Below are 57,125 nucleotides of genomic sequence, written 5' to 3'. Positions count from 1 at the left end.
GGGCGGTCGTGGTCGGGATTCTGATGTTCGGCCCGGTGCTGGCCGCCGCGCTGATCCGGGCGATGGCTCGCGTGCCCTTCGCGATGCGGACCGGCGCCCTCGCCGATTACCGCGTTCGGCTGCTGGTGATCTTCACCATGCCGGTGCTGCTGGTCACCCTCGCCCTGACACTGGTCCTGGAGGCCGGCGCCACCCTGACCGCGCCGGCCGCCATCGCCGCCTGCCTTCTGGTGGTGGGCTGGAAGGTGGTGCACGAGGCGGTCACCTGGCTGCGCGTCGCCATCGCGGTGAATCTGCTGCTGTTCGTTCTGTTGACGTCGGGCGTGCCGTTCGCCCGCGACTGCGGCTGGGTCCCGCCCGCCTGGTTCGATCCCGTGGCCGGCGGCCGAGGATGGGACGAGACCGGCGCCTGGATCCGGGGCATCGCCGACGCCTATCCCGAAACGCCGATCGGCGTGGCCGGCGACGGCGCGCCGGTGATCATCTACCACGCCCGCGCGCTGGGCGTGCAAGCCCGGGAGGTGGGCGCCGGGCCGGACGCCGGCCGGGCCTTCGCGGGCCTGCTGGTGATGCCCGAGGCCCTGGCGGAGGACGGTGGCGACATCCGGGCCCGCCTCAGCGTCCGTCTCGATGACGGCCGGCGGCGCGCCTGGGCGGCGGTGATGGTGAGGCCATGACGACGGGACGTCCGGCAGCCTGGAGCGGCATCTGGGGGTACCGCGTCCTGCTGGCGCTGGTCCTGGTGCTGGTCGCCTTCCCCCAGATCGACCTGGCGGTCAGCGGCGTGTTCTACGATCCCGAACAGGACCGGTTCATGCGCGAGGGTCCTCTGTTGAACCTCCTGCGCAAGGGCGTGCCGCCGATTCTGTATGGGGTCGTTCTCTTTCTGGTGCTGCAATGGCTCGGCGGCCGGGTGACCGGCGCCGGCACCCCGCACGCGCTGAACGGGCGGCGAGTAGCCTTCGTGCTGACCTCGCTGGCGCTGGGACCGGGCCTGATCGTCAACGGCGTGTTCAAGGAGTGGTGGGGACGCGCCCGGCCGAGCGACATTCTCGCCTTCGGCGGCGAGGCCCGCTTCACGCCGCCCTGGATGATGACGGACCAGTGCGCGAGCAATTGCTCGTTCGTCGCCGGACACGCCGCGTTGGGGTTCTGGACCGTGGCCCTGGCCCTGCTGGCGCCGCCGGCGTGGCGGCCCTGGGCGGTGGCCGGCGCCCTGGGATTCGGCGCGCTGATGAGCGGCGCCCGCGTCGTGGTGGGCGGGCACTTCCTGTCCGACGTGCTGTTCGCCGGCGTCGTCGTGGTGACGGTGACCCTGTGGCTGCACAGGGTAATGGTGGACGGCCCCGAGCGCGCGACGCGGGCCGATCCCGCCACCGTGTCCCGGGACACGGACGAGTCGTCCGACCCGTCCGCCACCGGCCCTTGAGACGGACCGGCGACGCTCGGGACCGGTCCTGGTCCTGACTCGTCAGGACCAGGACCGGTGACCCCCATCGCGGCGCCGGCGCGGGTACGTCAGCCGGTCTTAGAGCGTGTTGCGTGATTTTGGACTCACCCAAAAACGCTCACCGTTTTTGTTTTTAAAGCAAATCGTCGTCGCGACCCGGTTCGGATCGCTCGGGATTTACTCTAGCGAGCCAGGCCAATCTCCTGCAACGCTTCCTCGATCTCAGGCAGGATGTCGGGATCGTCGATGGTCGCCGGCATCTTGTAGTCCTGATGGTCGGCGATCTTCTGCATGGTGCCGCGCAGGATCTTGCCGGAGCGCGTCTTCGGCAGACGCGGCACGACCAGGGCCTGCTTGAAGGCGGCCACGGGACCGATGGTGTCGCGCACCATCTTCACGGCCTCCTTGACCACCTCCTCTTTGGGCTTGGCCACGCCGGCCTTGAGCACCATGAAGCCGAGCGGCATCTGCCCCTTCATGTCGTCATGCACGCCGATGACGGCGCATTCCGCCACGTCCGGATGGTTGGCCAGCACCTCTTCCATGGCCCCGGTGGACAGGCGGTGCCCGGCGACGTTGATGATGTCGTCGGTGCGGGTCATGACGTAGACGTAGCCGTCCTCGTCCACGAACCCGGCGTCGCCGGTCTTGTAGTACCCCGGGTACTCGTCCATGTAGGCGTTGCGGAACCGCTCGTCGGCGTTCCACAGCGTGGGCAGCGTGCCCGGAGGCAGCGGCAGCTTGCACACCAGGGCGCCGATCTGGCCCGGGGGCATCTGCTCCTTGTTCTCGCCCAGGGCCTGCACGTCCCATCCGGGCACGGCCTTCGACGGCGACCCCAGCTTGACCGGGAACTCGTGCAGGCCCATGCAGTTGGCGGCGATGGCCCAGCCGGTTTCCGTCTGCCACCAATGATCGATGACCGGAACCTTCAGGTTGTTGCGCGCCCAGGTGATGGTGTTCGGATCGGCGCGCTCACCGGCCAGGTACAGAGTCCGGAAATGGCTCATGTCGTACTTGGCCAGGAACTCGGCGTTGGGGTCTTCCTTCTTGATGGCCCGGAAGGCCGTCGGCGCGGTGAACAGGATCGGAATGTTGTACTCGCTGATGATGCGCCAGAAGGTGCCCGCATCGGGCGTGCCGACCGGCTTGCCCTCGAACACGACGGTGGTGCAGCCGTGCAGCAGCGGGCCATAACAGATGTAGGAGTGCCCGACGACCCAGCCCACGTCCGACGCCGCCCAGTAGACCTCGCCCGGCTCGACGTTATAGATGGCCTTCATGGTCCACTTCAGGGCCACGGCATGGCCGCCGTTGTCGCGCACGACGCCCTTGGGCTGCCCGGTGGTCCCGGAAGTATACAGAATGTACAGCGGATCCGTGGCCAGCACGGGCACGCAGTCGTGGGGGCGGGCGTTGGCGACGGCCTCGGCCCAGTCGACGTCCCGTCCCTCGACCATGTCGCAGCGCAGTTGCTCGCGCTGGAGAATGACGCAGCGGGCGGGCTTGTGGGTGGCGACGCGGATGGCCTCGTCCAGCAGCGGCTTGTAGGCCACGACGCGGCTCGGCTCCACGCCGCAGGACGCGGCCACCACCACGGTGGGCTTGGCGTCGTTGATGCGGGTCGCCAGCTCGTTGGCGGCGAAGCCCCCGAACACCACCGAATGCACCGCCCCCAGGCGGGCGCAGGCCAGCATGGCCACCAGCGCCTCGGGCACCATGGGCATGTAGACGATCACCCGATCGCCCTTGGTGACACCCTGGTCGGCCAGCACGCCCGCGAACGAGGCCACCAGCTGCTTCAACTCGGCGTAGGTGATCTGGCGCTTGGTCCCCGTGACGGGGCTGTCATAGATGATGGCCAGGCGATCGCCATGACCGGCGTCCACGTGGCGGTCCACGGCGTTGTAGCAGGTGTTCAGCTCACCGCCCACGAACCAGCGGTAGAAGGGAGGATTGGACTCGTCCAGGACCTTGTCCCACCGTTTGACCCAGTGGATATCCTCCGCGGCCTTACCCCAGAACGAGGCCGGATCGGACAAGGAAAGGCTATGGGCTTGATCATAGGCGTTGGCCATGACGCACGCTCCGCTGGTTGGCCGAGAGACTTGGGCCGGCGCGCCGCGCATGACGTGGACAGAAAGACGATGGCGCGCGGCCTGGCGTTCGGACCCGACGGCGTCGGGGGAAGCAAAATTACGCACCGGCGCCATGAACGCAACAAAGAATACGGAAAACCCGCGCACGAGGACACGGCATCGGCTGTGGGATCCGCGTCGCGGCCGGCGCGCCACGGCCTCGCGCGGTGGCGCCGGACTGGCGCAGCCGGGACTCCGTCCGGTGGCGGACAAGCATCACCCATCCGCCCTGGGACGCGCGCAAGGCGCCCCATCTCAAGAACCGGCGACGCGACGCGACGCCTGGACCGCACGGCCCACGCCTTCAACGGGGCACCCGTGTTTCCTTGGGGCAGTATACTTGGGGTGGCCGGGTGGGGGCGCGGGCCGGTGCCGCGCGGCGGAATGAGTCACCTCATCCGCCGCTGGTATTACCGTCCGTCCTCACGGTCCGGTCTGACCGGCCCCATAACCAAATCGGGGCGACGCTTGCGTCGCCCCGACCCTCCGCTGATAAGACGGTGAAAGACTGACATCCCGCTGGCATCGCAGCGGTACCACAATGTCCCCTGTTGCGGGGAACTGACGGAGCCGAGAGGCGTGTCCTCCGGGTGCCTCTCCTGATCGGTTGCCCTCGACCCACGGCCGAGGGATCAGTGCCTTGTCAGTGTCACGGCGGTATCTGTATCAGTATCCTCTCGTTGCCTTTTCCCTCTCGTCGTCGTCCACCTTGGCGTCGGACGCATCCTCACCAAGGGGGGGCTGACGGTGTGCTTGGGCTCACACACCCGTGGTCGTCATACACCCGCTCAATGCGTTCCCAGTCTCAGTGGGGCCTTGCCATGCGAGCCATCTCGTCCTTGATGGCCAGCTTCTGCCGCTTCAGCGCCGCGATCAGACTGGAATCCGGCAACGGGCGCGTGGTCTCGTCCTGCAGACGATCATCAAGCTCCGAGTGCCGCGAGTTCAACGCATCCAACCGTGCATCACGACCCATGACATTACCCTCCTCATCTGGTGGAGAAACGCAATCAGTGTACCCGAGAGCCGATCGGCGTGGAAGCGTTTCCGCGACGGTTTGATGAAAAACGGACGAATCTTCTTGCTTTCTGCCGAACCCACAGTAGTTTGAAGGATTTTTTTGGAATGGTCTCAAACCGCCCGCTCGTCGTTGGCGTCAGCGGCGCCTCCGGTCTGGCCTATGCCGTGCGCCTTCTGGAGACGCTGGATCGACTCGCGATCCCCTCTCATCTGGTCATGACTCCGGCGGCCGAGATCACGCTCGCCCACGAAACCACGCTGAAGGTCGCCCAGGTGCGCGCCCTGGCCACCGTCTGGCACAAGGTGGACGACCTGACGGCGGCCCCGTCGTCGGGATCATTTCGCACGCGAGGCATGGTGGTGGTGCCGTGTTCGGCCCGGACCCTGGGCGCGATCGCCGCGACGGCCGGCGACAACCTGCTGACGCGGGCCGCCGACGTCACGTTGAAGGAACGCCGGCGGCTGGTTCTGATGGTGCGGGAAACGCCGCTGCACCTGGGGCATCTGCGCGCCATGGCGACGGTGACCGAGATGGGGGCCGTGGTGGCGCCGCCCATGCCGGCCTTCTATGCCCGCCCCCGGTCCCTGGACGATCTGGTGGACCACACCGTCGGCCGGCTGCTGGACCTGTTCGACATCGACGCCGGCCTGGCGCGCCGCTGGCGCGAGGCGGACCCCGACGGGGCCGACTGACCCTCGGCCGGGAGCCCGCCCGGGGCCGGCGCGCGCGCCGGCGCTGGGATCAGGGCGACTCTCCTATGTAGATGCCCAGGCCACGGGCCACGTTGATCAGCGTGCCATCGGGCTCCAGCGAGCGCGGACCAATGCAGACCTCGCTGAGGGGGACGTCGGTGACGCCGCGTTCCTGCCAGGCGACCATGCGGCCCAGGCGCCCCTTGGCGACCATGTCCACGGCATGAACCCCGAACGCCGACGCCAGCAGGCGGTCACGGGTGGACGGCGTACCGCCGCGCTGCACATGGCCCAGGATCGTCTCGCGGGTCTCCAACTCGGTCATCTTGGAGATGCGATCCGACAGGTAGTGCCCGATCCCGCCGTACCGGGTCTGCCCGTGCGAATGCGCCACCTGCGCATTCAACCCGTCCTCCGTCTTGACGCCCTCGGCGACCACCACCAGGGCGTGGTTGCGGCCCTCGCGAATCACCTGGTCGATCTTCTCGGCAATGCTTTCCAGACGATAGGGCAGTTCGGGGATCAGGATGACGTCGGCCCCGCCGGAGATGCCGGCGTTGACGGCGATGTGTCCGGCGTCACGGCCCATCACCTCCAGGATCATCACACGGTGATGGCTGGCGGCGGTGGGTTGCAGGCGATCCAGGGACTCGGTCACGACGTTGACGGCGGTGGTGAAGCCGACCGCGAAGTCGGTCCCATGCACGTCGTTGTCGATCGTCTTGGGCACGCCGACCATGCCGATGCCGCCACGCTCGCACAACTGCGACAGGATGCGCATGGAGCCGTCGCCCCCGATGACCACCACCGCGTCCAGGGCCAGCTTGTTGAAGCCGTCCACGAAGTCGAGGGAGCGGTCCTGCGTGCTGCCATCGGGCATGGGGTAGTTGAACGGGTCGCCCTTGTTGACCGTGCCCAGGAACGTGCCCCCCTCACGGAGCATGTTGCCCGAGAACATGTCCAGGTCCAGTTCCCGGTAGCGCAGGGGGCGTTCCATGAGGCCCATGGTGCCGTCGATGATGCCAAACACCTTCCAACCGTAGTGGCGCACCGCCCGATAGGTCACCGCGCGGATCACCGCATTGAGACCCGCGCAGTCACCACCGCTGGTCAATACCCCGAGCCGCCGAATCTTCGCCATGCCGTCCTCCGTGCTGTGGGCTTGCCTGTCCGTCGCCCCGTCGTTCTGTCCTTTCCACGCGGCACCGGCGCACGAACACCGGTCCAGCCGCTGGCCAACACATCCGATCATTGGGCAGATGCCGTCTTTGGCGCGCGATCAAACCCGCGCCGGCAGCGTCCCCAAAGTGCGTCAGGATCCATGTCGCCGTCACCGGTTTTCTGCTAGTCTGACGACCAGTATCGGAGAACTTTCACGATTTTCGCCGGACCCGCTCATGCTTCGCCCCGTGTGAAGCCCCAGGCGGCCCGGAGAGGGGCCGTCCGTTACGGCCAAGGCCGCTCCGATCCCATCGGCCGAGACCGCGGGCCGGTGGTGTTTCCCGTCGCCGGCGCGAGTCCCTCGTCCGGTCCGCCATCCGCGACCGTGTCCGTCAGGCACGGCAGGGGCGAGACAGGGCACCGAGACGCGCGCTGGTGGGCGTCGAGGAGCCCCCGCTCGTCGGCGCGAGTCCTGACCCCTGGCGCCGCAACCGGACCCCGCATGATCGACGATGAAGAGACCGCGACCCTCCGCCGCCGACTGGAGGCTCTGAGGCTGGAACACCGTGACCTGGACGAGGTCATCGCACGCCTGATGGACACAGCCCCCTACGACATGCTGCAACTGCGGCGCCTGAAGAAGCGGAAGCTGATCCTCAAGGACGAGATCGCCCGCCTTCAGAATCAGGTCACCCCCGACATCATCGCCTGATCCCCTGACGGTCCGGCCGCCTGCGGGCCCGCCCGCCGGCCCGGCCCGCGCCGGGGGCGTCGTGCCGGGGGCGTCGTGCCGGGGGCGATGGTCACACGATCCGGCGCGCCGCCCGCTCCGCCTGCCAGAACGCATCGCCCGGCCGCTCGCCCCGACGCGGGACATGCACGCCGATCAGCAACCCGACCGGCACGGTGTCGGACCGCCATGGCACCGGCGCGCCGGCCTCCCGGGCCAGGGCACGCGCCCGCACCCACAGGCGGTCCACCTGCCCGTCGAAGGGGATCAGCATCACCGCGCTGGCCCCGCCCAAGGCCCCCAGGTCCTCGGTGTCGGCGCGACATCGCGCCATGGCGCTGGCCATGGCGTGGTAGACGGCCTCGGCGGCGGCCAGTCCGTGGCGCTCGCGTACCGTCTCGTAGTTGCCGGCGTAAAAGAAGACGACGGCGGGCACCGCGCCGCTGTCCGCCTCCGCCGCCAAGCGCAGGCGAAAGGCCCGCTCCAGGGACCGGGCGCCCATCAGCGGCAGATGTTCGGCACGATCGCGCACATCGACCATGCCCCCCGCGCCCTCGCGCGCCACGTCCAACTCCTGACGCAGGCGGTCGACCTCGCCCATGAGCTGCCCCATCGCCCGCCGCACGGCCGGCGTCAGGTCCGCCTCGGGCACGCCCTGGACAGAGAGAGCATCGGCGATGGCATGCGGCGACGGCCCGAGTCGTTCATAGGCCCCGGCCGCGCGCGCGTGATCCTGCGCCGCATGCCGGCCACCACGGCCGGTGTGTCCGTCCGAGGACCGCTCCTGGCGCCAGTCGACGGCCATGGGCGGCGCGGGACCTGGAATGTCGTCGGCCATGGCGCCCCCCTGGCCACGCGGCGAAACCGGCGGAGGCCGGACTTGCCTCGCCGCGACCGCAACCGCGACCAAAGGGTAGCACAGGCGGCGCGCGCGCCGACAGGTCCCACAGCCCGACCAGGGCTCGCGGTCGCGAGGACGGACCGTGCATGCCCGGGACCGCCGTGGCGGGACGGGCGGCCACCCTGCTCAGCCGATGCGGGCCAGCGCCTCCCGCAACCGGTCGCGCACGGCCTCCAGTTCGACCAGACGCTCGCGGTTCTCGGCCACGACCTCGGCCGGCGCCTTGGACAGGAACCCCGCGTTCTCCAGCTTGCGGGCCAGCTTGGCGATCTCGCCGTCCTGACGGGCCACGTCCTTGGCTAGGCGCTGACGCTCCTTGTCCAGGTCGATGACATCGGCCAGCGGCAGGATGACCGTGGCCTCGTCCACCACCACCTGGGCCGCGCCCGTGGAGGGCGCCTCCGCCACCAGAGTGATCTCGTTCAGGCGCGCCAGGCTCCGCAGCACGGCGTCGTGCGTGGCCAGGCGCGCCCGCGTGACCGTGCCGGCGTCCTTGATCTGGATGGCCAGCCGGCTTCCCGGCGGCACGTTCATTTCCGATCGCACCGAGCGGATGGCGGTGATCAGGCGCACCACCCAGTCCATTTCCGCCACGGCGTCGGGCGCGGCCATGTCGCTCTCATCCGGCCAGCCGGCGGTGACCAGCGGCGTTTCACGCTGGTCCGACAGGGCCTCCCAGAGCTCTTCCGTCACATAGGGCATGATCGGATGCAGCATCACCAGGATGCGATCCAGCACCCACGCGGTGGTGGCGCGGGTCTCCGCCGCCGCCGCCGCGTCGGGACCGCCGAACACCGGCTTGGCGAACTCCAGGTACCAGTCGCAGAAGGTGTTCCAGGTGAACTGATAGATCACCTGCGCCGCCTCGTTGAACCGGTATGTCTCCAGCGCCTGCTCCATGCGCCGCGCCGTATCCGCCACCGTGGCGACGATCCAGCGGTTCAGGGTGGTGGTGGCCTCGCCGGGCGCATACGTCGGAACTGACACGCAGTCGTTCATACGGCAGAAGCGCGCCGCGTTCCACAGCTTGGTCGCGAAGTTGCGGTATCCCTGAACCCGGCCCTCGCTCATCTTGATGTCGCGCCCCTGCGCCGCCATGGCGGTCAGGGTGAAGCGCAGGGCATCGGTGCCGTAGCTATCGATCAGGTCCAGGGGGTCGATGACATTCCCCTTGGACTTGGACATCTTCTGGCCCTTCTCGTCGCGGACCAGGGCATGGATGTAGACCTCGCGGAACGGCACGTCGCCCATGAAGTAGTGGCCCATCATCATCATCCGGGCGACCCAGAAGAAGATGATGTCAAAGCCGGTGACCAGCACGTCGCCGGGATAGTAGCGCTCCAGTTCCGGCGTCCGCTCGGGCCATCCCAGGGTCGAGAACGGCCACAGCGCCGAGGAGAACCAGGTGTCCAGGACATCGTCGTCCCGGCGCAGCGCCACCGGCGCGCCGAAGTGGTCGCGGGCCGCGGCGAGGGCCTCCTCCTCCGTCTCCTCGACGAAGATGGTGCCGTCGGACGCATACCACGCCGGGATGCGGTGCCCCCACCAGATCTGCCGGCTGACGCACCAGGGCTGGATGTTGCGCATCCACTCGAAGAAGGTGTTGGACCAGTGCGCGGGCACGAACCGGGTGCGCCCCTCCTCCACCGCCTTGATGGGCTCGGCCGCCAGCACCTTGGCGTCCACGAACCACTGGTCGGTCAGCCAGGGCTCGATGACGACGCCGGAGCGGTCCCCATAGGGCACGGTCATGGCATTGGGCTCGACCTTCTCCAGGAGGCCGAGCGCATCCATGCGCGCGACCACCTGATCGCGGGCCGTGAACCGGTCGAGGCCCCGGAACGCCTCGGGCACCGAGTCGTTCAGGCAGGCGTCCCGGTCCAGCACGTTGATCATCGCCAGATCGTGCCGGCGCCCCACCTCGAAGTCGTTGAAGTCGTGGGCCGGCGTGATCTTGACGGCTCCCGAGCCCTTCTCGGGGTCGGCGTAGGCGTCGGCCACCACGGGGATGACGCGGTCGACGATCGGCACCATGACCGACTGGCCCACCAGGTCCCGATACCGCTCGTCGTCGGGATGCACGGCCACGCCGGTATCGCCCAGCATGGTCTCCGGCCGGGTGGTGCCGACCACCACGAACCGGTCGGGCTGATCGACCACCGGATAGCGGAAGTACCACATGCGGCCATCGGTGGGACGCGGATCGACCTCCAGGTCGGAAATGGCGGTGTGCAGCTTCGGGTCCCAGTTCACGAGACGCTTGTCCCGATAGATCAGGCCATCCTTGTGCAACCGCACGAACACCTTGGTGACAGCTCGCGACAAGCCCTCGTCCATGGTGAAGCGCTCGCGGTCCCAGTCCGGCGAGGCGCCCAGGCGACGCAACTGGCGCTGGATGGTGCCGCCGGAGTGGGCCTTCCACTCCCACACCCGATCAATGAACGCTTCGCGCCCGAGGTCATAGCGGGTCCGGCCCTCGGCGGCCAGATTGCGCTCGACCACCATCTGGGTGGCGATTCCGGCATGATCGGCGCCCGGCTGCCACAGGGCATCACGCCCCTTCATGCGGAAGTAGCGGACCAGCACGTCCTGAAGGGTGAACGTCAGCGCATGCCCCATGTGAAGGCTGCCGGTGACGTTGGGCGGCGGCATCATGATGGTGTAGGGCGCGACGTTCGCGCTCGGGTCGCAGGCGAACGCGCCCGACGCTTCCCATCGCTCATAGCGTCGTTGTTCGACCGTTTTCGCGTCGTAGGTCTTGTCCAGCATGGCTGAACCCGTTTCCCTTTCTGACGTGATCCAGGGATCACTCAAGGTCATGAAAAAGGCCGGCCAGGAAAGGCTCCGGCCGGCCGGCTGTCCGCGTGCCCGCGCCCAGGATTTTCTATCGCCTCCCGGCGCCCTTGGCCAGACGTTCGATTTCGCGCTGCACCAGACGTTCCGTAATCGACGGTAGATTATCGTCCAGCCACGTCTTGACCAGCTCCCGAATCACTTGGCGAGCCAGGGTCTCCAGGGTGATCGACCCATTGCCGACGGGCATGGCGTTGGCCTCCACCATCTGGGACAGGTCGTTCAGGTAGCGGGTCGACATCTCGGCCACGGACGGCGCCACCAGCGGCTCGTCATCGTCCAGCGCCGGCGGTGACGGACGCGGGGGAGCCTGAGGTGGGGCGGCCTGAGGCGGAGGCGGCGGAGGGGGTGGCGGCGCCGGCTCGGGATCCTCGGCGATCATGTCGTCGGTGAGTTCGAGAACGTCGTCCTCGTCGTCCTCCTCAAGCAACGGCAACGGGTCCGGCTCGGGCTCGGGATCCGCCAGCATGGGTTCCGGCTCCGGTTCCGGCTCCGGAGCCGGCGGGGGGGCCGGCTTCGGCGGGGCTTCGGCGCGCGCGGCTTCCTCTTCCTCGTCCTCCGACAGTATCTTGCGGATCGAGGCCAGGATGTCCTCCATCGAGGGTTCCTGTTGCGCGTCCTTGTCGGTCATGAGCGTCGTCGTCCTTCCTGCGCACGCGGCCGCCCCCACGGGACCCGACACGCCAGCGTATGCGGCCGTCGGTCGGAATCCGCCCCCAGGGTCAGTTGGCCGGCACCGGTTCCGCGAAACCTCCCGCCGGCCGTCCCCCCAGCCCCAGGGCCGCATCGCCGTCCGCGGCATCGGACGAGCCAAACCACTGATCCCGGACCTCCTTGTAGTTGGCGGTCGGATCGTACAGCGTGACCGGCAGGCTCAGGGCGTCGGCCGTCAGGCCGCCGACGGCCGCCAGCAACGAGTAGCCGGCCACCAGGCGGTCACGGCGCGCCAGAACCATATCCACGCGGGCGTTCAGAAGCTCCTGCTCGGCATCCAGGACGTCCAGCACGGTACGCGCGCCCACCTGGGCCTCGCGCTCCACGCCCTCCAGGGCGATCTCGGCGGCGTCGATCTGGTCACGCAGGGACTCAATGCGGCTCTCGGTGGCGACCAGCGTCTCCCACGCCTGCTCCGTTTCCTCGCGAACCTGGGTGGTGGCCTCGTCAAACTCCAGGCGCCGCTGACCGGCGATATGCTTGGCCTGGCGCAACTGGGAATAGACGGTGCCCCCTTGATAGATCGGCACGGACACATTGATGGTCGCCGAGAACACCCGTGTGTTGGAATCCTCGACGGCGCTCTGGTCCCATCCCTGGGAAAACGCGCCTTCCAGGTCGACGGTCGGCAACAGCCGGCCCCGCTGATTGCGGATTTCGTCCTGCGCGCTGCGCCACGTGTACTCGGCGGCGATGATGGACGGATTGCTCGCCAGCGCCCGGCTCAGCGCCTCATCCCGCGAGACCGGCAGATCGGGCACCGCGTCGGGCGCGTCCAGCGAGCGGACCGGCTGCCCGACCAGACGCAGGTAGGTGGCCAGGGAGCTTTCCAGCGTGGCCACCGACGACGCCGTGTCCGACTTGGCGCCGGACAGCCGGGCTTCCGCCTGGGCCACGTCCGTTCGCGTGATCTCGCCGACGCGAAAGCGATCGCGCGCCGCCTGCAACTGGCGGCCGAGCACGTCCTCGTTGTTGCGATTGAGATCGACGACCGCGTCGTCGCGAACGACGTTCACATAGGCGGTGGCGGTGTTCAGCAGGACGCTCTGCTCCACCGACCGCAACGCGGCGCGTTCCGCCATCACGGTCATTTCGGCCTTGTCGATCTCCGCCTCGGTCCGGAAGCCGCGAAACAAGGGCTGAGCGACGGAGACACCGACGGAGACAGGCCGGGTGTCCCGCGTCGACGACACCGACCCGACCTCCTGGCGATACCGCTGCAATCCGGCCTCGCCGCTGACCGAGACCGTCGGCCGCCAGTTCGACAAGGCAATGGGCACGCCCTGGTCGGTGGCCCGCAACTGGGCACGACGGGCCTGCAACGTCGGGTTGTTCATGTAGGCGGCCGCGAGCGCCTCTTCGATAGACTGCGCGAGGACCGGCGTACTGGTCCACACCAGCGTGGCGACGGTTGCACAAGCCAGGAAATGATTTGTTTTCGTCATGCCACAGTCACCCGCTTGTTCACCGCGTCCCACCCTTGTTCACAATCCCGCGCCGTCGCCCCGTGGCCGACAGCCCATGACCGACAGCCTGATCTCCATACCCTCGGGCCGGCGTCGCGTTTCAAGCGCGACGGCCGTTCGACCGGCTTTCATCAAGCCCGGCCTCCGGCGCCACGGCGACGGTTCGAAGAGCGTTGGCGTGATCCAGCACCATCATGCCATGTCCGCAAAGGCTCGACCAAGACCACGAGCCTTGCCCATCTCGTCAAAGAAAAATGACAGCATATTCCGGTCCTTTACCAGAACACACTAACACGTGACGTGAGGAGGCGGAACCATTCACGTCGGCCCGCATCAAAAAACGAACACCTCGTCCTTTTCGAAGCCCGGCAACACCGGCGTGGCCGCGTCGTACAGCACCCGCTGACCATAGGCGTCGCCGTGGCGCTCCACCACGGTCACCTTGCTATCCCAACCACCGTCCCCCACCACCGCGACCAGGCGGCCGCCGTCCGCCAATTGACGACGCAGGTGGTCGGGCACCGCCGGCACGGCGCCGCCGATCAGGATCACATCGTAGGGGGCCTGGCGCGCATAGCCGTCGGGCAAGGGTCCGGTCACCACCACGGCGTTGTCGATCCCCAGATCGGTCAGCGTGCGCGTGGCCCGGGTGGCCAGATCCTCGTCTTGTTCCAGGCCGACCACGGTGCTGGCCATGCCGGCCAGCACGGCCGAGGAGTAGCCGGTGGCGCAGCCCACATCCAGCACCACGTCGGTCTCGCGCACGGCCGCCGCCTGGATCATCCGTGCCAGCACCATGGGCTCCATGAGGTACCGGCCGTCATCCAGCGGCAGATCCTCGTCCACATAGGCGATGCCCCGCAGCGTCTTGGGCACGAACAGTTCCCGCGGCAGCTTGCCCATCGCCTCCAGCACCACCGGATCGGTGACCCGATTGGCGCGAATCTGGTTCTCGACCATGTTGAAGCGGGCCTTTTCGAACTCCATCATCGCCTCCCGTGCTGGTGTGGGTCCTGTCGTCAAGCGCCGTCGGCGCGACCTCGATCCGGAATGGCTGGCCATGTCTGTCGAACGAGCGATCGGCGCTCAGGATCACCTGCGCGTGCGCGGCCAACAAGGAGAGATCATGGCGCGGTTTTATAGCGAGTGCGCCCGACCAACACAATGGCCACACTGCGGTTCCACAGGGCGCCGGGCTCAGGTTGGCAGTCCGCGAGGAGCCTGGAGGTGGAGATGCTTCTGGACGGCATGACCTGTCGTCGTCCCACAACAGGCGCCTCGCGACCCCGCCGGGGGGCGCCTGCCGCCCTGTCGCCCTGTCGCCATGGCCGCGAAAAAAGCCGGTGCGCGGCGCTTGACCACCCCACGCCGTTTGACTATAAAGCCGGCCTTCCCCGGCGGCACGCTTCATGCGGGCCGTGCCGGGAAGTTCGGGGCCGGGTGGCAGAGTGGTCATGCAGGGGACTGCAAATCCCCGTACGTCGGTTCGATTCCGGCCCCGGCCTCCAGGGTGCGTTCACGGGAGTCCTCGACACCCGAACGCGGTCTTGTGATCCGGCGTAGCTCAACGGCAGAGCATGCGGCTGTTAACCGCAGGGTTGTAGGTTCGAATCCTACCGCCGGAGCCAGTTTTTCCTCCATGCCCTCGCGGCATGGGCGACCGTTACGCAAGCGCCTCGGGGCCTCGCCCCGGGGCGCTTTCGCTTTTTGTGGCCGCAGAACCACCCTGGCGCCCCGTCGATTGCGTCCTGTCAAGTCCCCAACCAGGATGACACACTACCATCGGACCTCGGGGCCAGCATCACGGCGGCCCCACCACGCCAACGCCGGCGTCGATCCGATGAGGAGCGCCTTCGCACCATGTCCGGCTCCCCAAAGTCATCTGGCCCGTCTTCTGGCCCCTCCTCCGACGACCCGCGGGCTCCACCCCCGGGACCCGCCGGCCCAGTGGACACGACCATGGATACGGCCTTGGATACGACCTTGGATACGATGAGCAACCCTTGGACCACGCTGTCCGCGCGTCCCGTCTATGACAACCCCTGGATTCAGGTCACCGAGTTCCAGGTCCTGACACCGGCCGGCACGCCGGGGATCTATGGCGTGGTGCACTTCAAGTCCCGATCGGTCTGCATCCTGCCCATCGACGACCACGGACAGGTCACCCTGGTCGGGCAGTACCGTTATGCGTTGAAGGCGTGGAGTTGGGAACTGCCCGAGGGCGGCTGCCCGGTGGGTACGGATCCGCTGCTGTCGGCGCGCCGCGAACTGTCCGAGGAGACGGGCCTTGAGGCGGCGGCGTGGCGGGACATCCTGGACCTGCACCTGTCCAACTCGGTCACCGACGAGACGGCGGTGTCCTTCCTGGCCTGGGACCTGACCGAGGGTCCGGCCCGGCCGGAGGAGACCGAGCGCCTCACCCTCCGTCGCGTGCCCTTCGCCGAGGCCGTGGCCATGGCCGAGCGGGGCGCGATCACCGACGCGCACTCCGTCGCCACCCTGTTCCGGGCGCGCCTGATGGCGGTCAACGGCGATCTGCCGGCACCGCTTCAGGCGCGACTTGCATATTAGAGACTCATAATATAAAAGCGGTCTCAACACTCTTTTGCCCCCTATGAGGCTTTCGATCATGACTCAGTCGTCCATGCCCGCCGGCGCCGCCGCGCCGCAACCGGATCACACCCAGAAGGTGGGCTCCCCATGGCTGATGCACGTGCCCATCCCGCTGTTCGCGCTGGTCATGGGCACCGCCGGTCTGGGGATCGCCTGGCGCAAGGCCCACCATGTGCTCGGGGTTCCCGCCCCGATCGGCGAGGCGATCCTGGCCCTCGCCGCCGCCTGCTTCGCCATCATCCTCGTGCTCTATGCGGCGAAATGGGTGGTTCACGCCGACGAGGTGCGCGCCGAGTTCAATCACCCGGTCCGCTCCAGCTTCTTTCCCGCCCTGTCCATCAGTCTGTTCCTGCTGGCCGTCGCCGCCGAGCCCTATTCCGTCTCGCTGATGTTCGGTCTGTGGGCCACGGGCACCCTGCTCCATTTGCTGTTCACGCTCCGGCTGCTCGGCCGCTGGATCGTGCACAATCACCAGATCACCCATTCGAACCCGGCGTGGTTCATTCCGATCGTGGGCAATCTGCTGGTGCCCCTGGCCGGTGTCCGCCTGGGTTACATCGAGATCTCCTGGTTCTTCTTCGCCATCGGCATGGTGTTCTGGGTTGTTCTGTTCACGGTCGTGTTCTACCGAATCGTGTTCCATGATCAGATGCCCGCCAAGTTCATCCCCACCCTGTTCATCCTGATCGCCCCGCCGGCCATCGGGTTTTTGTCGTACGAGTTGCTAAACGGCGGCGCGATCGACGCCTTCTCACGCATCCTGATCTATGTCGCGCTGTTCATCACCCTGCTGAACTTCACCCTGGTGCGCCAATACCTGCGCGTCCCGTTCTTCGTCTCCTGGTGGGCCTACACCTTCCCGCTGGCGGCGATGTCGGTGGCGGCCATGGAGTTCCATCGACTGAACGGCTACGACGAAATGGGGATCATCTGCGCCGGGCTGCTGACCGTCACCACGCTGGTGATCGTCACCGTGTTCGCGCGCACGCTCATGGCCCTGATCCAGGGCAAGCTGTTCATTCCGGACTGAGATCGGAGGCGGACGCGCGGACCACATCCGACGGACCGCGCCGGTCCGCCTCGAAGACCGTTGGCATGATGGAAGCAACCGACCCGGGTAGCGGCCACGCCCACGCCCGGGTCGGACATGACGACCCGACGAAAAGTGATTCCCCGCGGCCCGCTTCATCTTGCGGCGCAGCGTAAATGGCGTACGCTCGTGACATGGTTCATCGTCGTCGCGCCGTTCGGCCACGCAGGGGGGGTCATGAGTACACGTAACCTGGAATATCTGTTCGCACCGCGGTCCATCGCGGTCGTCGGCGCCTCCAACCGACCCCAGACCGTCGGCTTCGTCGTCATGCGCAACCTGCTGCAAGGCGGCTTCGAAGGCCCCATCATGCCGGTCAATCCCAAGAGCAAGGCGATTGCCGGCGTGCTGGCCTACAGCAGCGTGGACACGCTGCCCATGGCGCCCGACATGGCCGTGGTGATGACGCCGCCCCACATCGTGCCGGCCACCATCGATGGCCTGGGCAAGCGCGGCTGCAAGGCGGCCATCGTGATCACCGCCGGCCTGAAGGCCATCAAGAACGCCGACGGGACCACGGCCGAGGACGACATGCTGAAGGCGGCCGGCGCCTATGGCATGCGCCTTCTGGGGCCGAACTGCGTGGGCCTGCTGGTGCCCGGCGTGAACATGAACGCGAGCTTCATCCACGAGCCGGCGAAGCCCGGCAAGGTGGCCTTCGTCAGCCAGTCCGGGGCGTTGTGCACCGCCGTGCTCGACTGGGCCTCGCCGCGCGGGATCGGCTTCTCGCACTTCGTTTCACTGGGCGACAAGGCCGACGTCGATTTCGGCGATACCATCGACTACCTGGGCACCCACCCCGAGGTGCGCGCCATCCTGCTGTACGTCGAGGCCGTTCGCGACGCCCGCAAGTTCATTTCCGCGGCCCGCGCCGCCTCGCGCAACAAGCCGGTGCTGGCCATCAAGTCGGGACGCGTGGCCGAGGGCGCGCAGGCGGCGGCATCGCACACGGGCGCCCTGGCCGGCGCCGACCACATCTACGAGGCCGCATTCCAGCGCGCCGGCATCCTGCGGGTGTACACCCTGGAAGAGCTGTTCCAGGCCGTGGAAACCCTGGCGCATCAGCGGCGGCTGGTGGGCGAGCGACTGGCGGTGCTGACCAACGGTGGCGGCATCGGCGTGATGGCGGTGGACGACCTGATCGACATCGGGGGCTCGCTGGCCTCCCTGTCCGACGAAACCATCGGCAAGCTGGACAAGGTCCTGCCGGCCACCTGGTCGCGCGGCAACCCCGTGGACATCATCGGCGACGCGCCCGGATCCCGCTACACCGACGCCATGGACGTCCTGTTCCAGGCGCCGGAGGTCGACTCGGTGCTGGTCATGCACGCGCCCACGGCCATCAGCAGCCCCAACGAGATCGCCGAGAAGGTGATCGCGGTGTCCGGGCGTCACAAGCGCGCCCACCTCTCCACCTGTTTCGTCGGCGAGGGCGCGGTGACCGAGGCACGCCGGCGCTTCGCCGCCGCCTCGATCCCCACCTATCACACGCCGGATCAGGCGGTGCGCGCCTTCATGCACACCGTCGCCTTCGAGCGCAATCGCAAGATCCTGATGGAGACGCCGCCGTCGATGCCGGTGGAGTTCACGCCGGCCGCCACCTCGGCGCGCCTGGTCATGGACAATTCGATCCGCGCCGGCCGCCTGATCATGAACGAGCCGGACGCCAAGGCCGTGTTCGCGGCCTACGGCATCCCCACCGTCGAAACCCACATCGCCCGTGGTCCCGAGGAAGCCGGCGAGGTCGCCCGGCGCATGGGCTGCCCGGTGGTGGTCAAAATCCTGTCGCCGGACATCACCCACAAGTCCGACGTCGGCGGCGTGGTGCTGGATCTGAACACGCCGGAGGAAACCGAACAGGCCGCCCACAACATCATGCAGCGCGTCGCGACCACCTACCCCGACGCGCGCATCGACGGCTTCACGGTGCAGAAGATGATGCGCCGGCCAGGCGCCCACGAGTTGATCGTGGGGGTCGCCACCGATCCGGTGTTCGGTGTGATCATCCTGTTCGGCGAGGGCGGCACGGCGGTCGAGGTGATCGGCGACCGCGCCGTGACCCTGCCGCCGCTGAACATGCAACTGGCGCGCTCGCTGATCGAGAACACCCGCATCTACAAGCTTCTCAAGGGCTACCGCGACCGGCCGCCGGCCGATCTGGACGCCATCTGCCTGACCCTCATCAAGGTCTCGCAGATGGTCATCAACACGCCAGAGATCGTCGAACTGGACATCAACCCGCTGTTCGCCGACAGCGATGGGGTGCTGGCGGTGGATGCCCGCATCCGGCTGGACCCGGAACAGACGCGCGGTCCGCACCGGATCGCCATCCGGCCCTATCCCAAGGAGCTGGAAGAACGCTTCACCATGAACGACGGCAAGGTCGCGTTGCTGCGGCCGATCCGTCCCGAGGACGAACCCAAGCACTACGACTTCGTTTCGCGCCTGACGCCGGAGGACATCCGGTTCCGCTTCTTCGGCCTGGTCAAGGAACTGCCCCATGACCAGATGGCCCGCCTGACCCAGATCGACTACGCGCGCGAGATGGCCTTCATCGCCCGCGCCGACACCGAGGGCGACGGCGAGGAGGAGACCCTGGGCGTGGTCCGCACGGTCACCGACTCCAACAACGACCGCACCGAGTTCTCCATCGTCGTGCGCTCGGATCTGAAGGGCTCGGGGTTGGGCGTCGCGCTGCTGGAGAAGATGATCCGCTATTGCCGGTCGCGGGGCACCAACTTCATGGTCGGCCAGGTGCTCAAGGACAACACGCGCATGCTCCACTTCTGCCAGAACCTGGGGTTCGAGCGCGTGGGCATGGTCGAGGACGACGTGGTCGAACTGATCCTTGACCTTCAGAACACGCCGGAACGCTCGGCGCACAGCGGCGAACGAACGCACCCGGCGCCATGATATCCGGCCGGTGCCGTCACCGTCTCCGGGGAACCGCCGCGATCCTGCTGGTCGCGGTGGTCGCCGGTGGCGCGGCCCTGGCCCAGGACAACGGCGACATCCACCGCTATCAGAAGTTCCGCATGGTCGACGGGAGCTTCTACAACCTGGTGGACTTCCACTACGAGTCCCAGACGCAGTGCGAGGATGCCAACCGGCGCTCGACCGCGCTGTTCCGTACGCGCGGCCCGGACATGACGCTGGTGACCGAAGCCTGCCTGACCGGCATCAACGACATCGGCCGGGCCATGATGGCCAACCGGCCCACGGTGGTTCCCTACTTCAGTTTTCAGGACCTGCGCATCTGGCTGAGTGGCGCCGCCGCCGAGGGGGGCGCCGACCTGCGCCTGTGTCGGGACCTGAGCACCAATCCGGTCTACGCGGGGGGACGCTGCATCCCCTGACCGCCCCCCCTGCCCCGGCGCGCGGTCATGCCGCGACCGGCGCCGGGGGCAAGCGCGCCATCCACGCCGTCAGGTCGGTCGCCGCGCGCCGGCCATACTGGGCCTTGCGCTCGCGGCCCCGCAGCTTGCGCTTGCCCACCCGGATCATCTCCGGCGGCAGCTCCGGGAACAGCCCGAAATTGACGTTCATCGGCTGGAAGGTATCGGCATGCGCCGGCGTGGTGATGTGCGCCAGCAGCGCCCCCAGCGCGGTCGTGGCCGGTGGCGCCAGGGGATCCGCGCCGAGCGCCTCGGCCCCGGCGAACAGCCCGGCCAGCAGGCCCACGGCGGCGCTTTCCACATAGCCCTCGCAGCCGGTCATCTGTCCGGCGAAGCGGATGTGGGGCCGGCTCTTCAGCCGCAGGACGGAATCCAGCAGGCGTGGGCTGTTCAGGAACGTGTTGCGGTGAATACCCCCCAGGCGAGCGAAGTCGGCCCGGTGCAGGCCGGGGATCATACGGAAGATCCGCGCCTGCTCTCCGTGCCGCAGCTTGGTCTGGAAGCCGACCATGTTGTACAGCGTGCCCAGGGCGTTGTCCTGGCGCAGTTGCACGATGGCGTGGGGCTTGCGGTCCGGCTGGCGCGGATTGGTCAGTCCCACCGGCTTCATGGGGCCATGGGCCAGCGTCTCCCGACCACGTTCGGCCATCACCTCGATGGGCAGGCAGCCCTCGAAATAGGGCGTGCCCTCCCAGTCCTTGAAGGCCACCGTCTCGGCGGCCAGCAGGGCGTCGAGAAACGCCTCGTACTGGTCGCGATCCATCGGACAGTTGATGTAGTCGGCACCCTCGCCCTTGTCGTAGCGGGACTGAAACCACGCCACCTCCATGTCGATGCTGTCGCGGTGGACGATGGGGGCGATGGCATCGAAGAAGGCCAGGTGGGCCTCGCCTGTCTCGGCGCGGATGGCCTCGGCCAGGGACCCGGCGGTCAGGGGGCCGGTGGCGATGATCACCGGGCCGTCGGCGGCATCCGGCAGTGAGGTGATCTCGGCGCGCGTCACCGTGATCCGAGGATGGGCCTCCAGACGTGCCTGAACGGCCCGGGAGAACGCCTCGCGGTCCACCGCCAGGGCTCCGCCCGCCGGCACCCGATGGGCATCGGCGCAGGCCAGGATCAGCGAGTCCAGCTGTCGCATCTCGGCGTGCAGCAGGCCCACGGCGTTGCCCTCGGCATCGTCGGACCGGAAGGAGTTGGAGCACACCAGTTCCGCCAGATCATCGGTCACATGGGCTTCGCTGGACCGATGCGGACGCATTTCCACCAGGTCCACGGACAGGCCGTGGCGGGCGCACTGCCAGGCGGCTTCGCTGCCGGCGAGGCCACCGCCGACGATACGGACGCGGGAGACGGGATCGGGATGAGTCATGGTCGAGCATGTAGGCCGAACCGCCGCCATTGTCCACGACCGCGCGGCCACCTGACGACATAAAGGCTCATGTACGACATGAGAAAGAACGTTATCCATATGAAAATATGAGATTTTTTCTGTGCTTATTGACCCTCGGCGACACCCCCGCATCGTTGGACGGCAACCGGCGGATGGCTCGTTGGAACCGGGTCGACCGCGCCGCGACGGAGCGGACACCGTCGTGCGCGATGAAACACTCTAAAGGATATAGCATTAGAACTTATCACCTTAAGGAGAATAAACGCCGGCGAGACTTGGATTCTTGACGACGGCCGGTGACCACGGCAGAGTGGCCGGCCTTCGGGCACCCTCGACGGCGCCTGCCGGCCCCGTCCGGGGATCTATTGGGGCGTAGCCAAGCGGTAAGGCATCGGGTTTTGGTCCCGTGATCCCAGGTTCGAATCCTGGCGCCCCAGCCATCTCTGATTTTACCAAGACGATCAATGCGGTGCGGTGTGGATGACCGGGGCATCGGCACGCGGTGCCCGGTCACGGTGGAGCCGCGCCGCCATGTTTGGCGACCGTCGCGTCCGCGACGGCGTCGCGCCGGTGCCGATCAAGCGTCCGCCCCTCACCGACCCACCGGTCGGCCGCTGGCATCCGCCCACCGGCCTCTGGTATGGTGACCACATCTGGTGTAAGGGGGACCGAAACCCCCTTCATGCATTCTTCCCTCCAGCAGTCCGGGGCGGTCCCTGGCGCCGGCGCGCGTGCCGCCCCCGCCCTCCGGATAGTGCGAAAGGCCCGAGACACCCATGGCCGGTCATTCCCAGTTCAAGAATATCATGTACCGCAAGGGCGGTCAGGATGCCAAACGCGCCAGACTGTTCACCAAACTGGCCCGCGAGATCACCGTGTCGTGCAAGGTCGGCTCCCCCGACCCGGACGCCAACCCGCGCCTGCGCGCCGCCATCGGCGCCGCCAAGCAGGCCTCCATGCCCAAGGACAATATCGAGCGGGCCATGGCCAAGGCCATCTCGACCGCCGATGCCGACGCCCTGGAGGAACTGCGCTACGAGGGCTACGGCCCCGGCAACGTGGCGGTGATCGTCGAGTGCCTGTCGGACAACCGCAACCGCACCGCCGCCGAGGTGCGCGCCGCCTTCAACAAGCACGGCGGGTCCATGGGCGAGACCAATTCGGTGGCCTTCAACTTCGCGCGCGTCGGCTACCTGCGCTACCCGGCCGCCGCCGGAGACGCCGAGGCCATGCTGGACGCGGCCATCGAGGCCGGCGCCGACGACGTGGTCAGCGACGTGGACGACGAGGAGGGCGGCCACGACATCTACTGCCAGCCGGACGACCTGAACGGGGTGCGCGAGGCCATGACCGCCGCCCTGGGTGAACCGGAGGCCGCGCGCCTGGACTGGCGGCCGCAGAACACCGTCCCGGTGGACGAGGACACCGCCGGAACGCTGCTGAAGTTCCTGGACGTGCTGGACGACAACGACGATGTGCAGCGCGTCGCCGCCAACTACGAAATCGCCGACGACGTGATGCAACGCCTGAGCGCGTGACCACGCGGCGCGATCGGAGGCATGATCCCGCTCCCCGCCCCTCCCCGACTCTCCCCATCCCGGCGAGGGCGGTCGGGCCGCCTCCCGCGGGGCCGGACTCGGCCTCCATGGAATGGCGGAGGTTGGGAGGGGGACCGGGCGGACGCGTGGTGCGCTGGCGGCCCGCCGGCGCATCCGTCGAATGCACCCTGCGGGCAACAACGGGCGACACACGCATGCGCATCCTCGGGCTTGATCCCGGCCTTCGGGTCACCGGCTGGGGCGTCCTGGAGGCCACCGGCAACCGCCTGTCCCACGTGGCCGACGGCGTGGTGACCAGCGACGAGACGGCCGACCTGGCCACCCGGCTGGCGCAGTTGCATGACGGCGTCATGGCGGTCCTCGAGCGCTGGCGCCCCAACGAGGCGGCCGTGGAGGAAACCTTCGTCAACCGCAACCCGCACAGCACCCTGAAGCTGGGTCAGGCGCGCGGCGTGGTCATGCTGGCCCCGGCGCGCCGGGGCCTGCCGGTCACCGAATACACCCCCAACGCCATCAAGAAGGCGGTGGTCGGACGCGGTCACGCCGAGAAGGCACAGGTCGAGTTGATGGTGCGAACCCTGCTGCCGGGGGCCGATCCGGCCCGCGCCGATGCCGCCGATGCCCTGGCCGTGGCCATCTGTCACGCCCACCTGCGGGCCAGCGCCCGGGTGGTGGCCGCCGCCCTGGCGGGAGGCGCCCCATGATCGCGGCCTTGCGCGGCCGGGTGGACGCGGTCGGCGACGACTGGGCGGTGATCGATGTCCAGGGCGTGGGCTATCTGGTGTTCTGCTCGGCACGCACCCTCGGCCGCCTGCCCGCGCCCGGCGCGCCCGACGAGGCCCGGCTGTTGGTCGAGACCCACGTGCGCGAGGATCACATCCACCTGTACGGCTTCGCCGAGACGCTGGAGCGCGACGCCTTCCGCCTGCTGGGCACCGTGCAGGGGGTGGGGGCGAAGGTGGCGCTGGCCATCCTGTCGGTGGTGCCGGCCGACCGCCTGGGGGGCGTGCTGGCCGCCCAGGACAAGGCCGCCATCCAGCGCGCCAGCGGCGTGGGACCGAAACTGGCGGCGCGGATCCTGTCGGAGTTGAAGGACAAGGCCACCAGCCTGGGCGCCGTGCCAGGCCCCCGGCCGGCGGGCGTCGCCCCGCCCGACGGCCCGGCGCCGGTGGTCTCCGCCGCCACCACGGGCGATGCCCGCGCCGCCCTGGTCGAGGATGCCACCTCCGCCCTGGTCAACCTGGGCTATCGCCGCCTGGACGCCTGGGAGGCCGCCGCCCAGGCCACCGCCGCGCTGGGGGATGCGGCGACTGTCGAGCGCGTGTTGGGCGCGGCCCTCAAGGCGTTGGGGCAGCAATGAAACAATCAGCGTAGAAGGCTTGTCCCCCTGGATCAGGTCGGCCCATGAGGGAGAGCAGGTCGTCCCTCGTGCCCTGATCCAGACAAAAGATGCCGTCCGCATTCCTTTGTCTGGATCGAACGGGCACGAGACACACTGTGTTGTGCGGCGACGTTCGCGGTCAAGGGGGACTCCCTTGACTGCGTCGCCGCAACGAGAATCTGGCCGTAAAGAGCGCCCCCCATTCCGGATCGCGCCCTTGAGCACCGGCACCGCCGGGTTGCTATACAAGGCAGATCGTGCTCGGATGATCGTCAACGAGGTGACCACTTGATCGTCTGGCTGCATTCTTGTGTCGACTGGCGCGACCATGCCCACCCTATTGCGGATCGATGGATTCAGGTTTTACTTCTACAGCCACGAGCCGGGCGAGCCGGCGCCTGTGCATGTGGACAAGGGGCCGGCCACGGCGAAGGTCTGGCTGGCCGCTGTTTCCGTCGCGCGCGACATTGGTTTTGCGGCACATGATTTGCAACGCATTCGCCGTCTGGTTGACGCGCATCGCGATGCCTTCCGGGAGGCCTGGGATGACTTCTTTGGCACCTGACACGGATGTCCGTGTGAAAGCCGTCACGGTCAACAACGCCCGTCTGGTCGTGGATCTGATGGACGGCCGGACCATCGCCGTGCCGCCGGCGTGGTATCCGCGTCTCGCGGCCGCGACGCCCGAACAACGGGCGCGGTGGAAACTGGCCGGCGCGGGATACGGGATTCACTGGCCGGACATAGACGAGGACCTGAGCACGGAAGGACTCCTGCGCGGTGCCCGCGCGCCGAAGCCACGCCTGGAAACCAAACCCGCGCGGGGGTAAAAACCCCTGATGGGCTGGGCCTCTCGCCCGCCGGACCCGACAGGCGGCCCCGCCTTATGAGCACACGCGACACCGACCCCACTCCCCCCCGCCTGATCTCCGGCCATCCCCAGCCCGAGGATCACGGCGCCGACCCCGGCCTGCGTCCTCAGACCCTGGACGACTTCATCGGTCAGAAGCTGGCGCGCGAGAACCTGCGGGTGTTCGTCCAGGCCGCCCGCGCCCGCGGCGAGGCCATGGACCACGTGTTGCTGCACGGCCCGCCGGGGCTGGGCAAGACGACGCTGGCGCAGATCGTCTCCCGCGAATTGGGGGTCGGCTTCCGCGCCACCTCGGGGCCGATGATCGCCAAGGCGGGCGACCTGGCCGCCATCCTGACCAACCTGGAGGCCCGCGACGTCCTGTTCATCGACGAAATCCATCGCCTCAATCCCGCCATAGAGGAGGTCTTGTATCCGGCGATGGAGGACTTCCAGCTCGACCTGATCATCGGCGAGGGTCCGGCCGCCCGTTCCGTGCGCATCGATCTGAAGCCCTTCACCCTGGTGGGGGCGACCACCCGTTCGGGACTTCTGACCACCCCCTTGCGTGACCGCTTCGGTATTCCCGTACGCCTGAACTTCTACGACCCCGAGGACCTGGAGGCCATCGTGCGCCGGGGCGCCGGCAAGCTGGGCATGCCACTCACGGCGGATGGCGCGGGCGAGATCGCCCGCCGCGCGCGCGGCACCCCCCGGGTGGCCGGGCGGCTGCTGCGCCGGGTGCGGGACTTCGCCGCCGTGGCCGGGCATGCGCGCGTCGATCGGGCGGCCACCGACGCCGCCCTGCGCCGGCTGGAGGTGGACGCGCGCGGCCTGGACGCCATGGACCGGCGCTACCTACACTGCATCGTCACCCACCACGGCGGCGGCCCGGTGGGCGTGGAGACCATCGCCGCCGCCCTGTCGGAAGAGCGCGACACCCTGGAGGACGTCATCGAGCCGTTCCTGATCCAGCAAGGGCTCATCCAGCGCACGCCGCGCGGCCGCCTGGTCACCGCCAGCGGCTGGCGCCACCTGGGCCTGACGCCGCCACGAAAGGACGACCACCAGCCTGACCTGTTGGGGGGAACAACCGGAGAGGACCTATCGTGAGGGATCCCCACGACATCGACCCGCCCATGGCTCCCGTGCCGTCCACCGGCGCGATGCACGGCGGCGTCCATCTTTATCCCGTGCGGGTGTATTACGAGTGCACCGACGCCGGGGGTATCGTCTATCATGCCGACTACCTGCGCTATGCCGAGCGGGCGCGCACCGAGATGATGCGTCTGTTCGGCCTGCGCCACTGCGACCTGAAGGCCGAGGACGGGGTCGGTTTCGCCGTGCATCAGTGCGAGGCGACCTTTCATCGGCCGGCCCATCTGGATGATCTTCTGGTGGTGCACACCCGCATGATCGAGGTCGGCGGCGCCACCATGCGCGTCAGCCAGAACGTGATGCGGGACGACACTTTACTGGTCGCCCTGCGCCTGCGCCTGGCCATGGTCACCGACCAGGGCCGGCCGGGCCGGGTCCCGGCGGCGCTCAGGGCGGCGCTGCGGACCCACCTGGCGGCGCATCCCTACCCCGAAACCACAACCGGAACGTGACGGTCCGACCATGGAAACGCTGATCTTCGACCTCGCCGGCGCCGTCGGCGACCTGACCCGCGAGTTGGGCCAGGGACTCGCCGGCATGGCCGACGCCGTCCAGGTGCAACCGCCGCCGCCCGACGCCGCGCCCGCCCTTCCCGTGGGCCGCGAGGGCCTGCCGAGCCTGCCCGGCGGAGGTGGCGGGACGAGCGGGCTGGACCTGCTGAACGCCGACCGCCCGGGGGGCGCGGGGGCGGCCGTGCCGGCCGCCAAGCTTGATCCGGTCAGCCTGTTCCTGCAGGCCGACTGGGTGGTCAAGGGTGTCATGCTGATGCTGGTGCTGGCCTCGTTCTGGTCGTGGGCCATCATCATCGACAAGCTGTGGCGGCTGAAGTCCCTGTTCCGGCGCGCCGACACCTTCGAGGACCGCTTCTGGTCCGGCGGGTCGCTGGACGACCTGTACGACCGCATGGGGCATGGCCCCCGCGATCCGATGAGCAAGGTGTTCATCGCCGCCATGCGCGAATGGCGCCGGGCCACCGGACGCAGCGGCAACGGCGGCAGCCTGAGCGCCAGCCTGTCGCAGCGCATCGACCGCGTCATGCAGATCACCATGAGCCGTGAACTGGACGACCTGGAGCGCCGCCTGGGCTTCCTCGCCTCCACGGGCTCGGTGGCGCCCTTCGTCGGCCTGTTCGGCACCGTGTGGGGCATCATGAACAGCTTCCACGCCATCGGCATGTCCAAGGACACCAGCCTGGCCACCGTGGCCCCGGGGATCGCCGAGGCGCTGTTCGCCACCGCCATCGGCCTCGTGGCCGCCATCCCGGCGGTGGTGGCCTACAACAAGCTGTCCAACGACATCGATCGCTATGCCCGCCGCCTGGAGACCTTCTCGGGCGAGTTCGGCGCCATCCTGTCGCGCCAGATCGAGGACCGCGCCTCGCCCCGGGGCGAGGACGGCGGTCATGTCGGCCACCCGGGCACCCGCCCCGCGCAAGACGTGTGAGAAGGAACCGCGATGGGCGCCACCCTTCCCCCCCGCGGCGGCTCCGGCGGTCGTCATCGCCGGTCGCCGATCAGCGACATCAACGTCACCCCCATGGTCGACGTCATGCTGGTGCTGCTGGTGATCTTCATGGTCACCGCGCCCCTGCTGGTCACCGGCGTGGACGTGGAGTTGCCCAAGGCCAGCAGTCCCAGCATGGACCAGGACAACACCGCCCTGACGGTCTCGGTGCAGCGGGACGGCGGCGTGTTCATCAACCAGACCGCCGTGTCGCTGGACACCCTGGCGGCGAAGATGGACGCCATCACCGGAACCAACCCCGACGCGCGTGTCTACGTGCGGGGGGACGAGGGCGTGCCGTACGGGCGGGTCATGGCGGCCATGGGGGCTCTTTACGAGGGCGGATACCGCCGCGTGGCGCTGATCACCCAACCGGGCGGCGGATCGCGGGGCGCCGACGCCGCAGAGGCGCCGCGCTGACCCCGTCACCGCCCGGACCCGCGCCGATACCGCTATTGATGAGACCGTCATGACGCGTGGCATGATCCTATCCGGAGGCCTTCACTTGGCGATCCTAGCGATCGCCTGGATGGGGTTGCCACACCTTTTGAGGGAGCCGCCGGATCGCCAGCCGCTGATCGTGGACCTGGTGGAGATCGCCGAGGACACCACCTCGCGGCGAGAGACCCCGGTGCCGCCGGTGCCCGACCCCCCGGACCCCGAGCCGGAACCGGAGCCCGAACCGGCACCGCCGCCACCACCGGCCCCGGAACCCGAACCTGAACCCGAACCGGTGCCAGAACCCGAACCGGTGCCAGAACCCGAACCGGTGCCAGAACCCGAGCCGGCACCGGAGCCCGAGCCGGCACCGGAGCCCGAGCCAGCGCCAGAACCCGAACCGGCACCGGAGCCCGAACCGGCGCCGGAGCCCGAACCGGCGCCGGAGCCCGAGCCGGTACCGGCGCCCGCACCCGAGCCCGAACCCGAGCCGCAGCAGCCCCCGGCCATTCCGCCGGAGGCCGTGCCCGAGGCCATCACCCAGGTCGCGCCACCCGCGCCCCCCTCGGTCAAGCCGCCGTCGCCGCCGCGTCCGGATCCACCGCCACGCACGGCCGAACGCGCCCAACCCTCGGGCCAACCGGGGCCGCGCGCGGACTCGCCGGACGCGGTGGTGGAATCCATGCTCAACAGCCTGTTGGGAGATGGTGCTCCGGCCGCCGAAGCCGGCACCGGCACACCGTCGCCGCCCCGCCCGGAGAACACCGGGGGACGTCTGTCCGACCGGCTGACGATGTCGCAGCTCGACGCGTTCAAGAAGCAGATCGCCGACCATGTGCGGCGGAACTGGCAGTTCAACGCCGGCGGGCGCGAGGTCATGAGCATGTCGGTGGAAATCAGCGTCCGCGTTCAGCCGGACGGCACCGTCGTCTCGGTGAACCTGCTGGGCGGGACGGGTCGCTATGGCGCGGATTCGTTCTTCACCGCCTTCGCCGATTCCGCCCGGCGCGCCGTGTTGCTGTCCAGCCCGTTGCCGATTCCCCGCCAGTACTACACGCAGTTCAGCGAGTTCACGTTCACGTTCACGCCGCAGTAGGACCAGCGGCGGCCGGGCGTGACAGCCCCGATCGGCGCCGCGGGACGACGGTCGGTCGGCCTTGATGCCGAGTGATCGGCGTCAAGGCCGACGAGAAGACCGCATCCGCATCGCCGTCCCTGGGTCCGGACCGGGGACGGACGACACCGTCCTTGATGTCCCGACGCTCGACCCCGCCTGGATGTCCGGAACGGGGGCAGGACGGATGGACCGGTTCGTGGCCGTGGGGGTGGCTGTCATCGACTGGACCGGATGGCGCGCGCATCCTCCAGGAACCGCCGGACCAGGGTGCTCAACTGCTGGGATTGCTCGCCGAGTCCACCGCTGGCCTGAAGCACGGTGTCGGCGGCCGCCCCGGCCTCGCGGGCGGCGTCGGTGACGCCGACGATGGTCTGCGAGACCTCGTTGGTGCCGGTGCTGGCCTGCTGCACGTTGCGGGCGATCTCCTGGGTCGCGGCGCTCTGCTGCTCCACCGCCGAGGCGATGGTCGAGGTCACCTCGTTGATGCGGCCGATGATGGTGGCGATGGACTCGATGGCCGACACCGCGGTCTGGGTCTCGGTCTGCACGGCGCCGATCTGCTGGCCGATCTCCTCGGTGGCCTTGGCGGTCTGCGTGGCCAGCGACTTGACCTCGTTGGCCACCACGGCGAAGCCCTTGCCGGCGTCGCCGGCGCGCGCCGCCTCGATGGTGGCGTTCAGCGCCAGAAGGTTGGTCTGGTCGGCGATGTCGGTGATCAGGCTGACGATCTGGCCGATCGTCTCGGCCGCGTCGGCCAGGCCGGAGACCACCTCGTTGGTGCGCGCGGCCTCGTCGGCCGCCGTGCGGGCGATGTCGTTGGCCTGCTGCACCTGACGGCCGATCTCGCCGATGGACGCCGACAGTTCCTCGGCCGCCGAGGCCACCGTCTGCACGTTGACCGAGGCCGCCTCGGCGGCGGTGGCGACGGTGGTGGCCTGACTGTTGGTCCTGTCGGCGATGGCCGTCATGCTCTCGGCCGTGGCCTGCAACTGCGTGGTCGCGCCCGTCACAGAGTCCAGAATGCCGCGAACCCCCCGGTCGAAGGTGCCGTTGAGGTCCTCGATGCGCCGGGCCCGATCCTCACGCTTCTGGGTTTCCTCGGTCTGCCAGGCGGTCAGTTCGTCGACCCGCACCATGCGATCCTTGAACACGACCACGGCCTTGGCCATGTCGCCGATTTCGTCCTCGCGGTCCTGGGCGGGAATCTCGGTGGAATAGTCCTTGGTGGCCAGACGCCCCATGGCCGTCGTCATGGCCCGCACCGGCCGGGTGATGCCCACGGCGATGCTCATCACCACCAAGACCGTCACCACCATCAGGACGACGGCGACGCTCAGGGTGATCCAGACCCCCACCCAGGCCGCGTGTCCGGTCACTTCCATAGCATGCAACAGATCTTCGGCCAGAAGGTCCTCGACCCCTTTCAAGCCATCGATCTTGCGGGTGATGGTGTCGAACCACCGCGCGCCGGTCACGTCCCGTGTACCACCCTCGGTGACGCTGGTGGCGGCCACGTCGCGCATGCCGTCCACCGCCCGCGCCGCCTCGCCGTCCAGCACGGTGCTCAGGGCCGCCCTTTCCTCGGCGGTGGCGAGACCACGGAACGTCGCCAGGTACGCCTTCTGCTGACCGATCAGATCCAGGAACCGGCGATAGACAACCGGCGAGAAGGCCCCGGAACTGAATCCGTTGGCGCCCATCGCCCGCTCGATGCCGGCCCGCTCCTTGGCGTGCAGGAAGGCGATGTAGGCCGTGATGCGACGGCTGATCCCGGCGTCCGGACTCAGCAGTGCCATCTGTTCGATGATGTCCAGAAGATGGGCGATGGTCCCCGTGTAGAACGCCGCCATGTCGTCGACGCCGACCGACTGGCCGTTGACCCGCCGCCGCATGGCCTGCAGGCCGTCCAGGCCCTGAACGGACTCGTGCAAGTCCCGCCGGAACGCCGGATCAAGGGCAGTGTCGTCGACGTCCCTCAGCGCCTCGGTCAGGTCTGCGACCGCGGTGTCGCTGTCCGTCTTCTGCGCCAACAGCGTGCTCCGGAAACGCCCCTCCGGATCGCCGAGAAAGCCGGCGCTGGCACCGCGCTCGCGCTGCAACTCGTGCACCACCTGGGAGACGGTGGGGGCCAGATGCGCCAGTTGGCTCAAGCGCCCCATGTCGGAGGCCACCTGCACGCGGTCGAACACCGAAAGACCGGCGAAGATCATGAGCCCCGCGAGCGGCAGCGAGAGGGCAAGCAGGAGGCGCGGTCCGATGCGCATGGACGCGAAGAAGCGAGACATGGGTTTTCTACACCATTGATTGTTTCAGGCAGGGCCTCGTGGCGGGCGCGTCGTCCCGACGTTCGCCGTCCCCACGCAGGCAGTGTTGCCCGAAACCAAACACCCGGAAAGGGAAACTTCTTTCGAAAGCACACGAAGACGAGCCGGATCCGAGCCCACGGACCAGCCGACCGCATCAACCGGTCTCAGGATCAAGACCCGTTGGCATCCGCGACCCCAAAGGCCAGGCGGCGGCGCCAGAAGATGGGGAACCAGAGGGTGAGGAGACACCGTCCCGGCCGGCACGGACGGGGACGGATCCCACGGTCCTTGAGAACGGCCGTCGTCGCCCCCACCCCGGCGAGTCCCGAGGCGGGGAGCGGGCCGGTGCCGCTGGTATTAGCTGTCCAGGAAGCTGCGCAGCTTGCGGGAGCGCGACGGGTGTTTGAGCTTGCGCAACGCCTTGGCCTCGATCTGGCGGATGCGCTCGCGGGTCACGCTGAACTGCTGGCCCACCTCTTCCAGGGTGTGGTCGGTGTTCATGCCGATGCCGAAACGCATGCGCAGCACGCGTTCCTCGCGCGGGGTCAGGCTGGCCAGCACGCGGGTGCAGGTCTCGCGCAGGTTGGCGTTGATGGCCGCGTCCAGCGGCTGCACCGCGTTCTTGTCCTCGATGAAGTCGCCAAGGTGGCTGTCCTCCTCGTCGCCGATGGGCGTTTCGAGGCTGATCGGCTCCTTGGCGATCTTGAGGACCTTGCGCACCTTCTCCAGCGGCATCTGCAGCTTCTCGGCCAGTTCCTCCGGGGTCGGCTCGCGGCCGATCTCGTGCAGCATCTGCCGGCTGGTGCGCACCAGCTTGTTGATGGTCTCGATCATGTGCACCGGAATGCGGATGGTGCGCGCCTGATCGGCGATCGAGCGGGTGATGGCCTGGCGGATCCACCAGGTGGCATAGGTGGAGAACTTGTAGCCGCGCCGGTACTCGAATTTGTCCACCGCCTTCATCAGGCCGATGTTGCCTTCCTGAATCAGGTCCAGGAACTGAAGACCGCGATTGGTGTACTTCTTGGCGATGGAGATCACCAGCCGCAGGTTGGCCTCGATCATCTCGCGCTTGGCCATGGAGGCCTCGCGCTCGCCCTTCTGCACGGTGGCGACGATGCGCTTGAACTCGGCGATCGGCAGGCCGGCGGTGCCGGCGACGTCGGCGATCCCCCCCCGCAGATCGGTGATCTCGCGTTCGAACCGGGTGGTGAAGTCACGCCACGACTTGCCCGGCCGGTTGCGCACCTCGTCCAGCCAGGTGGGATCCAGTTCGCGGCCCTTGTAGGCATCCAGGTAGTCGTCGCGCTTGACCTTGGCGCGTTCCGACAGGCGCATCAACCGCCCTTCCAGGGAGTTCAGGCGCCGGCTCAACTCATTGAGCTGCTCCACGAGCTGATCAATGCGATTGTTGTTGAGGTGCACGCCCTCCATCATCGCGATCAGTTCCAGCTTCAGCTTCTCGTACCGCTTCTCGGTGGCGGTCGACACCGGATCGCCCTTCTGCAGGGCCGAAAGGCGCTGATCCTGGGCCTTCTTCAGCTTGGCGTAGGTGGTGGCGATCTTCTCGAAGGTCTCGATGACGCGCGGCTTGAGTTCCTCCTCCATCGCCGACAGGGAGATGGAGCTTTCCTCGCCACCGTTGGCATCGTCGCCATCGGCGTCCCCCTCGTCGCCCTCGGCGTCCGGGGCCGCATCGGCGGCACCGGTTTCGGATGCCTCGGGCTCATCGTTCCCGGTCTCGGTCCCCGTGGCGGTGGCGTCATCGTCCGACGGCTCGCCGTCGGCCTTCCCGGCCTCCGCCAGATCGTCGTCGTTGGCCGCGCCCTCGCCCTGGACCGCGCCCGCGCCGGCCGCCGCCCGGGACTCGCCGCTACCGTTGCCGCCGTAGGTCGCCTCAAGGTCGATGATCTCGCGCAACAGCATCTTTCCGTCGGCCAGCGCGTCATGCCACCGCAGCAGGGCGCGGATGGTCAGCGGGCTTTCGCAGATGCCGCCGATCATCATGTCCCGGCCGGCCTCGATGCGCTTGGCGATGGCGATCTCGCCCTCGCGCGACAGCAGCTCGACGGACCCCATCTCGCGCAAGTACATGCGCACGGGATCGTCGGTGCGGCCCATTTCCTCTTCGTTGATGTTGCCGGTGGCGACCGGCTCGACGGCGTCGGCGCTGGCTTCCGCGTTCTCGGCTTCGGCTTCCTCGGATTCCACGACGTTCACCCCCATTTCGGAGAGCATCGCCATGGTGTCCTCGATCTGTTCCGATGACACGTCGTCGGGCGGCAACGCCTGGTTCAGTTCGTCATAGGTGACGTACCCACGCTCCTTGCCCCGCTGGACCATGCGCTTGACGGCGGCGTTCAGGGTATCCAGCAGGGGACCCTCGCCGCTCTCGTCCTGAGTGTCCCGCGATTCCGCCGTGTTCGCCGCCTTGCTCGCCATGCGCCCTTTGCTCCACTTGCCAATCGGCCGACCCCGGCCTTATCACCGGGAGGCTGGTCGACGGTCCGCCCCATCAGACCGCCGGCTCCGTTCATCCCGTCATCCACCCGCCTATTCGCCACCGGTCGCCTTACCTTACCGACGACACACACCCGAGCGGCGTCCCGACTCCCGTCTCAGCGGCCCCGTCTCGCCCGTGGCTCACAACCCGTGGGTCACAAGACGTGACCACCCGGGCTCAACGCCCGGCCGCCCCGTCTCCATCGTCATTGTCGTATCCCGCGAGATCGACCGTCCGGTCCGGTCCCGAGTCGGCGGTGAGTCGACTCCGGCCAGTGACGACCGACTCGGCGAGCGCACCGGGTTCGAGGGACGCCAGGCGCCCTTCCCGAATGGTATGCACCCGGACGAGCGCATCCTCACTGCTGTCGCTGGCAAGCCGCTCTTCCGCGGCGCGCAAGTCCTGTTCCAAGGCCGCCCGCCCGTGCATGGCATAGACATGCTCCCAACCGGCCAGAGCCGCATCGGTGGAGGCGTGCGCGCGCGCGAAAGAGGCATGCATGCAGACCCGGGACCCGAGAACGCGGTCCACGACCGCGCCAAATCCAATCGACTTCAGATGGTCCACCAGCACGTCCCTGTCAAGGTGATCCCCCCTCCCCACCTTGTGACCGTAGGTGCTTAGGATTTCCGCGCGGAGCGAGTCAAGCCGCGAGTCGACGAAGGCCATGGTCCCGAGTCGCTCGGCCACGTGGTCGAGCACGCCGGGATGGTTGAGAATTGCCGCCAGCAAAATGCTTTCGCGCACCTGATCGGCCGGCAGTCCGGCGGACGGCAGCGGTGGCGCCAGGGGCATCGCCGGACCCGGGGTCGAGCGCCCGCCCCCCCCGGATCGCCGCGCGCCACCCCCGCGTCCCGCCTTGATCTCCGCCCAGAAGCGATCGCGCAGCGCCCCGCGGTACTGCTGGGCCACCGCGCGATCGTCGATGGTCTGGACGGTAGCCTCGATGTCCCGCTCCAGGGCGGCGCGGCGCTCCGGCGTGTCCATGCGGTGGCGCGCCCTGAGCAGACGCCAGCACAGGTCCACCAGCGGCAGGGCGCGATCCACAACCGACCGCAGGGCCGCGACTCCCTGCGCGCGGATCAGGTCATCCGGGTCGCGTCCCTCGGGAAGCAGGGCGACCCGCAGGCTGCGCCCCGGACCGAGCCGGGGCAAGGCCCGCTCCAGGGCGCGGGCGGCGGCGCGCTGGCCCGCCGCGTCGCCGTCGAAACACAGTATGGGCTCCGGCGCCAACGCCCACAGGCGCTCCATCTGTTCTTCGGTCAGGGCCGTCCCCAGGGGCGCCACCGCCTGCGCGAGGCCGGCGGCCGCCATGGCGATGACGTCCATATAGCCCTCGGCGACGATCACCTCGCCGTGGGTCCGCACCGCCTCGCGCGCCTGCGCCAGGCCGTAGAGCAGGCGCCGCTTGTTGAACAGCGGCGTTTCCGGACCGTTCAGGTACTTGGGCTGGCCGTCGCCGAGCACCCGGCCGCCGAACGACACCACACGGCCGCGGTCGTCGGTGATGGGAAACAGGACCCGGCCGCGAAAAACCTCGTAGGGCGCGCGGCCGTCGTCGGGACGGGCCAGGAGCCCGGCCTCGACCAGGGTCTCGTCGTCGGCCAGCCCTTCCCGCGTCATATGGGCGCGCAACACGCCCCCGGCGGGCGCGTAGCCCAGCCGGAAGTGGCGGATGATGCCCTCGTCCAGGCCGCGCCGTTCCAGGTAGGCCATGGCCTCGGCGCCGTCGGGCAGGCGCAGGCGCTGTTCGAAAAAGGCGCAGGCGGCCTCAAGGACCTGATGCAGGTCGGCGGCCCGCTGTTCGCGGGCGCGGGTGGCCGGGTCGGGCTTGGGCACCTCCAGCCCGGCCTCGGCGGCCAGGGCCTCGACCGCCTCCATGAACGACAGGCCGGCGGTGGCCATCTCGAACGAGATCAGGTCGCCGTGCGCGCCGCATCCGAAACAGTGGTAGTGATCGTCATAGACGTAGAAGCTGGGCGTCTTCTCGTTATGGAACGGACAGCACGCCTTGTAGTGGCGCCCGTTGCGGATCAGGCGGACGCGCCGGCCGATCACCGTGGCCAGCGGCACCCGAACCTTCAACTCGTCCATGAACGACGGCGATAGGGCCAAGCGGACCCTCCCTGGCCGAAATCAAGCGATGCGCGAGGGATGTCCGATCCGGCCATGTCCCGCCCGGCCAGACCCGCGTCACGGCGCCACGACATCGCCCCCGCGCATCGACACGGACAGACCGGATGTAGGGTACCCGAACGGTCCGCCGGACAGAAGGCTCGACGGCCCGTCCCGGCGTGTCGAATGCCCGGTCAGGCAAGCCGCGCCTTGGCGATGGCGCTGGCCTTGCCGAAGTCCATTTGCCCGGCGTACCGCGCCCGCAGGGTCGCCATCACCCGGCCCATGTCCTTCAGGCCCTTGGCGGCGATCTCGCCGATCACCGAGTCCACGGCCGAGTCGATCTCCGACGCGTCAAGCTGATGCGGCAGGAACGCCTGGATGATGTCCAGTTCCTCCTGCTCCTGCTGCGCCAGATCCATGCGGCACCCCTGCTCGTACATGGCGATGCTGTCGCGGCGCTGTTTGATCATGCTTTGCAGCATGAGCAGGATATCGGCGTCCTCAACCGTTTCGCCCCGGCCCCGGGCGCAAATGTCGCGGTCCTTGAGGGCCGCCAGAATCAACCGGATGGTGGACAGGGCACGATGGTCCTTGGCCCGGACCGCCACCTTCAACTCCTCGTTCAGACGATCTCGCAGCATGCGGCGTCGTTCCTTTGCGATGATCTCCGATCGGGGCCGGCCGCGTTCCCACGCGGCGTACTCCCGGCGGGACGATGGTCGGACCAGGGGCCAGACCATCGGCGACGACGACAGGGCGGGCCAGGACGGTCGATCCATGGGCATGTCGGCGGGAGGTAAGCCCAAAGACGCGCCATGTCAAATCCATTAGGCTCAAATCCCATGGGATCAAATCCCTTGGGGCCAAATCCCTGAACCCGGCGCGGAAAGACCGTCCGCCGGACAGGCTGTCGGTGTTCCGCCCCGGCGACGGGGGCGCGTCGTTGACTTGCCGCCGCCGATCCCCTAAGCAACCGCACGGACCGGGTCAGGCGCCGCGCGCCCGCAGCCCGCCCCCGGCCGCCATCCTCCGGCCCCTGGGATTCCCGATATGACCTCCTCCTCCAGCTTTTCCGGTGGCGACCCCACGCTTGGTCCCGCCGGCGCCACCGCCGCCCTGATCCTGGCAGACGGGTCGGTGCTCTGGGGGCATGGCCTCGGCGCCGTCGGCGAAACCGGGGGCGAGGTGGTCTTCAACACCGGCATGACCGGCTATCAGGAGGTGATGACCGATCCCTCCTACGCCGGTCAGATCATCACCTTCACCTTCCCACATATCGGCAACGTGGGCGCCAACCCCGAGGATGTGGAGGCCATCACGCCCGCCGCCCGGGGCTGTATCCTGCGCGCGCCGGTCACCGACCCGTCCAACTGGCGCGCCGCCCAGCACCTGCACGCGTGGCTGGCCTCGCACGATCTGGTGGGCATGACCGGCGCGGACACCCGCCAGCTCACCCGGCGCATCCGCGACCGGGGGGCCCCCAACGGCCTGGTCGTTCACGCCCCGGACGGCCTGTTCGACCTGGTGGGCCTGCGCGCCCGCGCCGCCGCCCTGCCCGGCCTGGAGGGCCAGGATCTGGCCAAGGGCGTGAGCTGCGCCCAGACGCACGCCTGGGACCAGACCCGCTGGACCCTGGGGCATGGCTACGGCACCCTGGACACGCCGGCCTTTCATGTGGTGGCCGTCGACTTCGGCGCCAAGCGCAACATCCTGCGTTCGCTGGCCTCGCACGGCTGCCGGGTGACCGTGGTCCCGGCCAGCGCCAGCCTGGACGACATCCTGAGCCATGACCCGGACGGGATCTTCCTGTCCAACGGCCCCGGCGACCCGGCCGCCACGGGAACCTACGCCGTGCCCGTGGTGCGCGGCCTGGTCGAAACCGGCAAGCCGATCTTCGGCATCTGCCTGGGTCACCAGATCCTGGCCCTGGCGCTCGGCGCCTCGACCTACAAGATGGACATCGGCCATCGCGGCGCCAACCACCCGGTCAAGGACCACACCACCGGCAAGGTGGAAATCACAAGTCAGAACCATGGCTTCGGCGTGGCCCGCGACAGCCTGCCGCCCGGAGTGACGGAAACCCACACGTCCCTGTTCGATGGGACCGTGGAGGGTTTGGCAGTCGACGGCAAGCCTGTATTCTCGGTCCAGTACCACCCGGAGGCCTCGCCGGGCCCCCAGGACAGCCAGTACCTGTTTGCCCGCTTCGTCGATCACATGACCGCCGCCAAGCCCTGAGCCCCCCTGTTGCCAACCGGAGGCCCCTCGCATGTCCCGTTCCCTGCACCGCGCCATCCTCGTCGCCGCGAGCCTGCTCGCATGCACGCCGACCGCCTGGGCGGCCGAGGAAGTGGGTTGTGTCGATACCGTGTTCAAGCTTGTGGGTCCCAACCACAAGATCTGCGTCGACGCGCTGGAGGACCCCAAGGTCGAGGGTGTCGTTTGTCACCTGTCGCGGCCCGAGACCGGCGGCCTGTCGGGCGCCGTGGGTCTGGCCGAGGATCCCTCCAATTCGGCCATCGCCTGCCGGCAGGTGGGACCGATCACCATCCTGGAAGACCTGGAGGACGGCGAGGTGGTGTTCTCCGAACGCCGGAGCGTGCTGTTCAAGCGCATGCGCGTGCGCCGCTTCCATGACGAAGACCACAATGTCCTCATCTATCTGGTGATCAGCGACAAGCTGGTCGAGGGCAGCCCCAAGCATTCCCTGTCGACCGTTCCCATCATGCCCTGGCGGGAGTAGCATCGCGGTCCCATGTGAGGGGAGGCGGCAAGTCCGCATCCTGGGCGGGGCCATTCGGCCCGATGCCTCTCCCCCCGCATGGAGGACCACCATCATGGCCAGCACCCATCACGTGGCCGGCATGACCTGCGGCGGTTGCGCCCGGTCGGTCGAGGTGGCCATCAAGGAGGCGGCACCGACGGTCGAGGCCGTCACCGTGAACCTTGAGGCCGGAACCGTCACGGTCGCCGGCGACGCTCCCGACGCGGTGATCGAGACCGCCGTGGAGGACGCCGGCTTCGTCTACGGGGGCCGCGCCGCCTGACGACGCGGGTCCGCCTGGCGCGGCGGCGTCGTTGGCCGGGTGCTCTCCGAGGGTCGAGGCCCTCTCTCGGTCCCGTGACACACGCGCCCCGGTCGATCGGGGCGGACGGGTGGACGTCGGTCGCGTGACCGGTTTCGATCCGGGCGCCGGAGTCCCATGCCGGTGTCGCCGTTCATCCTCGCGCCTTGGGAAGGCCCGCCATCGTGACCGCCCCGTTTCCCATCCCGGGCGCCGCCCCGTCGTTCGCCCCGGCCGCCGGCGGGGTCCTGACCGTCGTCCTGGACGCGGTCGCCGAGAACTGGCGGCGCCTGCGCGACCGGCTGCGGCCCGGCTGCGTCTGCGGCGGCGTGGTCAAGGCGAACGGCTATGGCCTGGGCGCGGCACCCGTTGCCCGCGCCCTCCACGGCGCCGGCTGCCGGGATCTGTTCGTCGCCCAACTGGACGAGGGGCTGCGGCTGGCGGCCGCCGTCCCCTCCGACGCCCGGGTGTTCGTGCTGTCCGGCCCCGGACCGGGCACCGAGGCCGCGTTTTCCGCCGCCGGGCTGGTCCCCGTGCTCAACACCCTGGACCAGGTGACCGCCTGGAGCGCCCACGCGCGGCGCGATCCGCCCACCCCCGCCCGGCTGCGGGGCGGCCGGGCGCCGGCGGCGATCCAGGTGGATACCGGCATGACCCGGGTGGGCCTGAGTGGCGATGACCTGGATCATCTTCTGCGCGCGGACGCCTCTCCGCTGGCGGCCTTCGACGTGGTGCTGGTGATGAGCCATCTCGCCTGCGCCGACACCCCGGGCCACCCCCTCAATGCCGCCCAGATCGCCGCGTTCGCGGCCGTCAGGGACCGCTTCCCCGGCGTGCCGGGCAGCCTGGCCAATTCGTCGGGCCTGTTCCTGGGTCAGGAGACCCACCACGACCTGGCCCGGCCCGGCGTGGCCCTGTACGGCGTCAACCCCACCCCCGGGCGACCCAACCCGATGGTGCCGGTGATTCGCCTGCAAGGCCGCATCCTCCAGGTGCGCCGCGTTGACGCTCCCTCGACGGTTGGCTATGGTGCCACCCATCGGGCCGGCGCCGGCACGCGCATCGCCACCGTGGGCATCGGCTACGCCGATGGCCTGCCCCGGGCCAGCAGTGGCCAGATCGTCGGGCATGCGGCCGAGACGCCCCTTCCCCTCATCGGCCGGGTGTCCATGGACTTGACCACGTTTGACATCACCGCCGCCGGCAACCATCCGGACGTCTGCCCCGGCGGACTGATCGACCTGATCGGCCCCCACACCACCGTGGATGACCTGGCCGCGCGGGCCGGCACCATCGGCTACGAGGTCCTGACCGGTCTGGGACCACGCTACGCCCGGCGCTATCTGGACCGCCCCATGCGTCCCGGCCCCCGGCCCGGAACGCCGGCGGAGGACCGGCCGGCATGACCACCCTGCTGGCGCTGATCGGGCGCGTGTTCCTGACCTTCGTGCGCACCGTGGGGCGCTTCTCGCTGTTCACCGGGCTGGCCGTCAGCCACATGGTGCGGCCGCCCCTCTATCCGCGCCTGATCGTGCGTCAGATGATCGAGATCGGCTACTACTCCCTGCCGGTGGTGGGGCTGACCACGCTGTTCTCGGGGATGGTGCTGGCGCTGCAAAGCCACCTGGGCTTCGCGCGCTTCTCGGCCGAGGGCGCGGTGGCCACGGTGGTGGTCATCTCGCTGACGCGGGAGTTGGGGCCGGTGCTGGCCGGGCTGATGGTCGCCGGACGAATCGGCGCGGCCATGGCCGCCGAGATCGGCACCATGCGCGTGACCGAGCAGATCGACGCCCTGTCGACACTGTCCACCAACCCGTTCAAGTACCTGGTGGCGCCCCGCCTGATCGCCGGCCTTACCATGCTGCCGCTGCTCGTGCTGGTGGGCGACATCATCGGCGTGTTCGGCGGCTACCTGATCGGCACCACCAAGCTGGGTTTCAACCCCGGCACCTACATCGCCCGCACCGTCGAGTTCCTGCAGATCATGGACGTGGTCTCGGGGCTGGTGAAGGCCGCCGCCTTCGGATTCGTCATCGCCCTGATGGGCTGCTATCACGGCTATCACAGCAAGGGCGGCGCCCAGGGCGTGGGCGCCGCCACCACCAACGCCGTGGTCAGCGCCTCGATCCTCATCCTGATCCTCAACTATGTGATCACCGAGCTGTTCTTCGCCCAGTAGGTCCGGACCCGCCATGACGCCGCGCCCCCCCGACACCGAGCCGAAACTCCGCCTGCGCGACGTGCGCAAGCGGTTCGGCGCCCAGATGGTGCTGGACGGGATCGACCTGGACGTGATGCCCGGGGAGTCCCTCGTGGTCATCGGCGGCTCGGGCAGCGGCAAGTCGGTGCTGCTCAAGTGCATCCTGGGGCTGCTGCGGCCGGATGCCGGATCCATCGTCATCGACGGCGCCGAGACCGTGGGCCTGGACGGCCGCGCGCGCGACCGCGTCAACGCCCATCTCGGCATGCTGTTCCAGGGGGCGGCGCTGTTCGACAGCCTCCCGGTGTGGCAGAACGTGGCCTTCGGCCTGATCCAGGGCCGCCACACCCGCAACCGCGCCGAGGCCCGCGAGCGGGCCATGGCCTGCCTGGCGCAGGTGGGGCTGCGGCCGGAGGTGGCCGATCTGGTGCCCTCCGAACTGTCCGGCGGCATGCAGAAGCGCGTCGGCCTGGCGCGGGCCATCGCCACGCGCCCGGACATCGTCTTCTTCGACGAGCCGACCACCGGCCTCGACCCCATCATGGCCGACGTCATCAACGACCTGATCGTGGCCACCACCAAGGACCTGGGCGCCACCGCCCTGTCCATCACTCACGACATGGCCAGCGCCACCAAGATCGCCGACCGCATCGCCATGCTGTATCGGGGCCGGCTGATCTGGGTGGGGCCGGCGAAGCAGGTCTTCGAAAGCGGCAACGCCCACGTCGACCAGTTCGTGCACGGCCGCGCCGACGGTCCCATCACAGACGAGACCGACAAGACCCCGGCCCGGTCGGGCCGCTGACCCGCGCGCGGCGCATCGCGCCCATCCCTCCTCTGGCCCCGGCGGCCCCCTGCGGTATACTCGACGGCATGAATACCGTTCCGTCCATGACCCCGCCCCGCCCGGCGCCCGACTCTCGGGCCGCCACCCTGCCCCTGGCCCCCGACGGCCTGCTGGACGCCGATGAACCGCCGGCCTTCGAGGTGGTCAACGGCGAGGCCAGCCGTCCCCTGCTGCTGGTCTGCGACCATGCCAGCCGCCGCATTCCCCGTGCCCTGGGCGACCTGGGCCTGGGCCGCGCCGACCTGCATTGCCATATCGCCTGGGACATCGGCGCGGCCCTCGTCACCCGCCACCTGGCGGAGCGACTGGACGCCTGCGCGGTCCTCGGCACCTATTCCCGGCTGGTGATCGACTGCAACCGGCAGCCGGGATCCCCCGACTCCATTCCCCCCGTCAGCGACGGCACCTCGGTTCCGGGCAACCAGGACCTGGACGAGGCGGCCGAGGACGCGCGCATCGCCGCCATCTTCGAGCCCTACCACGCGGAAATCACGCGTCGCGTCCATCATCTCTGGCGCGTCACCGGCGGACCGCCGGCGCTGGTGTCCATCCACTCCTTCACCCCCACCATGCGCGACGGCGGCGCCCCGCGCCCGTGGCACGTGGGTGTGTTGTGGGATCACGACGGCCGTATCGCCGTCCCCCTGATGGATGCCCTGGCGCGTGACCACGGGCTGATGGTGGGCGACAACGAGCCCTACTCCGGCTGGGTGGTGGGGTACACGGTCGGGGCCCACGGTGGCAGCGCCGGCCTGCCCCGGGTGGCCATCGAAATCCGTCAGGATCTGATCGCCAGCGATACCGGCGCCGCCGACTGGGCCGACCGACTGGCCACGGCGCTGGAGCCCATCCTCGCCGATCCTGCCCTGCGCGTCGTGGAGCATCGGGTCCCCACCGACGGCCAGGAATAGACACCCCACCGGCGGTGACGCATCCTTGACCCGACAACAGCCGCGACACGCGGCCGAGAAACGGAGCCGGACAACGGCGCCGAAAACCGGGGAGGAGGGGGCCACCATGACCGACACCAGCAATCCGGAGCCGGCCTTTACCATCGGGATCGAGGAGGAGTACCTCCTGGTCCATCCGGAAACCGGGGATCTGGTCACCGACCTGCCGGCCGCCATGAAGGACGCCTTCGGCGAGATCGACGCCGGCACGATCAGCCCCGAGTTCCTGCGCAGCCAGGTCGAGGTGGGCACCCGCAAGTGCGAGACCATCGCCGAGGCCCGCGAGTGCCTGACGGCCTTGCGGCGCTCGGTCGCCGACGTGGCCCGCGCGCGCGGCGTGGCGCCCATCGCCGCGTCCACCCATCCCTTCGCCCAATGGCAGGACCAGAAGCACACCCCCAAGGACCGGTACACCGCGCTGGCCAAGGATCTGCAGGCGGTGGCCCGGCGACTGCTCATCGGCGGCATGCACGTGCATGTGGGGATCGAGGACCCGGACCTGCGCGTGGATCTGATGAACCAGGCCGCCTACTTCCTGCCGCACCTGCTGGCGCTGTCCACGTCGTCCCCGTTCTGGCGCGGCCTGGAGACCGGCCTGAAGAGCTACCGGATCAGCGTGTTCAACGAATTGCCGCGCACCGGGCTGCCCAGCTACTTCGACTCCCATGCCGACTACCGGCGGCACATAGACATTCTTGTCCGCGCCGGACTGATCGAGGACGCCTCCAAGATCTGGTGGGACCTGCGGCCCTCGGCCCGCTTTCCCACGCTGGAAATGCGCATCACCGACATCTGCACCCGGGTCGAGGACGCCATCGCCATCGCCGCGATCTACGTCTGCATCCTGCGGCTGCTGTGGCGCCTGCGCCGGTCGAACCAGCGCTGGCGCATCTACGCCCGCATGCTGGTGGAAGAGAACCGCTGGCGGGCGCAGCGCTACGGCCTGGACGAGGGGCTGGTGGACTTCGGCGTCGGCCGCGTGGTGCCCACCACCGACCTGATCGAGGAACTCATCGACCTGACCCGCGAGGACCAGAAGGTGCTCGGCTGCCGTGCCGAGGTGGAGCACCTGCGCGACATCCTGCGGCGCGGCACCAGCGCCCATCGGCAATTGGCGGTCTACGCCGAAGCCATGGACAAGGGCGCCACCAATGCCGAAGCCCTGCGCGCGGTGGTCCACATGCTGCGCGAGGAAACGCTGGTTGGGGTGTGAGACACCTTTGGCGGCCTGCCACGCCAAGCCAGCCATCGGACACGGACGGTAGGCAACCGGCCGAGACCAGTTCGGTCCTCGTGATCTCCCGGCCGGCCTCGATTCGGCATCCTGTCCACGCAATGCCCCTCCAGAGCGGGGTTCCCGGTGACGTCGGCCCCCGTCGCCATCGGCCCTGCTGAACGGCCGCGTCCGTTGGTCCAGCCCAACCATGGCGTGCGTTACGCGCGCCATGCCAAACACTGTATTGCCCCGGGCGCCCTGGTGATATACGACAGGCGCTCAGAGCGTCTCGGCACCGCCCGCTGGAGCCCCCGCGCCGGCGTGCCGACCAACCGGGGAAGCCGCCTGGTGTCCGCCACCGTCCTGATTCTCAACGGCCCCAATCTCAACCTGCTGGGCCGGCGCGAGCCCGCCGTCTATGGTCGCGAGACCCTGGACGCCATCGTCGGGCGCTGCCGGACGCGGGGCGCCGCCCTGGGCCTGACGGTGGATGTTCGCCAGAGCAACCACGAAGGCGACCTGGTGGACTGGATCCAGCAAGCCGGCCCCGAGGTGGGCGGGATCATCATCAACGCCGCCGCCTACACGCATACCTCCGTGGCCATCCCCGACGCCTTGCGCGCCGTCGGCCTGCCGGTCATCGAGGTGCATCTGTCCAATGTCCACGCCCGCGAGGCGTTTCGCCACCATTCGTTCATCAGCCCGGTGGCCGATGGCGTCATCGTCGGGCTGGGTCCCCAGGGCTACGACCTGGCGCTGGAGGCCATGGCCCGCCTGATCCAGGAGGCCAAGACCCTGGCCGCCGCATCCCCTCCGCCGGGCTGAGGACGCCGTCCGCCGTGCTGCCTCCGTCGCCGGCACCCGCCCCGCCCCCCTGCCACCCGAAACGTGAGACCGAAGGCATCCCCATGGCCAGCACTCCCATCGACACCGACGCGGTTCGCGCCCTGGCCGATCTGCTCGGCGAAACCGGTTTGACCGAGATCGAATACGATACCGGCGAGGTTCGCCTCCGCGTGGCGAAGTCGGTCACCGTCACGGCCACCGCCCCGGTCGCCGCCCCCGCCCCGGCCCCCACCGCCAGCGCGGCGGCGGACACGGTCGAGGCGCACCCCGGCACCGTCGCCTCGCCGATGGTGGGCGTCGTCTACCTGGCGCCGGAACCGGGCGCGCCCAACTTCGTGGCCGTCGGCGACACCGTGGCCGAGGGCGCGACCCTGCTGCTGATCGAGGCCATGAAGACCTTCAACCCGGTGCGGGCGCCGCGCGCGGGGCGGGTCTCGGCCATTCTGGTCAACGACGCCACGCCGGTGGAGTACGGCGAGCCCCTGTTCGTGATCGAGTAGGATCCCACCGTCCGGACCCGTCCGCCGGGTCCCGCGCCCTCACCCGTTCCCCACCGCAGCCGGACGTCCCCGCGCCATGTCGTCGCCCGCCCAGGATCGACCGCCCGTCGCCTTCGAGCCCACCCGGTTTGAAAAGGTGCTGATCGCCAACCGAGGCGAGATCGCCTTGCGCATCCTGCGCGCCTGTCGCGAGATGGGCATCCGCACCGTCGCCGTGCACTCCACCGCCGACGCCGAGGCCATGCATGTGCGCCTGGCCGACGAGTCGGTCTGCATCGGCCCGCCACCGGCCCGCGACAGCTACCTCAACAAGGCCGCCCTGCTGGCCGCCGCCACCATCACAGGCGCCGACGCCGTGCACCCCGGCTATGGCTTCCTGTCCGAGAACGCCGACTTCGCCGAGATGGTGCAGGACCACCACATCACCTTCATCGGCCCGCCCGCCAAGCTGATCCGCTCCATGGGTGACAAGATCGCCGCCAAGCAGGCCGCCGTTTCGGCCGGCCTGCCGGTGGTGCCGGGGTCCGACGGCGCCGTCGGCACCGAGGAGGAGGCCCTGGACCTCGCCGCCGCCATCGGCTACCCGGTGCTCATCAAGGCCACCGCCGGCGGGGGCGGGCGGGGCATGAAGGTGGCGACCGGTCCCGACGACCTGATCGAGGCCTGGCAGACCGCCCGCACCGAGGCCCTGGCGGCCTTCGGCAACGGCGAGGTCTACATGGAGAAGTACCTCGCCCACCCGCGCCATATCGAGGTGCAGGTGCTGGCCGACATGCATGGCACCGTCGTGCACCTGGGCGAGCGCGACTGCTCCCTGCAACGCAAGCACCAGAAGGTACTGGAGGAGGCCCCGTCTCCGGCCCTGACCGACGAGCAGCGGGCCCGCATCGGCGCCATCGCCTGCGAGGCCACCCGCCAGCTCGGCTACTACAACGCCGGCACCATGGAGTTCCTGTACGAGAACGGCGGCTTCTACTTCATCGAGATGAACACCCGCCTCCAGGTCGAGCACCCGGTGACCGAGATGATCACCACCCTCGACCTGGTGAAGGAACAGATCCGCGTCGCCCAGGGCGAGCCGCTGGGCTACGCCCAAGGGGACATCCGCGTTCACGGCCACGCCATCGAATGCCGCATCAACGCGGAGAACCCGGTCACCTTCACCCCATCGCCGGGAACCCTGGGCCGCTATCACGCGCCCGGCGGCATGGGCGTGCGGGTCGAATCGGGGCTGTACACGGGACTGCGGGTCCCGCCGCACTACGACAGCATGATCGCCAAGCTGGTGGTGCACGGCGCCAACCGCACCGAATGCCTGATGCGGTTGCGGCGCGCCCTGGGCGAGTACGTGATCGAGGGCGTGGAGACCACCATCCCCCTGCACCAGCGCCTTGTGCAGGCGCCGCGTTTCGTGTCGGGGGATTACGACATCCGCTGGCTGGAGGGCTTCGTCACCGAGGACCAGGACGACGGCTGACACGACGGCGGCCGGAGGCGGCGGCCGCCCGGCCCCCGTCGCTTACCCGGCCGCCACCTCGTCCAGCGCCCGCACCAGGGCGCGGCGGATGCCGGGCTCCAGGGCCGCGTGGCCCGCGTCGGGGACCATCACAAGGTCGCTGCCCGGCCAGGCGGCATGCAGGTCGAAGGCCGAGGAGGGCGGGCACACCAGGTCATAGCGGCCCTGCACCAGCGTTGCCGGCAGATGCGCGATGCGAGGCATGTCGGCCAGAAGCTGTCCCTCTCGCAGGAACCCGCCGTTGACCATGTAGTGGGCCTCCAGGCGCGCCAGCGGCAGGCACGCCTCCGCCGAGGCGTCGCTGAGGCGCGGCACCAGCCGCGAGCAGTGTTCCTCGTAGCGGCTCCAGGACACCGCCGCCGGGCCGTGCACGGCCGGATCGGGGTCGATCAGACGGGCATGGTAGGCGGCCAGGGAATCGTCGCGCTCGGTCTCGGGCAGGTGTGCCAGGAAGGCGCGGTGCGCCTCCGGGAAGAAGCGCCCCATGCCGGTCAGGAACCAGGCCACCTCGGCGCGGCGGAACAGGAAGATCCCCCGCAACACGAACGCCAGACAGCGCTCCGGATGCGCCTGTCCATAGGCCAGCGCCAGGGTGCTCCCCCAGGACCCGCCCATGACCACCCAGCGATCAATACCCAGGTGTTCGCGCAGGCGCTCGACATCGGCCACCAGATCGGGCGTGGTGTTGCCCTGAACCGTGCCGCGCGGCGTGGACCGCCCACAGCCGCGCTGATCGAACAGCACCACGCGATAGCGGCCGGGGTTGAAGAAGCGGCGATAGGCCGGGGCGATGCCGGCGCCGGGCCCCCCATGCAGGAACAGCGCCGGCAGGCCGTCGCGGCGGCCGCATTGCTCCCAGTACAGCGCGTGGCCTCCGTCCACCGGCAACATGCCGGACTCGAACGGCGCGGTCGGAGGATAGAGGTCGGCCAGGTCCGGGTGGGCGGCGGAGACGGTGGCGGGCACGCGGACCCCTCTTGCATGGTCGGTCGAGACAGACGGAACGACCGTGATCCGGGCGACCCCTCTCGGAAGCGGCGCCGATGCGGACGGGCCTCACCCGGGCGGACGCGAACAGCGGATCCGGCCAAGGCCACCCCATGGCGGCGGCGGCCGCGACGCGCTCACTCCACCGCGGATGCGATCACAGCCGGACCATGCCACATCCAATCCGGCCGTTCCAGAAAACCCCGCCCCCCTTAACTCTGGCCCTCACCCACGGTTCGCTCCCACGAGGCCCGCAAGGCGGCCAGTTCCTCGGGATGGTCCACGTCGCGGGTCACCGCCGGGTCGTCCACCGGGACCCGCACCACGCGCCCGGCGTGATCGAAGGCATGCAGGCGAATCAGATCCCGCCCGCCCTGGTCGCCCTCCAGGCCCAGCAGCGCGGGCCGCCAGGCCCGTCCCCACAGCACCGGGTGCCCCTCCTTGTCCTTGTAGACGGGGCGGATGATGGCGGCGGTCGGATCGGGCGCGGCGACAAACGCCTCGCACAGGCGGACCACCGTCCCCGGCGTCAACCCAGGCTGGTCGCCCAGCATCACCAGGACCCCGTCCAGATCGGCGGGCAGCATGGCCACGCCGGTCGCCAGGGACCGGCCCATGCCCTCGATGTAGCGCGGATTGTGGACCAACTCCCAACCCTGCCCGGCCAGGGCCGCCGCCACCGCCTCGGAATCACGCCCGGTGACCGCCACCCGGGGCGCGTCGGGCAGCGCCTCGGCCAGCGGTTCGCCCACATGGCGCACCAGCGGCGCGCCGCCCAGGTCCACCAGCAGCTTGTTCGGGCCGCCCATGCGCCGCCCCAGGCCGGCGGCCAGCAGCACCACGCCCAGACGGAGGTCGATGCGGGGGCCTGCGGTCATGGGGTTCCTCCCTCCTCGGCCAGAATGGCCCGCAGACCCTCCCGGTAGGTGGGATAGCGCAGCCGCACGCCCAGCGCTCCCTTGATCCGCCCGCACCAGACGCGGCGGGTGTCGGCGTAGAAGCTGCGCGCCATCGGCGACAGGTGGTCGGCCGCCTCCAGTGGCACCTCCGGCGGCGGCGCGACGCCCAGCAGGGCGCAGGCCTCGGCCACCACGTCCTGGGGCGGCGCCGGCTCGTCGTCGGCGACGTTGGTGATGCTGCCCGGCGCCGGGTTGTCCAGCGCGGCCATGAGCACCTGGACAATGTCGTCCACATGGATACGGCAGACGACATGGCCCGGCTTGATCACCCGGTGCGCGCGACCGGCGCGCACGCTGTCCAGGGCGCTTCGCCCCGGGCCGTAGATTCCGGCCAGGCGGAACACCTCCACCGGACGGCCATGCCGGCGCCACAGGTCCAGCCAGCGGGTTTCCGCGTCCAGCCTGCTGCGCGAGCGGTCTTGCGTGGGGTGGGTCGGGGTCAGTTCGTCCACCCAGGCGCCCTGGGTGTCCCCGTAGACGCCGGTGGTGGACAGGTAGCCGATCCAGCGGGGCCGCTCGGCGGCGACGAGGGCGTCGGTCATGGTGTCCAGCACCGGGTCGCCCTCGGCGTCGGGCGGGACGGAGACCAGAACGGCGTCGAAGGAGTCCAGGGTCTCCGCCGGCAACGGCCGGTCACGATCCAGCGGCAGGGCCGTGATCCCCTCGGCCGTCAACGCCGCCAGGCCCGCGTCGCCGCGCGCCGTCCCGGCCACCCGCCAGCCACGCGCCTGAAGCGCCCGCCCCAGGCGGCGCGCGGTGTATCCCATGCCCAGGCAAAGAAGGGACGGGTCGGCGGTCATGGCGAGTCCTCGTGCGCGTGATCTTCGGGGGCCCGCGGATCGGCATCGATGCGCCGATGGCGGACGGGGCCCATGGGGCGTATCATCCCCCGCGATCCGCCTTCAGGCAACCCGGGACCACCGCGCCGATGCATCCGATGCCCCACCCTGGACTCCGTGTCCCCCACGTCCCACGCCTACGCCACCGTGTCCACCTGACGGCCGTCGTGCTGGCCCTGACGATGGCCGCCACCGGCACCCCGGCGCTGGCCGTGGACCTGCCGGTGGAGGATCCGCCGGCCGCCTACGCGCAATGCATGGATCTGGCCCGGACGCGCCCGCGTCAGGGCTTCGAGGTCGCGGTCACCTGGCAAGGACTGGGAGGGGGCGAGGCCGCGCGCCATTGCGCCGCCGTGGCCCTGCTGGGCCTGGGGCAGCATGCCGAGGCCGCCACTCGCCTGGAGACCCTGGCCCAGGGCAGCCGCCAGCCGCTGCCGCTGCGCCTGGACCTGCTGGCGCAGGCGGCCACGGCCTGGATGCTGGCCCGCGACCCGGCCCGCGCCGACGCGGTGCTGACAACGGCCCTGGAGATCGCCGACCGCTCCGGGGCGGAGGCCCGGGCACTGGTGCCGGACCTGCTGATCGACCGGGCCACGGCCCGCGCCGCCGCCGGTGCCGTGCTGCAGGCGGCCCGTGACCTCGACCGGGTCCTGGACGCCCAGCCGAACAACCTGGAGGCCCGGGCGCTCAGGGCCAGCGCGCTCCGCCAGGCGGGCTCCCTGGCCGCCGCCGAGGCCGACGCCGCCGCCGTGCTGGCGGCCGACCCGACCCACGCCGGCGCCCTTCTGGAAACCGGCAACATCCAGCGCCTGTCGGGGCGGCCCGATCAGGCCCGCGCCACCTGGCTGCGCCTGCTGGAGGTCGCGCCCGAGGCGCCGGAAGCCCAGGCGGCCCGGGACAACCTGGCCGCCCTGGACGTGCCGGCGGAGAACTGAGGCGCACGGAAAAAGCGGCGGCGATGCGTCGATCGCATCGCCGCCGGGTGTCTTATGCCGCTTCCGTATCGTCGTTGTTGGCGACATGCATGGTGCCGGTGTCCTCGAACCGCTGGTGCCAGGACAGCGCCTCGTTCAGCAGCGTCGGCGAGTGACGGCCCTTGGGCGAGCGCTCGGCCCGCGCCAGATAGTCCCACAGGCGCGGCTGGAAGTCCGGATGGGCGCACCGGTCGATGATCACCCGGGCGCGCTGGCGCGGCGACAGGCCGCGCAGGTCCGCCAGGCCCTGCTCGGTCACGATCACCTGGACGTCCTGGTTGATGTGGTCCACGTGGCTGACCTTCGGCACGATCGCCGAGATGCGCCCCCCCTTGGCCGTGGACGGCGACATGAACACCGACACATAGGCGCTGCGGGCGAAGTCGCCGGAGCCGCCGATGCCGTTCTGGATCCGCGATCCCATCACGTGGGTGGAGTTCACGTTTCCCAGGATGTCGGCCTCGATCATGCCGTTCATGGCCAGGCAGCCCAACCGGCGAATGACCTCCGGATGGTTGCTGATCTCCTGCGGGCGCAGGATGAGGCGATCCCGGTAGGCCGCCATCTCGGCGTTCAGGCGGGTGGCCGCCTCGGGGCTCAGCGAGAACGCCGTGGCCGACGCCATGAGCAGCTTGCCGGCATCCAGCAGGTCCAGCATGCCGTCCTGAATCACCTCGGTGTAGGCCATCATGTTCTCGAACGGCCCATCGAGCAGACCCGACAGCACGGCGTTGGCGATGTTGCCCACCCCGGACTGAAGCGGCAGCAGCGACGCCGGCAGGCGACCCTTGGCCACCTCGTTCTGGAAAAAGTCCAGCAGATGGCCGGCGATGGCCCGGGCCGCCGCGTCGGGCGGCGAGAACGGCAGGTTGCGGTCCGGCGCGTCGGTTTCCACGATGGCGACGATCTTGTCGGGGTCACAGCGGAGGCAGGGCTCGCCGATGCGGTCGTCGGGCCGGACCAACGGCACGGGCATGCGCGCCGGCGGCAACGCGGTGCCGTAGTAGATGTCGTGCATGCCCTCCAGGGCCGGGTTCTGCCACGAGTTGACCTCCAGGATCACGCGCTCGGCGTGGTCCAGCCAGGTCTTGTTGTTGCCCAGCGAGGACGACGGAACCAGCGTGCCGTCCGGGCGGATACCCGTGACCTCGATGACCGCCGTGTCCAGCGGCCCCAGGAACCCCTGACGGGCCATGGGCGCCACCTGGCTGAGATGCATGTCGAAGTAATCCATCTCGCCGCGATTGATCTTGTCGCGGGCCAGGGGGTCGGAGTTGTAGGGAAGGCGGAATTCGATCCCGTCGGCGCGGGCCAGGGCGCCGTCCAGTTCGGGACCCGTGGACGCGCCGGTCCAGACCCGCATCCGGAAGGGGCGGCCCTCGGCGTGCTCGGCCTCGATGCGCCCGGCCAGAGCCAACGGCACGGCCTTCGGATACCCCGAACCAGTGAAACCACTCATGCCGACGGTGTCCCCGTCGCCGATGAAGGAGACCGCCTCCTCGGCGGTCATCACCTTGGCGCGCAGGGCATCAAGGCCAATTCTGGTCCGGTCGATCACGATCGTCTCCTGATGATGTTGAGGGGGACATTGCCCCGCATCATCACGATTTCGGCCGCGCCGACATCTCCCATTCACACGGACCAGAGTCGACAAAAAAACAAGGCTGCGCGTACAGCGCGCGCGCACGTAGTGGAGTCAGGAAATACAAAACCGACGCGCCGATCAGGACAGCGCCGCCGCCGCCCCCCGGTCGCGACGGCCCACACGCATTGACGCCAGGCTCAGGCAGACCACCACCCAGGCGACCACGACCGCCAGCGCGCCCAGATACCCGGCGCTGGTCAGCAGCGTTCCGGGATCGGCGTAGAACGGCGCGCGCAGGATGGTCATGCCGTGGGTGACCGGGTTGACCAGCATGATGGCATGCAGCCATGCGGGCACACCGGTGATGGGGAAGAACGCCCCGGACAGCACCCACATGGGCATCATGATGACCATCATGAGGGCATGGAAGCCGCTGGTGGACTTCATGCGCCAGGCGAACAGAAAGCCCAGCCCGGTAAAGCCCAGCGAGACCAGCACCAGCGTGACCGCCAGCATCGCCGCCCCGCCCCACCCCATGGTCAGGCCGATGAACGGCGCCGCCAGCAAGAGGATGGCCGTCTGAAACAGCGCCACCAGCGAGGCGCCCCCCACCTTGCCCATGACGATGCCGAGGCGCGGCACCGGCGCCACCAGCACGCCTTGCAGAAAGCCCTGGTCGCGGTCCTCGATGATGGTGATCGACGCGAACACCGAGGCGAACAGGATCATCATCATCAGCACGCCGGGATAGAAATACTCCAGGTAGGTCATGCCCTCCATGCCCGGGGCATTGAAGCTCGGCGTCAGGCCGGCGCCCAGGAACAGCCAGAAGATGAGCGGCTGACCGATGGAGCCGGCCAGCCGGTGCGGCTGACGGATGAAGCGGATGAACTCGCGCCGGGCCAGCGCCAGGCTCACGCCGGCCAGCGAGGCGCCCGCCCGCCCGGGCGCGATGGTCTCGGTCGGTCCGTCGGGCACCGCGCCGGACGACCGCGCCGTGTCGGTCAGGGTTCGGGGATCGGCCTTGCCGGCAAGGGTCATGCGGCGCTCTCCTGTTGCTCCTCCGCGGAGGTCGGTCCCCGGGGGATCTCCGAGACCCCGCCGCGACCGGCGGCGCGGGCCTCGGCGGTGACGTGGATGAACACGTCCTCCAGGGTCGGCTGCTTCACGGTGATCCCCCGCACCTCGGGACGATAGTCCGCGAGCACGCGCTCCAGGAAGGCCACCGCGTCACCGCCCGGAACCTCGTCCACGCGCAGGTCATCGCCATGGCGGATCACCCCGGCGCCCAGGTCGCCGCGCAACCGCGCGGCCAGGGCATCGGGGCGGTCGGTCTCGATCACCACCACGTCACCGGTCAGGCGGGCGCGCAACGCCTGCGGCGTGTCGTGGGCCAGCAACTGGCCGTCGGCCATGATGGCCACGCGGTCCACCGTCTCGGCCTCGCTGAAGATGTGGCTGGTCATGAGCACCGTCATGCCCAAAGCCCGCCGCAGCCGGCCCAGCGCGTCCAGGAAGGCGCGGCGGCTGGCGGGATCCAGGCCGGTCGTCGGCTCGTCCAGCAGCAGCAGGCGGGGACGGGTCAGCAGGCACTTGGCCAGTTCCACCTGACGCGCGAGACCGCCGGACAGCGTGTCCACGCGGTCGCTCAGGCGCCCGTCCAGGTCGGTCCAGGCCAGGGCCTCGTCCATGCGTGCCCGGAGGGCGGCCCCGGACAGCCCATAGAGCGCGCCGTGGATGCTCAGGTTCTCGGTCACGGACAGGTGCTTGTCCACCGCCGGGTTCTGGAACACCACGCCCATCAGGGCCCGGGCCGCCGCCGGATCCCGCAGCAGGTCATGGCCACCGATCAGCACGCGCCCGCGACTGGGCACCGACAGGCCACAGAGGATACGGAACAGGGTGCTCTTGCCGCTGCCGTTGGGTCCCGACAGGATGGTGAAGGTGCCGTCCGGGACCGAGAGGGTCAGGTCGGACACGGCGACACGCGAGGGTTGGCGACGGCGACCGGGATAGACGTGGGTCAGGGCCTCGATACGGATCATGCCTGCGTCGCTCACCGCGAGAGGGTGGGCGCTTTCCTGCCACGCCCGTCGGACCACGGGCGGTTTCCGGGTTGAGCCGCGTCCGAACCGAGGAACGCGATGAGCGACCCTTTTACGGCACCCGGACAGGATCGGTAAACCCCGAGAGCCCTGGGGATTCTCTGGACCGACCCCGCGACTTTGTGAACCCGCCCGTGATCCAACGCCGTCAGGGCGGCGTAGGGTTCAAGACGGCAGGTCGTCGGGTCATCGTGTCTCGGATACAACGCCATGGGGGGACGAGGGGGCGCCGCGTCGCGCAATAGCCGACTTGGCGAACCATCCGGCGTTCGGGGCTCGATCCGCCGGTCTTGCCAGACCGAGCGGGGGACCATCGGGACCCCGGCGATACCGGATGGTCACCCGCTGCCGGTCCGTACCGCGATCCCAATGGAACCCTTCCCCTCCTGTTCCGGGATGCGCGGCGTTCACCTTGGCCGGCCGGTCTCCCCCCACCGGCCGGCCATTTTTTCTGTCTTGTCGCCGGGACGGCTCTCGCGACCGTCAGTGTCCAAAGCCGCGGCCCGCCGGCGCGATCCCCGCGGAACCGTGTCGACCAAAAGCAGGACCTACCCCTTCGCCAGCGCCCCCAGACGCAGGCGCAGGGCGTTGAGCTTGATGAAGCCCCCGGCGTCGGCCTGGTTGTAGACCTCGTCTTCCTCGAACGTGACGTGATCCATGCTGTACAGGCTGACCGGCGCCTTGCGGCCGACGACGATCACGTTGCCCTTGTAGAGCTTCAGGCGCGCGGTGCCCGTCACGCGGTCCTGGGTCTTGTCGATCAGCGCCTGCAGGGCCTCGCGCTCGGGCGCATACCAGAAGCCGTTGTAGATCAGCGTCGCATAGCGCGGCATCAGCTCGTCGCGCAGGTGCATGGCCTCGCGGTCGAGCGTGATGGACTCCACCGCCCGGTGCGCCGCCAGCAACAGGGTGCCGCCCGGCGTCTCGTACACACCACGCGACTTCATGCCCACGAAACGGTTTTCGACCAGGTCCACGCGACCGCAGCCATGCTTGCCGCCCAGCTCGTTCAGGCGCCGCAGCAGGGCGCCCGGAGACAGCCGTTCGCCGTTGACGGCCACGGCGTCGCCCGTCTCGAAGTCAATCTCGACGTACTCGGGGGTGTCCGGCGCGGCCTCGGGCGAGACGGTCATGCGGAACATGTCCTCGTCCGGCTCGACCCAGGGGTCCTCCAGCGCCTTGCCCTCGTAGGAGATGTGCAGCAGGTTGGCGTCCATGGAATAGGGCGCCTCGCCATGCTTGTCCTTGGGCACCGGAATCTGGTGCGCCTGGGCGTACTCGATCAGCCTGGCGCGGCTGTTCAGGTCCCACTCGCGCCAGGGGGCGATGACCGTGACGTCCGGCTTCAGGGCGTAGGCGGTCAGTTCGAAGCGCACCTGGTCGTTGCCCTTGCCGGTGGCGCCGTGACTGATGGCGTCGGCGCCGGTCTGCTCCGCGATCTCGATCAGCCGCTTGGCGATCAGCGGCCGGGCGATGGAGGTCCCCAGCAGGTATACGCCCTCATAGAGGGTGTTGGCGCGCATCATGGGGAAGACGAAGTCGCGGACGAACTCCTCGGTCAGATCCTCGATGAAGATCTCCTTGATCCCCATCCGCTCGGCCTTCTCGCGGGCCGGCTCCACTTCCTCGCCCTGGCCGATGTCGGCGGTGAAGGTCACCACCTCACACGCGTAGGTCTCGCGCAGCCAGCGCAGGATGATCGAGGTATCCAGGCCGCCCGAATAGGCCAGCACCACTTTCTTGACATCGCCCTTGGTCATCGGCTCTCGCCCCTGGTCTGAAGGCTCCCCCCCTGCGAGAGGGGGCCGGAAAGCGCGGGAGTATAGGCCAACCACCCCGGCGAACAAGGGTCCGGCGCGGCATGGGATACCAGGGTCCCCTTGATGTATGGGCACGGCATGCTGACATGACGCGGGGCGCCGCATGCCCTTCACCCCGACGGACAGGATGACGCCGATGCTGACAGGCCGGGAAGCCATGACCCTTGAA

At 69.2% G+C, this 57,125-nt stretch carries 51 protein-coding genes and 3 tRNA genes (2 of these 54 only partly in view); 34 read left to right on the top strand and 20 right to left on the bottom strand.

The window, feature by feature from the left end; all coding sequences use genetic code 11:
• Both GGD89_RS03095 and GGD89_RS03090 read left to right on the top strand, forming a co-directional pair.
• A protein-coding gene (locus tag GGD89_RS03095; protein ID WP_184042634.1) for a glycosyltransferase family 39 protein crosses the window boundary here: on the top strand, window positions 1-677 show its 3' portion. It extends 784 nt beyond the left edge of the window; the window shows 677 of its 1,461 coding nt (coding positions 785-1,461); its start codon lies beyond the left edge, outside the window; its stop codon occupies window positions 675-677.
• Window positions 674-1,429 (top strand): phosphatase PAP2 family protein, encoded by a 756-nt coding sequence (locus GGD89_RS03090; RefSeq protein ID WP_184042633.1) that lies wholly within the window; start codon window positions 674-676, stop codon window positions 1,427-1,429. The genes GGD89_RS03095 and GGD89_RS03090 overlap by 4 nt, the downstream gene beginning before the upstream one ends.
• 203 nt (window positions 1,430-1,632) lie before the next feature.
• Here GGD89_RS03090 and GGD89_RS03085 read toward each other — a convergent pair whose 3' ends face one another.
• Window positions 1,633-3,528: a propionyl-CoA synthetase gene (locus GGD89_RS03085; protein WP_184042632.1), complete on the bottom strand. Its 1,896-nt coding sequence runs from the start codon at window positions 3,526-3,528 to the stop codon at window positions 1,633-1,635.
• Between the two features lie 865 nt (window positions 3,529-4,393).
• Window positions 4,394-4,564 (bottom strand): YdcH family protein, encoded by a 171-nt coding sequence (locus tag GGD89_RS03080; RefSeq protein ID WP_184042631.1) that lies wholly within the window; start codon window positions 4,562-4,564, stop codon window positions 4,394-4,396.
• Window positions 4,565-4,713: 149 nt separating this feature from the next.
• Here GGD89_RS03080 and GGD89_RS03075 point away from each other — a divergent pair, with 149 nt between their 5' ends.
• A complete protein-coding gene (locus GGD89_RS03075; protein WP_184042630.1) occupies window positions 4,714-5,301 on the top strand; it encodes a UbiX family flavin prenyltransferase in 588 nt (195 codons plus the stop codon).
• Window positions 5,302-5,350: 49 nt separating this feature from the next.
• Here GGD89_RS03075 and GGD89_RS03070 read toward each other — a convergent pair whose 3' ends face one another.
• The gene (locus GGD89_RS03070; RefSeq protein WP_184042629.1) at window positions 5,351-6,442 is read right to left on the bottom strand and encodes an ATP-dependent 6-phosphofructokinase; all 1,092 of its coding nucleotides are present in this window, start codon (window positions 6,440-6,442) and stop codon (window positions 5,351-5,353) included.
• Between the two features lie 522 nt (window positions 6,443-6,964).
• On the opposite strand from GGD89_RS03070, the gene GGD89_RS03065 reads away from it, so the two are divergent.
• Window positions 6,965-7,174 (top strand): YdcH family protein, encoded by a 210-nt coding sequence (locus GGD89_RS03065; RefSeq protein WP_184042628.1) that lies wholly within the window; start codon window positions 6,965-6,967, stop codon window positions 7,172-7,174.
• 91 nt (window positions 7,175-7,265) lie between these two features.
• Here GGD89_RS03065 and GGD89_RS03060 read toward each other — a convergent pair whose 3' ends face one another.
• The 5 genes from GGD89_RS03060 to GGD89_RS03040 form a co-directional block, all read right to left on the bottom strand.
• Window positions 7,266-8,030, bottom strand: coding sequence for a hypothetical protein (locus tag GGD89_RS03060; RefSeq protein WP_184042627.1), 765 nt, complete (start codon window positions 8,028-8,030; stop codon window positions 7,266-7,268).
• A gap of 189 nt (window positions 8,031-8,219) precedes the next feature.
• Entirely contained in the window at window positions 8,220-10,862 is a 2,643-nt protein-coding gene (locus GGD89_RS03055; RefSeq protein WP_184042626.1) for a valine--tRNA ligase, read from the bottom strand.
• Window positions 10,863-10,977: 115 nt separating this feature from the next.
• Window positions 10,978-11,577, bottom strand: a complete 600-nt coding sequence (locus GGD89_RS03050; RefSeq protein ID WP_246422354.1) for a DUF2497 domain-containing protein — start codon at window positions 11,575-11,577, stop codon at window positions 10,978-10,980.
• Between the two features lie 91 nt (window positions 11,578-11,668).
• Window positions 11,669-13,105: a TolC family outer membrane protein gene (locus tag GGD89_RS03045; protein ID WP_184042625.1), complete on the bottom strand. Its 1,437-nt coding sequence runs from the start codon at window positions 13,103-13,105 to the stop codon at window positions 11,669-11,671.
• Between the two features lie 354 nt (window positions 13,106-13,459).
• Window positions 13,460-14,113 (bottom strand): protein-L-isoaspartate O-methyltransferase family protein, encoded by a 654-nt coding sequence (locus GGD89_RS03040; RefSeq protein ID WP_184042729.1) that lies wholly within the window; start codon window positions 14,111-14,113, stop codon window positions 13,460-13,462.
• Between the two features lie 447 nt (window positions 14,114-14,560).
• On the opposite strand from GGD89_RS03040, the gene GGD89_RS03035 reads away from it, so the two are divergent.
• From GGD89_RS03035 to GGD89_RS03010, 6 genes are all read left to right on the top strand, one after another.
• Window positions 14,561-14,634, top strand: a tRNA-Cys gene (locus tag GGD89_RS03035).
• A gap of 45 nt (window positions 14,635-14,679) precedes the next feature.
• A tRNA-Asn gene (locus GGD89_RS03030) sits at window positions 14,680-14,754 on the top strand.
• Window positions 14,755-15,118: 364 nt separating this feature from the next.
• A complete protein-coding gene (locus GGD89_RS03025) occupies window positions 15,119-15,697 on the top strand; it encodes an NUDIX domain-containing protein (protein WP_184042624.1) in 579 nt (192 codons plus the stop codon).
• Between the two features lie 58 nt (window positions 15,698-15,755).
• Window positions 15,756-16,769: an SLAC1 anion channel family protein gene (locus GGD89_RS03020; protein ID WP_246422353.1), complete on the top strand. Its 1,014-nt coding sequence runs from the start codon at window positions 15,756-15,758 to the stop codon at window positions 16,767-16,769.
• A gap of 237 nt (window positions 16,770-17,006) precedes the next feature.
• Window positions 17,007-19,742, top strand: coding sequence for a bifunctional acetate--CoA ligase family protein/GNAT family N-acetyltransferase (locus tag GGD89_RS03015; RefSeq protein WP_184042622.1), 2,736 nt, complete (start codon window positions 17,007-17,009; stop codon window positions 19,740-19,742).
• Window positions 19,739-20,185 carry a hypothetical protein gene (locus GGD89_RS03010; protein ID WP_184042621.1) on the top strand — a complete coding sequence of 149 codons (447 nt, stop codon included), beginning with the start codon at window positions 19,739-19,741 and terminating at the stop codon, window positions 20,183-20,185. The genes GGD89_RS03015 and GGD89_RS03010 overlap by 4 nt, the downstream gene beginning before the upstream one ends.
• A gap of 25 nt (window positions 20,186-20,210) precedes the next feature.
• Here GGD89_RS03010 and trmFO read toward each other — a convergent pair whose 3' ends face one another.
• Window positions 20,211-21,593: a methylenetetrahydrofolate--tRNA-(uracil(54)-C(5))-methyltransferase (FADH(2)-oxidizing) TrmFO gene (gene trmFO, locus GGD89_RS03005; RefSeq protein ID WP_184042620.1), complete on the bottom strand. Its 1,383-nt coding sequence runs from the start codon at window positions 21,591-21,593 to the stop codon at window positions 20,211-20,213.
• Window positions 21,594-21,980: 387 nt separating this feature from the next.
• On the opposite strand from trmFO, the gene GGD89_RS03000 reads away from it, so the two are divergent.
• The 11 genes from GGD89_RS03000 to GGD89_RS02950 all read left to right on the top strand — a co-directional run bounded on the left by GGD89_RS03000 (window position 21,981) and on the right by GGD89_RS02950 (window position 29,599).
• Window positions 21,981-22,054 (top strand) — tRNA-Gln (locus GGD89_RS03000).
• Between the two features lie 336 nt (window positions 22,055-22,390).
• A complete protein-coding gene (locus GGD89_RS02995) occupies window positions 22,391-23,152 on the top strand; it encodes a YebC/PmpR family DNA-binding transcriptional regulator (protein WP_184042619.1) in 762 nt (253 codons plus the stop codon).
• Between the two features lie 215 nt (window positions 23,153-23,367).
• Window positions 23,368-23,877, top strand: coding sequence for a crossover junction endodeoxyribonuclease RuvC (ruvC, locus tag GGD89_RS02990; RefSeq protein WP_184042618.1), 510 nt, complete (start codon window positions 23,368-23,370; stop codon window positions 23,875-23,877).
• Window positions 23,874-24,533, top strand: a complete 660-nt coding sequence (gene ruvA, locus GGD89_RS02985) for a Holliday junction branch migration protein RuvA (protein ID WP_184042617.1) — start codon at window positions 23,874-23,876, stop codon at window positions 24,531-24,533. The genes ruvC and ruvA overlap by 4 nt, the downstream gene beginning before the upstream one ends.
• 349 nt (window positions 24,534-24,882) lie before the next feature.
• The gene (locus tag GGD89_RS02980; protein ID WP_184042616.1) at window positions 24,883-25,119 is read left to right on the top strand and encodes a DUF4160 domain-containing protein; all 237 of its coding nucleotides are present in this window, start codon (window positions 24,883-24,885) and stop codon (window positions 25,117-25,119) included.
• A gap of 13 nt (window positions 25,120-25,132) precedes the next feature.
• Window positions 25,133-25,384, top strand: coding sequence for a DUF2442 domain-containing protein (locus GGD89_RS02975; protein ID WP_343058522.1), 252 nt, complete (start codon window positions 25,133-25,135; stop codon window positions 25,382-25,384).
• A gap of 56 nt (window positions 25,385-25,440) precedes the next feature.
• On the top strand, window positions 25,441-26,517 hold the full coding sequence (gene ruvB / locus GGD89_RS02970) for a Holliday junction branch migration DNA helicase RuvB (protein WP_184042614.1): 1,077 nt from the start codon (window positions 25,441-25,443) through the stop codon (window positions 26,515-26,517).
• Window positions 26,514-27,014 (top strand): YbgC/FadM family acyl-CoA thioesterase, encoded by a 501-nt coding sequence (locus GGD89_RS02965; protein ID WP_343058521.1) that lies wholly within the window; start codon window positions 26,514-26,516, stop codon window positions 27,012-27,014. The genes ruvB and GGD89_RS02965 overlap by 4 nt, the downstream gene beginning before the upstream one ends.
• 10 nt (window positions 27,015-27,024) lie before the next feature.
• Entirely contained in the window at window positions 27,025-28,005 is a 981-nt protein-coding gene (tolQ, locus tag GGD89_RS02960) for a protein TolQ (RefSeq protein ID WP_343058520.1), read from the top strand.
• Between the two features lie 12 nt (window positions 28,006-28,017).
• On the top strand, window positions 28,018-28,485 hold the full coding sequence (locus GGD89_RS02955) for an ExbD/TolR family protein (protein ID WP_184042613.1): 468 nt from the start codon (window positions 28,018-28,020) through the stop codon (window positions 28,483-28,485).
• A 61-nt stretch (window positions 28,486-28,546) separates the two neighbouring features.
• Window positions 28,547-29,599: an energy transducer TonB gene (locus GGD89_RS02950; protein WP_184042612.1), complete on the top strand. Its 1,053-nt coding sequence runs from the start codon at window positions 28,547-28,549 to the stop codon at window positions 29,597-29,599.
• Window positions 29,600-29,835: 236 nt separating this feature from the next.
• Here GGD89_RS02950 and GGD89_RS02945 read toward each other — a convergent pair whose 3' ends face one another.
• The 4 genes from GGD89_RS02945 to GGD89_RS02930 all read right to left on the bottom strand — a co-directional run bounded on the left by GGD89_RS02945 (window position 29,836) and on the right by GGD89_RS02930 (window position 37,188).
• The gene (locus GGD89_RS02945) at window positions 29,836-31,905 is read right to left on the bottom strand and encodes a methyl-accepting chemotaxis protein (RefSeq protein ID WP_184042611.1); all 2,070 of its coding nucleotides are present in this window, start codon (window positions 31,903-31,905) and stop codon (window positions 29,836-29,838) included.
• A 378-nt stretch (window positions 31,906-32,283) separates the two neighbouring features.
• Window positions 32,284-34,368, bottom strand: coding sequence for an RNA polymerase sigma factor RpoD (gene rpoD / locus GGD89_RS02940; RefSeq protein ID WP_184042610.1), 2,085 nt, complete (start codon window positions 34,366-34,368; stop codon window positions 32,284-32,286).
• A 238-nt stretch (window positions 34,369-34,606) separates the two neighbouring features.
• Window positions 34,607-36,544, bottom strand: a complete 1,938-nt coding sequence (gene dnaG / locus GGD89_RS02935) for a DNA primase (RefSeq protein ID WP_184042609.1) — start codon at window positions 36,542-36,544, stop codon at window positions 34,607-34,609.
• 194 nt (window positions 36,545-36,738) lie between these two features.
• Window positions 36,739-37,188: a GatB/YqeY domain-containing protein gene (locus GGD89_RS02930; RefSeq protein WP_184042608.1), complete on the bottom strand. Its 450-nt coding sequence runs from the start codon at window positions 37,186-37,188 to the stop codon at window positions 36,739-36,741.
• Between the two features lie 409 nt (window positions 37,189-37,597).
• Here GGD89_RS02930 and carA point away from each other — a divergent pair, with 409 nt between their 5' ends.
• The 11 genes from carA to accC all read left to right on the top strand — a co-directional run bounded on the left by carA (window position 37,598) and on the right by accC (window position 47,648).
• The gene (gene carA / locus GGD89_RS02925) at window positions 37,598-38,785 is read left to right on the top strand and encodes a glutamine-hydrolyzing carbamoyl-phosphate synthase small subunit (protein WP_184042607.1); all 1,188 of its coding nucleotides are present in this window, start codon (window positions 37,598-37,600) and stop codon (window positions 38,783-38,785) included.
• Between the two features lie 31 nt (window positions 38,786-38,816).
• Complete coding sequence (locus GGD89_RS02920; RefSeq protein WP_184042606.1) at window positions 38,817-39,290, top strand: CreA family protein; 474 nt, start codon at window positions 38,817-38,819, stop codon at window positions 39,288-39,290.
• Between the two features lie 94 nt (window positions 39,291-39,384).
• Window positions 39,385-39,594 (top strand): heavy-metal-associated domain-containing protein, encoded by a 210-nt coding sequence (locus tag GGD89_RS02915; protein WP_184042605.1) that lies wholly within the window; start codon window positions 39,385-39,387, stop codon window positions 39,592-39,594.
• A 203-nt stretch (window positions 39,595-39,797) separates the two neighbouring features.
• Window positions 39,798-41,018, top strand: coding sequence for an alanine racemase (alr, locus tag GGD89_RS02910; RefSeq protein WP_343058519.1), 1,221 nt, complete (start codon window positions 39,798-39,800; stop codon window positions 41,016-41,018).
• Window positions 41,015-41,791 carry an MlaE family ABC transporter permease gene (locus tag GGD89_RS02905; protein ID WP_184042604.1) on the top strand — a complete coding sequence of 259 codons (777 nt, stop codon included), beginning with the start codon at window positions 41,015-41,017 and terminating at the stop codon, window positions 41,789-41,791. The genes alr and GGD89_RS02905 overlap by 4 nt, the downstream gene beginning before the upstream one ends.
• 13 nt (window positions 41,792-41,804) lie before the next feature.
• The gene (locus GGD89_RS02900; RefSeq protein WP_184042603.1) at window positions 41,805-42,617 is read left to right on the top strand and encodes an ABC transporter ATP-binding protein; all 813 of its coding nucleotides are present in this window, start codon (window positions 41,805-41,807) and stop codon (window positions 42,615-42,617) included.
• A gap of 86 nt (window positions 42,618-42,703) precedes the next feature.
• Entirely contained in the window at window positions 42,704-43,570 is an 867-nt protein-coding gene (locus tag GGD89_RS02895; RefSeq protein WP_184042602.1) for an N-formylglutamate amidohydrolase, read from the top strand.
• 106 nt (window positions 43,571-43,676) lie between these two features.
• Window positions 43,677-44,822: a carboxylate-amine ligase gene (locus GGD89_RS02890; protein ID WP_184042601.1), complete on the top strand. Its 1,146-nt coding sequence runs from the start codon at window positions 43,677-43,679 to the stop codon at window positions 44,820-44,822.
• Between the two features lie 348 nt (window positions 44,823-45,170).
• Window positions 45,171-45,650, top strand: a complete 480-nt coding sequence (gene aroQ / locus GGD89_RS02885) for a type II 3-dehydroquinate dehydratase (protein WP_184042725.1) — start codon at window positions 45,171-45,173, stop codon at window positions 45,648-45,650.
• 83 nt (window positions 45,651-45,733) lie between these two features.
• On the top strand, window positions 45,734-46,171 hold the full coding sequence (locus GGD89_RS02880; protein ID WP_184042600.1) for an acetyl-CoA carboxylase biotin carboxyl carrier protein: 438 nt from the start codon (window positions 45,734-45,736) through the stop codon (window positions 46,169-46,171).
• A gap of 76 nt (window positions 46,172-46,247) precedes the next feature.
• The gene (gene accC, locus GGD89_RS02875) at window positions 46,248-47,648 is read left to right on the top strand and encodes an acetyl-CoA carboxylase biotin carboxylase subunit (protein WP_184042599.1); all 1,401 of its coding nucleotides are present in this window, start codon (window positions 46,248-46,250) and stop codon (window positions 47,646-47,648) included.
• Between the two features lie 42 nt (window positions 47,649-47,690).
• Here accC and pip read toward each other — a convergent pair whose 3' ends face one another.
• The 3 genes from pip to GGD89_RS02860 all read right to left on the bottom strand — a co-directional run bounded on the left by pip (window position 47,691) and on the right by GGD89_RS02860 (window position 50,433).
• Window positions 47,691-48,653 (bottom strand): prolyl aminopeptidase, encoded by a 963-nt coding sequence (pip, locus tag GGD89_RS02870; RefSeq protein WP_343058518.1) that lies wholly within the window; start codon window positions 48,651-48,653, stop codon window positions 47,691-47,693.
• Between the two features lie 233 nt (window positions 48,654-48,886).
• Window positions 48,887-49,552, bottom strand: coding sequence for a nucleotidyltransferase family protein (locus GGD89_RS02865; protein ID WP_184042598.1), 666 nt, complete (start codon window positions 49,550-49,552; stop codon window positions 48,887-48,889).
• Window positions 49,549-50,433 carry an SDR family oxidoreductase gene (locus tag GGD89_RS02860; protein ID WP_184042597.1) on the bottom strand — a complete coding sequence of 295 codons (885 nt, stop codon included), beginning with the start codon at window positions 50,431-50,433 and terminating at the stop codon, window positions 49,549-49,551. The genes GGD89_RS02865 and GGD89_RS02860 overlap by 4 nt, the downstream gene beginning before the upstream one ends.
• Window positions 50,434-50,639: 206 nt before the next feature.
• On the opposite strand from GGD89_RS02860, the gene GGD89_RS02855 reads away from it, so the two are divergent.
• A complete protein-coding gene (locus tag GGD89_RS02855; RefSeq protein WP_184042596.1) occupies window positions 50,640-51,407 on the top strand; it encodes a tetratricopeptide repeat protein in 768 nt (255 codons plus the stop codon).
• A 52-nt stretch (window positions 51,408-51,459) separates the two neighbouring features.
• On the opposite strand, the gene scpC is transcribed toward GGD89_RS02855, so the two are convergent.
• The 4 genes from scpC to GGD89_RS02835 form a co-directional block, all read right to left on the bottom strand.
• On the bottom strand, window positions 51,460-53,004 hold the full coding sequence (gene scpC / locus GGD89_RS02850) for a succinyl-CoA:acetate CoA-transferase ScpC (RefSeq protein ID WP_343058517.1): 1,545 nt from the start codon (window positions 53,002-53,004) through the stop codon (window positions 51,460-51,462).
• 165 nt (window positions 53,005-53,169) lie between these two features.
• Entirely contained in the window at window positions 53,170-54,072 is a 903-nt protein-coding gene (locus GGD89_RS02845; RefSeq protein WP_184042595.1) for an ABC transporter permease, read from the bottom strand.
• Window positions 54,069-55,076 (bottom strand): ABC transporter ATP-binding protein, encoded by a 1,008-nt coding sequence (locus tag GGD89_RS02840; protein ID WP_184042594.1) that lies wholly within the window; start codon window positions 55,074-55,076, stop codon window positions 54,069-54,071. The genes GGD89_RS02845 and GGD89_RS02840 overlap by 4 nt, the downstream gene beginning before the upstream one ends.
• Window positions 55,077-55,684: 608 nt before the next feature.
• Window positions 55,685-56,896 (bottom strand): argininosuccinate synthase, encoded by a 1,212-nt coding sequence (locus GGD89_RS02835; protein ID WP_184042593.1) that lies wholly within the window; start codon window positions 56,894-56,896, stop codon window positions 55,685-55,687.
• A gap of 196 nt (window positions 56,897-57,092) precedes the next feature.
• Here GGD89_RS02835 and GGD89_RS02830 point away from each other — a divergent pair, with 196 nt between their 5' ends.
• A protein-coding gene (locus tag GGD89_RS02830; protein WP_184042592.1) for a hypothetical protein crosses the window boundary here: on the top strand, window positions 57,093-57,125 show its start. 126 nt of this gene lie beyond the right edge of the window; 33 of the gene's 159 nt are visible here — the first part of the coding sequence; its start codon is at window positions 57,093-57,095; its stop codon lies beyond the right edge, outside the window.

This window comes from Roseospira visakhapatnamensis, assembly GCF_014197915.1.
GTDB lineage: Bacteria > Pseudomonadota > Alphaproteobacteria > Rhodospirillales > Rhodospirillaceae > Rhodospira > Rhodospira visakhapatnamensis.
This window is presented reverse-complemented; position numbering and strand designations above follow the sequence as displayed.

Bases quoted from the DNA above. Each gene is read 5' to 3' on its own strand.
- GGD89_RS03015 (WP_184042622.1), top strand. From the start codon at position 17,007: ATGAGTACACGTAACCTGGAATATCTGTTCGCACCGCGGTCCATCGCG.
- GGD89_RS02905 (WP_184042604.1), top strand. From the start codon at position 41,015: ATGACCACCCTGCTGGCGCTGATCGGGCGCGTGTTCCTGACCTTCGTG.
- GGD89_RS03025 (WP_184042624.1), top strand. From the start codon at position 15,119: ATGAGCAACCCTTGGACCACGCTGTCCGCGCGTCCCGTCTATGACAAC.
- GGD89_RS02865 (WP_184042598.1), bottom strand. From the start codon at position 49,552: ATGACCGCAGGCCCCCGCATCGACCTCCGTCTGGGCGTGGTGCTGCTG.
- GGD89_RS03050 (WP_246422354.1), bottom strand. From the start codon at position 11,577: ATGACCGACAAGGACGCGCAACAGGAACCCTCGATGGAGGACATCCTG.
- GGD89_RS03075 (WP_184042630.1), top strand. From the start codon at position 4,714: ATGGTCTCAAACCGCCCGCTCGTCGTTGGCGTCAGCGGCGCCTCCGGT.
- GGD89_RS03070 (WP_184042629.1), bottom strand. From the start codon at position 6,442: ATGGCGAAGATTCGGCGGCTCGGGGTATTGACCAGCGGTGGTGACTGC.
- GGD89_RS02835 (WP_184042593.1), bottom strand. From the start codon at position 56,896: ATGACCAAGGGCGATGTCAAGAAAGTGGTGCTGGCCTATTCGGGCGGC.
- GGD89_RS02980 (WP_184042616.1), top strand. From the start codon at position 24,883: ATGCCCACCCTATTGCGGATCGATGGATTCAGGTTTTACTTCTACAGC.
- accC (WP_184042599.1), top strand. From the start codon at position 46,248: ATGTCGTCGCCCGCCCAGGATCGACCGCCCGTCGCCTTCGAGCCCACC.
- GGD89_RS02900 (WP_184042603.1), top strand. From the start codon at position 41,805: ATGACGCCGCGCCCCCCCGACACCGAGCCGAAACTCCGCCTGCGCGAC.
- GGD89_RS02880 (WP_184042600.1), top strand. From the start codon at position 45,734: ATGGCCAGCACTCCCATCGACACCGACGCGGTTCGCGCCCTGGCCGAT.
- GGD89_RS02930 (WP_184042608.1), bottom strand. From the start codon at position 37,188: ATGCTGCGAGATCGTCTGAACGAGGAGTTGAAGGTGGCGGTCCGGGCC.
- GGD89_RS02955 (WP_184042613.1), top strand. From the start codon at position 28,018: ATGGGCGCCACCCTTCCCCCCCGCGGCGGCTCCGGCGGTCGTCATCGC.
- GGD89_RS02890 (WP_184042601.1), top strand. From the start codon at position 43,677: ATGACCGACACCAGCAATCCGGAGCCGGCCTTTACCATCGGGATCGAG.
- GGD89_RS02950 (WP_184042612.1), top strand. From the start codon at position 28,547: ATGATCCTATCCGGAGGCCTTCACTTGGCGATCCTAGCGATCGCCTGG.
- tolQ (WP_343058520.1), top strand. From the start codon at position 27,025: ATGGAAACGCTGATCTTCGACCTCGCCGGCGCCGTCGGCGACCTGACC.
- GGD89_RS03090 (WP_184042633.1), top strand. From the start codon at position 674: ATGACGACGGGACGTCCGGCAGCCTGGAGCGGCATCTGGGGGTACCGC.
- GGD89_RS02915 (WP_184042605.1), top strand. From the start codon at position 39,385: ATGGCCAGCACCCATCACGTGGCCGGCATGACCTGCGGCGGTTGCGCC.
- GGD89_RS03080 (WP_184042631.1), bottom strand. From the start codon at position 4,564: ATGGGTCGTGATGCACGGTTGGATGCGTTGAACTCGCGGCACTCGGAG.
- GGD89_RS03085 (WP_184042632.1), bottom strand. From the start codon at position 3,528: ATGGCCAACGCCTATGATCAAGCCCATAGCCTTTCCTTGTCCGATCCG.
- GGD89_RS03055 (WP_184042626.1), bottom strand. From the start codon at position 10,862: ATGCTGGACAAGACCTACGACGCGAAAACGGTCGAACAACGACGCTAT.
- GGD89_RS03020 (WP_246422353.1), top strand. From the start codon at position 15,756: ATGACTCAGTCGTCCATGCCCGCCGGCGCCGCCGCGCCGCAACCGGAT.
- carA (WP_184042607.1), top strand. From the start codon at position 37,598: ATGACCTCCTCCTCCAGCTTTTCCGGTGGCGACCCCACGCTTGGTCCC.
- GGD89_RS02995 (WP_184042619.1), top strand. From the start codon at position 22,391: ATGGCCGGTCATTCCCAGTTCAAGAATATCATGTACCGCAAGGGCGGT.
- GGD89_RS03010 (WP_184042621.1), top strand. From the start codon at position 19,739: ATGATATCCGGCCGGTGCCGTCACCGTCTCCGGGGAACCGCCGCGATC.
- GGD89_RS03065 (WP_184042628.1), top strand. From the start codon at position 6,965: ATGATCGACGATGAAGAGACCGCGACCCTCCGCCGCCGACTGGAGGCT.
- GGD89_RS03060 (WP_184042627.1), bottom strand. From the start codon at position 8,030: ATGGCCGACGACATTCCAGGTCCCGCGCCGCCCATGGCCGTCGACTGG.
- GGD89_RS03040 (WP_184042729.1), bottom strand. From the start codon at position 14,113: ATGGAGTTCGAAAAGGCCCGCTTCAACATGGTCGAGAACCAGATTCGC.
- GGD89_RS02895 (WP_184042602.1), top strand. From the start codon at position 42,704: ATGACCCCGCCCCGCCCGGCGCCCGACTCTCGGGCCGCCACCCTGCCC.
- rpoD (WP_184042610.1), bottom strand. From the start codon at position 34,368: ATGGCGAGCAAGGCGGCGAACACGGCGGAATCGCGGGACACTCAGGAC.
- GGD89_RS02860 (WP_184042597.1), bottom strand. From the start codon at position 50,433: ATGACCGCCGACCCGTCCCTTCTTTGCCTGGGCATGGGATACACCGCG.
- GGD89_RS02945 (WP_184042611.1), bottom strand. From the start codon at position 31,905: ATGTCTCGCTTCTTCGCGTCCATGCGCATCGGACCGCGCCTCCTGCTT.
- ruvC (WP_184042618.1), top strand. From the start codon at position 23,368: ATGCGCATCCTCGGGCTTGATCCCGGCCTTCGGGTCACCGGCTGGGGC.
- GGD89_RS02840 (WP_184042594.1), bottom strand. From the start codon at position 55,076: ATGATCCGTATCGAGGCCCTGACCCACGTCTATCCCGGTCGCCGTCGC.
- GGD89_RS02920 (WP_184042606.1), top strand. From the start codon at position 38,817: ATGTCCCGTTCCCTGCACCGCGCCATCCTCGTCGCCGCGAGCCTGCTC.
- trmFO (WP_184042620.1), bottom strand. From the start codon at position 21,593: ATGACTCATCCCGATCCCGTCTCCCGCGTCCGTATCGTCGGCGGTGGC.
- ruvA (WP_184042617.1), top strand. From the start codon at position 23,874: ATGATCGCGGCCTTGCGCGGCCGGGTGGACGCGGTCGGCGACGACTGG.
- ruvB (WP_184042614.1), top strand. From the start codon at position 25,441: ATGAGCACACGCGACACCGACCCCACTCCCCCCCGCCTGATCTCCGGC.
- GGD89_RS03045 (WP_184042625.1), bottom strand. From the start codon at position 13,105: ATGACGAAAACAAATCATTTCCTGGCTTGTGCAACCGTCGCCACGCTG.
- GGD89_RS02845 (WP_184042595.1), bottom strand. From the start codon at position 54,072: ATGACCCTTGCCGGCAAGGCCGATCCCCGAACCCTGACCGACACGGCG.